The 57,671-nt window shown below is 59.7% G+C and carries 41 protein-coding genes and 1 other RNA gene (1 of these 42 running past the window's edge); 24 read left to right on the forward strand and 18 right to left on the reverse strand.

Features of this window, described 5'->3' with window-relative positions; genetic code table 11:
• Positions 1–356: 356 nt before the first annotated feature.
• The gene (gene prpD, locus F8N44_RS15500) at positions 357–1,841 is read left to right on the forward strand and encodes a 2-methylcitrate dehydratase (RefSeq protein WP_150650914.1); all 1,485 of its coding nucleotides are present in this window, start codon (positions 357–359) and stop codon (positions 1,839–1,841) included.
• 89 nt (positions 1,842–1,930) lie between these two features.
• On the opposite strand, the gene F8N44_RS15510 is transcribed toward prpD, so the two are convergent.
• Entirely contained in the window at positions 1,931–2,845 is a 915-nt protein-coding gene (locus F8N44_RS15510; RefSeq protein ID WP_191630900.1) for a DMT family transporter, read from the reverse strand.
• A 114-nt stretch (positions 2,846–2,959) separates the two neighbouring features.
• Here F8N44_RS15510 and F8N44_RS15515 point away from each other — a divergent pair, with 114 nt between their 5' ends.
• The gene (locus F8N44_RS15515) at positions 2,960–4,369 is read left to right on the forward strand and encodes a PLP-dependent aminotransferase family protein (RefSeq protein ID WP_150650916.1); all 1,410 of its coding nucleotides are present in this window, start codon (positions 2,960–2,962) and stop codon (positions 4,367–4,369) included.
• 114 nt (positions 4,370–4,483) lie between these two features.
• Here the strand turns inward: F8N44_RS15515 and F8N44_RS15520 are convergent, their stop codons facing one another.
• Positions 4,484–5,302: a pyruvate, water dikinase regulatory protein gene (locus F8N44_RS15520; RefSeq protein WP_007916411.1), complete on the reverse strand. Its 819-nt coding sequence runs from the start codon at positions 5,300–5,302 to the stop codon at positions 4,484–4,486.
• 174 nt (positions 5,303–5,476) lie between these two features.
• Between F8N44_RS15520 and ppsA the strand changes: the two genes are divergently transcribed.
• From ppsA to F8N44_RS15565, 8 genes are all read left to right on the forward strand, one after another.
• Complete coding sequence (ppsA, locus tag F8N44_RS15525; protein ID WP_150650917.1) at positions 5,477–7,852, forward strand: phosphoenolpyruvate synthase; 2,376 nt, start codon at positions 5,477–5,479, stop codon at positions 7,850–7,852.
• Between the two features lie 183 nt (positions 7,853–8,035).
• Positions 8,036–9,025: an alpha/beta fold hydrolase gene (locus tag F8N44_RS15535; protein WP_150650918.1), complete on the forward strand. Its 990-nt coding sequence runs from the start codon at positions 8,036–8,038 to the stop codon at positions 9,023–9,025.
• Between the two features lie 225 nt (positions 9,026–9,250).
• Positions 9,251–9,742 carry a ribonuclease E activity regulator RraA gene (gene rraA, locus F8N44_RS15540; RefSeq protein WP_150650919.1) on the forward strand — a complete coding sequence of 164 codons (492 nt, stop codon included), beginning with the start codon at positions 9,251–9,253 and terminating at the stop codon, positions 9,740–9,742.
• A gap of 22 nt (positions 9,743–9,764) precedes the next feature.
• On the forward strand, positions 9,765–10,760 hold the full coding sequence (locus F8N44_RS15545; RefSeq protein ID WP_150650920.1) for a zinc transporter ZntB: 996 nt from the start codon (positions 9,765–9,767) through the stop codon (positions 10,758–10,760).
• A gap of 63 nt (positions 10,761–10,823) precedes the next feature.
• Complete coding sequence (locus tag F8N44_RS15550; protein WP_008076827.1) at positions 10,824–11,072, forward strand: hypothetical protein; 249 nt, start codon at positions 10,824–10,826, stop codon at positions 11,070–11,072.
• Between the two features lie 2 nt (positions 11,073–11,074).
• Positions 11,075–11,899 carry a mechanosensitive ion channel family protein gene (locus F8N44_RS15555; protein ID WP_007916401.1) on the forward strand — a complete coding sequence of 275 codons (825 nt, stop codon included), beginning with the start codon at positions 11,075–11,077 and terminating at the stop codon, positions 11,897–11,899.
• Between the two features lie 90 nt (positions 11,900–11,989).
• Complete coding sequence (gene sigX, locus F8N44_RS15560; protein ID WP_011333251.1) at positions 11,990–12,580, forward strand: RNA polymerase sigma factor SigX; 591 nt, start codon at positions 11,990–11,992, stop codon at positions 12,578–12,580.
• Between the two features lie 107 nt (positions 12,581–12,687).
• Positions 12,688–13,722, forward strand: a complete 1,035-nt coding sequence (locus F8N44_RS15565) for an OmpA family protein (protein WP_016773833.1) — start codon at positions 12,688–12,690, stop codon at positions 13,720–13,722.
• A 62-nt stretch (positions 13,723–13,784) separates the two neighbouring features.
• Here F8N44_RS15565 and cobA read toward each other — a convergent pair whose 3' ends face one another.
• From cobA to F8N44_RS15610, 8 genes are all read right to left on the reverse strand, one after another.
• Positions 13,785–14,552 carry a uroporphyrinogen-III C-methyltransferase gene (gene cobA, locus F8N44_RS15570; protein WP_150650921.1) on the reverse strand — a complete coding sequence of 256 codons (768 nt, stop codon included), beginning with the start codon at positions 14,550–14,552 and terminating at the stop codon, positions 13,785–13,787.
• A 13-nt stretch (positions 14,553–14,565) separates the two neighbouring features.
• Positions 14,566–17,280: a nitrate reductase gene (locus tag F8N44_RS15575; protein ID WP_150650922.1), complete on the reverse strand. Its 2,715-nt coding sequence runs from the start codon at positions 17,278–17,280 to the stop codon at positions 14,566–14,568.
• Positions 17,280–17,597, reverse strand: a complete 318-nt coding sequence (gene nirD, locus F8N44_RS15580; RefSeq protein WP_034152866.1) for a nitrite reductase small subunit NirD — start codon at positions 17,595–17,597, stop codon at positions 17,280–17,282. The genes F8N44_RS15575 and nirD overlap by 1 nt, the downstream gene beginning before the upstream one ends.
• Positions 17,594–20,047, reverse strand: a complete 2,454-nt coding sequence (gene nirB / locus F8N44_RS15585) for a nitrite reductase large subunit NirB (protein WP_150650923.1) — start codon at positions 20,045–20,047, stop codon at positions 17,594–17,596. The genes nirD and nirB overlap by 4 nt, the downstream gene beginning before the upstream one ends.
• Before the next feature lie 422 nt (positions 20,048–20,469).
• Entirely contained in the window at positions 20,470–22,140 is a 1,671-nt protein-coding gene (locus tag F8N44_RS15590; protein WP_150650924.1) for a bifunctional protein-serine/threonine kinase/phosphatase, read from the reverse strand.
• A gap of 7 nt (positions 22,141–22,147) precedes the next feature.
• Positions 22,148–23,359: a nitrate/nitrite transporter gene (locus F8N44_RS15595; RefSeq protein ID WP_038365451.1), complete on the reverse strand. Its 1,212-nt coding sequence runs from the start codon at positions 23,357–23,359 to the stop codon at positions 22,148–22,150.
• Between the two features lie 565 nt (positions 23,360–23,924).
• On the reverse strand, positions 23,925–24,500 hold the full coding sequence (locus F8N44_RS15605; RefSeq protein ID WP_038365449.1) for an ANTAR domain-containing response regulator: 576 nt from the start codon (positions 24,498–24,500) through the stop codon (positions 23,925–23,927).
• A gap of 15 nt (positions 24,501–24,515) precedes the next feature.
• Positions 24,516–25,727 (reverse strand): CmpA/NrtA family ABC transporter substrate-binding protein, encoded by a 1,212-nt coding sequence (locus tag F8N44_RS15610; protein ID WP_150650925.1) that lies wholly within the window; start codon positions 25,725–25,727, stop codon positions 24,516–24,518.
• Between the two features lie 223 nt (positions 25,728–25,950).
• Here F8N44_RS15610 and F8N44_RS15615 point away from each other — a divergent pair, with 223 nt between their 5' ends.
• Complete coding sequence (locus F8N44_RS15615; RefSeq protein ID WP_034152862.1) at positions 25,951–26,970, forward strand: quinone-dependent dihydroorotate dehydrogenase; 1,020 nt, start codon at positions 25,951–25,953, stop codon at positions 26,968–26,970.
• Between the two features lie 256 nt (positions 26,971–27,226).
• On the opposite strand, the gene rmf is transcribed toward F8N44_RS15615, so the two are convergent.
• Positions 27,227–27,442, reverse strand: a complete 216-nt coding sequence (gene rmf, locus F8N44_RS15620; protein ID WP_003223300.1) for a ribosome modulation factor — start codon at positions 27,440–27,442, stop codon at positions 27,227–27,229.
• A 532-nt stretch (positions 27,443–27,974) separates the two neighbouring features.
• Here rmf and rlmKL point away from each other — a divergent pair.
• Positions 27,975–30,245: a bifunctional 23S rRNA (guanine(2069)-N(7))-methyltransferase RlmK/23S rRNA (guanine(2445)-N(2))-methyltransferase RlmL gene (gene rlmKL / locus F8N44_RS15625; protein ID WP_150650926.1), complete on the forward strand. Its 2,271-nt coding sequence runs from the start codon at positions 27,975–27,977 to the stop codon at positions 30,243–30,245.
• 147 nt (positions 30,246–30,392) lie between these two features.
• On the forward strand, positions 30,393–32,774 hold the full coding sequence (locus F8N44_RS15630; protein WP_150650927.1) for a diguanylate cyclase: 2,382 nt from the start codon (positions 30,393–30,395) through the stop codon (positions 32,772–32,774).
• Positions 32,775–32,908: 134 nt separating this feature from the next.
• On the opposite strand, the gene dacB is transcribed toward F8N44_RS15630, so the two are convergent.
• Positions 32,909–34,369: a D-alanyl-D-alanine carboxypeptidase/D-alanyl-D-alanine-endopeptidase gene (dacB, locus tag F8N44_RS15635; protein ID WP_150650928.1), complete on the reverse strand. Its 1,461-nt coding sequence runs from the start codon at positions 34,367–34,369 to the stop codon at positions 32,909–32,911.
• 233 nt (positions 34,370–34,602) lie between these two features.
• Between dacB and F8N44_RS15640 the strand changes: the two genes are divergently transcribed.
• Positions 34,603–34,947 carry a YggL family protein gene (locus F8N44_RS15640; protein ID WP_007916365.1) on the forward strand — a complete coding sequence of 115 codons (345 nt, stop codon included), beginning with the start codon at positions 34,603–34,605 and terminating at the stop codon, positions 34,945–34,947.
• Between the two features lie 243 nt (positions 34,948–35,190).
• Here F8N44_RS15640 and F8N44_RS15645 read toward each other — a convergent pair whose 3' ends face one another.
• Positions 35,191–36,381, reverse strand: coding sequence for a benzoate/H(+) symporter BenE family transporter (locus F8N44_RS15645; RefSeq protein ID WP_150650929.1), 1,191 nt, complete (start codon positions 36,379–36,381; stop codon positions 35,191–35,193).
• Positions 36,382–36,736: 355 nt separating this feature from the next.
• Here F8N44_RS15645 and F8N44_RS15650 point away from each other — a divergent pair, with 355 nt between their 5' ends.
• Positions 36,737–37,501: a GntR family transcriptional regulator gene (locus F8N44_RS15650; RefSeq protein WP_007918375.1), complete on the forward strand. Its 765-nt coding sequence runs from the start codon at positions 36,737–36,739 to the stop codon at positions 37,499–37,501.
• A 112-nt stretch (positions 37,502–37,613) separates the two neighbouring features.
• On the opposite strand, the gene guaD is transcribed toward F8N44_RS15650, so the two are convergent.
• From guaD to xdhA, 4 genes are all read right to left on the reverse strand, one after another.
• Positions 37,614–38,918 carry a guanine deaminase gene (gene guaD / locus F8N44_RS15655; protein WP_150650930.1) on the reverse strand — a complete coding sequence of 435 codons (1,305 nt, stop codon included), beginning with the start codon at positions 38,916–38,918 and terminating at the stop codon, positions 37,614–37,616.
• 13 nt (positions 38,919–38,931) lie between these two features.
• Positions 38,932–39,789 carry a xanthine dehydrogenase accessory protein XdhC gene (xdhC, locus tag F8N44_RS15660; protein WP_150650931.1) on the reverse strand — a complete coding sequence of 286 codons (858 nt, stop codon included), beginning with the start codon at positions 39,787–39,789 and terminating at the stop codon, positions 38,932–38,934.
• A gap of 118 nt (positions 39,790–39,907) precedes the next feature.
• Positions 39,908–42,307: a xanthine dehydrogenase molybdopterin binding subunit gene (gene xdhB / locus F8N44_RS15665; RefSeq protein ID WP_150650932.1), complete on the reverse strand. Its 2,400-nt coding sequence runs from the start codon at positions 42,305–42,307 to the stop codon at positions 39,908–39,910.
• Positions 42,300–43,754, reverse strand: coding sequence for a xanthine dehydrogenase small subunit (gene xdhA, locus F8N44_RS15670; RefSeq protein ID WP_150650933.1), 1,455 nt, complete (start codon positions 43,752–43,754; stop codon positions 42,300–42,302). The genes xdhB and xdhA overlap by 8 nt, the downstream gene beginning before the upstream one ends.
• A 268-nt stretch (positions 43,755–44,022) precedes the next feature.
• Between xdhA and F8N44_RS15675 the strand changes: the two genes are divergently transcribed.
• The 6 genes from F8N44_RS15675 to ffs all read left to right on the forward strand — a co-directional run bounded on the left by F8N44_RS15675 (position 44,023) and on the right by ffs (position 53,395).
• Positions 44,023–44,682 (forward strand): GntR family transcriptional regulator, encoded by a 660-nt coding sequence (locus F8N44_RS15675; protein WP_150650934.1) that lies wholly within the window; start codon positions 44,023–44,025, stop codon positions 44,680–44,682.
• 2 nt (positions 44,683–44,684) lie between these two features.
• A complete protein-coding gene (smc, locus tag F8N44_RS15680; RefSeq protein WP_150650935.1) occupies positions 44,685–48,173 on the forward strand; it encodes a chromosome segregation protein SMC in 3,489 nt (1,162 codons plus the stop codon).
• A 259-nt stretch (positions 48,174–48,432) separates the two neighbouring features.
• Positions 48,433–49,296: a cell division protein ZipA gene (zipA, locus tag F8N44_RS15685; RefSeq protein ID WP_150650936.1), complete on the forward strand. Its 864-nt coding sequence runs from the start codon at positions 48,433–48,435 to the stop codon at positions 49,294–49,296.
• 160 nt (positions 49,297–49,456) lie between these two features.
• On the forward strand, positions 49,457–51,814 hold the full coding sequence (gene ligA / locus F8N44_RS15690; RefSeq protein ID WP_150650937.1) for an NAD-dependent DNA ligase LigA: 2,358 nt from the start codon (positions 49,457–49,459) through the stop codon (positions 51,812–51,814).
• Between the two features lie 186 nt (positions 51,815–52,000).
• Complete coding sequence (locus tag F8N44_RS15695) at positions 52,001–53,164, forward strand: putative zinc-binding metallopeptidase (protein WP_150650938.1); 1,164 nt, start codon at positions 52,001–52,003, stop codon at positions 53,162–53,164.
• 134 nt (positions 53,165–53,298) lie between these two features.
• An RNA gene (gene ffs, locus F8N44_RS15700) (signal recognition particle sRNA small type) lies at positions 53,299–53,395 on the forward strand.
• Between the two features lie 195 nt (positions 53,396–53,590).
• Here the strand turns inward: ffs and F8N44_RS15705 are convergent.
• Positions 53,591–54,340, reverse strand: coding sequence for a substrate-binding periplasmic protein (locus tag F8N44_RS15705; protein WP_150650939.1), 750 nt, complete (start codon positions 54,338–54,340; stop codon positions 53,591–53,593).
• A 145-nt stretch (positions 54,341–54,485) separates the two neighbouring features.
• Here F8N44_RS15705 and dnaX point away from each other — a divergent pair, with 145 nt between their 5' ends.
• From dnaX to F8N44_RS15720, 3 genes are all read left to right on the forward strand, one after another.
• Positions 54,486–56,600 carry a DNA polymerase III subunit gamma/tau gene (gene dnaX / locus F8N44_RS15710; protein WP_150650940.1) on the forward strand — a complete coding sequence of 705 codons (2,115 nt, stop codon included), beginning with the start codon at positions 54,486–54,488 and terminating at the stop codon, positions 56,598–56,600.
• A 67-nt stretch (positions 56,601–56,667) separates the two neighbouring features.
• Positions 56,668–57,006, forward strand: a complete 339-nt coding sequence (locus tag F8N44_RS15715; RefSeq protein WP_016984747.1) for a YbaB/EbfC family nucleoid-associated protein — start codon at positions 56,668–56,670, stop codon at positions 57,004–57,006.
• A gap of 264 nt (positions 57,007–57,270) precedes the next feature.
• On the forward strand, positions 57,271–57,671 hold the 5' portion of the coding sequence (locus F8N44_RS15720) for an NADP-dependent oxidoreductase (protein WP_150650941.1). 634 nt of this gene lie beyond the right edge of the window; the window shows 401 of its 1,035 coding nt (coding positions 1–401); it begins with the start codon at positions 57,271–57,273; its stop codon lies off the right edge, out of view.

Here is a 57,671-nt window from a genome sequence, read left to right on the forward strand (position 1 = left end):
TGTACATCGACCTGAAAGATCGAGTCGATTTTGGATTCAGGGGCCGACCGAGGGTCTGGGGTGGTACATCGATCTGAAAGATTGAGGCGATTATGGATTCAAGGGCTGATCGAGGTGTTTGAAGTTGTGCATTGACCAGATCGATTATGGATTCAATGGAGATCGTTCACGTCGGTGAACCTCCACAGCATCCCCCAATCGGTTCCCTCTCCCTCGGGAGAGGGCTAGGGTGAGGGGCCTCCGACTGAAGAAACACAAAAAGAGCAGGCACCCCAGACCTGCTATCACCCAGACCAAACCCGCCAAGCCCTGAGGAAGACCGCACCCACTCATCATTCCCGCACAGGAGAACCGCAATGAGCGCCAACGTCGACCTGAACAACCGCCCTGACTACGACCGTGTTCTGCAGGACATTGCCGATTACGTCCTCACCTTCAAAGTCACCTCCGCCGAAGCCCTCGACACCGCCCGCAACTGCCTGATGGACACGCTGGGTTGCGGCCTGCTCGCGTTGCGTTTCCCCGAGTGCACCAAACATCTCGGTCCGATTGTCGAAGGCACCGTCGTCCCGTTCGGCGCGCGCGTCCCCGGCACTTCCTATCGCCTCGACCCGGTCAAAGCCGCGTGGGACATCGGCTGCATCGTCCGCTGGCTCGACTACAACGACACCTGGCTCGCCGCCGAGTGGGGCCATCCATCCGACAACCTCGGCGGCATTCTCGCGGTGGCCGATCATCTCTCGCAAAAACGTCTGGCCAACGGTGAGTCGCCGCTGACGATTCGCGATGTGCTGGAAGCGATGATCATGGCCCACGAGATTCAAGGCGTGATCGCTCTGGAAAACTCCTTCAACCGGGTAGGACTCGATCACGTCATTCTGGTGAAAGTCGCCTCAACCGCCGTCACCGCCAAACTCATGAGCGCCAATCGCGAGCAACTTTTGTCGGCGTTGTCTCACGCGTTTGCCGATGGTCAGGCCCTGCGCACTTATCGTCATGCGCCGAATGCCGGCTCTAGAAAGTCCTGGGCAGCGGGGGATGCGACGAGTCGTGGTGTGCGTCTGGCCGACATTGCCCTGCGCGGCGAGATGGGCATTCCCGGAGTGCTGACTGCCAAACAGTGGGGCTTTTATGACGTGCTGTTCAGCCACACCAATAGCGATCTGGCGCTGAAACCGGAAGATAAACGAGCTTTCAGTTTTTCGCGGCCGTTCGGCAGTTACGTGATGGAAAACGTGCTGTTCAAAATCAGCTTCCCCGCCGAGTTCCACGCGCAAACCGCCTGCGAAGCAGCGGTGACCTTGCACCCGCAGGTGCGCAATCGTCTGCATGAGATCGACAAGATCGTCATCACCACTCACGAATCGGCGATCCGCATCATTTCCAAGGTTGGACCGCTGGCCAACGCCGCTGACCGCGACCACTGCATCCAGTACATGACCGCCGTGCCGCTGGCGTTCGGCAATCTGGTTGCCGAGCAATACGAGGATGATTTTCACAAGGCGCATCCGGTCATTGATGTGCTGCGCGAGAAAATGGTCATCGTCGAAGAGCCGCGTTTCACTCGCGAATATCTGGAGCCCGACAAGCGCTCGATTGCCAACGCCGTGCAGGTGTTTTTCAAGGATGGCAGCAGCACTGAAAACGTTGTGGTGGAATACCCGATCGGTCATCGCCGGCGTCGTGCCGAGGGTATTCCATTGCTGGAGGACAAGTTCAAGGCCAATCTGGCGACGCGTTTCACCGGTCAGCGTAGTGGTGAGATCTTCGCGTTGTGCAAGGATCAGACGCTGCTTGAAGCCACCCCGGTGAACCGTTTCGTCGACCTACTTGTGATCTGACGAAAAACCTGTAGGAGCTGCCGCAGGCTGCGATCTTTTGACTTTGATTGTAAAAAACAAGATCAAAAGATCGCAGCCTTCGGCAGCTCCTACACTGGCCGCGTACGCCATTTTTCGATGGGCAATTTGGTGATCGCAAAACCGCTCAACAAAATCGCCGAATAGATCATCAGCTCCCGGGACAGGGTTTGCCCCTCGTACCAGGCGCCAATGATCACGGCGAACACCGGGAAAATGATAAACACGAACGACAGGATGATCGGGCTCAAGCGTTTAAGCAGTAAAAAGTAAACGATGAATCCACCCACCGATGCCACCAATCCGAGATACAGCAGGGCGCCCCACGAGCGGGCGCTGACGTCTCTGAATACCGGCGTTTCAACGCTAAATCCGACAATAAATAACATCGCCCCGGCAATGCCGATCGGCAGCGTGTTGTAGGTGATCACACTGATCGCGCTGCCGTGTTTTTTCGTCACCACGTAACACAGCGCATGCATCACCGCCGCGCAGAGAATCGCCAGCACGCCCAGCCATTCGGCCTGATCCAAATGCAGACCCTGACTGCGAATAATCATGAACAGACTGCCAAAACCAATCGCGATGCCGAGCATTTGCGACGGGTAGATTTTCTCGCGCAGAAACAGCGCCGAGAACAGCAGGATAAACACCGGCATGCAGCTGAATAGCAGCGCTGTCAGGCCGGACGATACGTGCATCTCGCCGTAGTTGAGCAGGTAGTAGGGCAGGCTGAAATACGACAGCGTGACGAACACAAAGAACCGGCGACTCTGCTTTGGAAAAAACAGCGGTTCCTTGCGCAGCAGCGCGAAGCTCAGGAACAGCGGAAAAGCAATCAGAAAACGCAATCCGGCGGCCGTCAGCGGTGGCACGCTTTCCACCGCAATCTTGATCCCCAGCCACGTCGTGCCCCAACTCAGGCAGACGATCAAAAACAGCGTGCTGGTGAGCAATCCGGCGAGCCAGGGTTTGCTGATATTCATCGGTGTGCTGACGGCGGTCGACATGTGGCGTGCTCCGAGCGGTGGAATTGACCTGATCACGTAAACGGTCTATTTCTGATTGAACCTGTTTTAAGCACGCTATTCGGGGTGACAATGACTGTCAAAGTAAGTATTGCCATGGTGTCAATCCTCCGCGACGGCCTCGCCAATGGCGTCGGCGTGAAGTACAAACGCTTGGCCGATGCGGTCGCACAGGCCATCGACGAAGGTGTGATCGATGCGGGATGCAAGTTGCCGCCGCACCGTTTGCTGGCCGACAGCCTGGGCGTGACCATCGGCACCATCAGCCGGGCCTACGGTGAACTTGAGCGTGTCGGATTGGTGGTGGCTCGCGTAGGAGATGGCACCTATGTGCGTCAGCGCGGGATGGAGCGGCCGCAGGACAAAGGCTTTCGCAATGTCAGTGATGAGCCTTCGGCCTGTTTCGACATGAGCCGCAATCAACCGATTCCAGCGCAGGAAGCGGCGTTCATGAGCCAGAGCCTGCAGGAGCTGGCCAGCGATCCGCGGGTGTTGCAGCAATTGACCGGGTACACCGCTGAAGGTGGGCTGGCACGGCACCGCTTGGCGGGTGCGGTCTGGCTGCAGCACGGGGCGTTTGTCCCGCACGTCGATCAGGTGTTGTGCGTCAACGGTGGCCAGCATGGTCTGTTGTGCGCATTGATGGGCTTGCTCAAGGCCGGCGACACCGTTGTGACCGAGCATCTGTCCTACCCGGGATTGATCGGCGTCGCACGCCAGCTCGGGATAAAACTCCTTGGCGCGGCGATGGACGACGAAGGGCTTTTACCGTCGGCGCTGGAGGACATTTGCCGTCAGCATCGTGTTTCAGCGCTGTATTGCACCCCAACGATCCAGAATCCTACAGCCGCTGTGATGTCGATCCCACGGCGCGAGGCGCTCGCCGAGCTCTGTCGCCAGCACAATCTGTTGATCATCGAAGATGAAGCCCACGCTGTGCTGGATCGCCAACGCCCGTTGCCGCTCAGCTATTTCGCGCCGGAGCGTTCGGTGCTGATTGGCAGTTTGAGCAAGGCTGTTTCAGCGGGTTTGCGCGTTGGTTATCTGCACGCGCCGCAAGCGTTGATCGGACGTTTGAGTGCCGCTATCCGCGCCACCTGCTGGATGGCCAATCCGTTATCGATGGAAGTGGCGAGCCTGTGGATCGAAAGCGGCATGGCCGAGCGTTTGCTGGACGAACAGATCAGCGAGATCGCTCGGCGCAAAGCGTTGGTGGCGCCTGTTCTGCAGGGTTTGAATTACAAGACTCACCCTTACAGTCCGCATTTCTGGGTGGAGGTGCCTGAGTTGTGGCGGGCGTCGCAGATTGCGGCGGAGTTGAAGGAGAACAACTATCTGGTAGCCACCGCTGAGGCTTTTGCGGTGGGGCATGCAGCGGTGCCGCAGTTTATTCGGGTGAGTGTGTGTAATGCGGTGGGGGATGATCGGTTGTTGCTTGCAGGTTTTGAAGCTCTGGCCAAGGCATTAACAGACACCGTTTAATCGTTCTTCGCGAACAGGCTCGCTCCCACATTCGACCGCATTTCAACGGGATAAACGCGATCAAACTGTGGGAGCGAGCCTGCTCGCGAAAGCGTCAGCCCAGACACCACAAATCTACTTGAACCGCCGCTCCACACCTTTCTCCACCAGAATCTTCGCCGAAATCTCTTCCACCGAAAAATGCGTGGAGTTGATGTTCGGGATGTTCTCGCGGCGGAACAGATTCTCCACCTCACGCACCTCGAATTCGCACTGGGCGTAGCTCGAATAACGGCTGTTGGGCTTGCGCTCGTTGCGGATCGCGGTGAGGCGGTCCGGGTCGATGGTCAGGCCGAACAGCTTGTGCTGGTGGGCGCGCAGGGCCGTCGGCAGGGTCAGGCGCTCCATGTCGTCTTCGGTCAGCGGATAGTTGGCCGCGCGGATGCCGAACTGCATGGCCATGTACAGACACGTCGGCGTTTTGCCGCATCGCGACACGCCCACTAGTATCAAATCGGCTTTGTCGTAATAGTGCGTGCGCGCACCGTCGTCGTTGTCGAGGGCGAAGTTCACCGCCTCGATGCGCTCCATGTAATTGGAGTTGTGCCCGATCGAATGGGACTTGCCGACGGTGTAGGAAGAATGCTCGGTCAGTTCCTGCTCCAGCGGGGCGAGGAAGGTCGAGAAAATGTCGATCATGAAACCATTGGACGTTGCGAGAATCTCACGGATGTCCTGATTGACGATGGTATCGAAGATGATCGGGCGGAAGCCGTCGGTTTCAGCGGCTTTGTTGATTTGTTGTACCATGGCCCGCGCTTTATCCACGCTGTCGATGTACGGTCGCGTGAATTTGCTGAAGGTAATGTTTTCGAACTGCGCCAGGAGGCTTTGACCCAGGGTTTCGGCAGTGATGCCGGTGCCATCGGAGATGAAGAAAGCAGATCGTTTCATTTGCACCTTGGGCCTTAAGCTAGTCATCAATCTTGGATATGATAGGCGCGATTTGCCGGCCGCCAATGGCCAGCATTCTCACTTATTTTCCAGGTCCAGGCCATACAACCGGCCAAGGCTCCCCCGGGCCGCCGGTTTCTGAGCTTTTCCAACACAGTTAGTGGAGAGATCACCTTGGTAGAGTACGTAGTTTCCCTCGATAAGCTCGGCAAACACGATGTTGAGCATGTGGGGGGCAAGAACGCATCCCTGGGCGAGATGATCAGTAACCTGGCAGGCGCCGGTGTTTCGGTCCCCGGCGGCTTCGCCACGACGGCTCAGGCTTATCGTGATTTCCTCGAACTGAGCGGCCTCAACGACCAGATCCACGCGGCCCTCGATGCGCTCGACGTCGATGACGTCAACGCCCTGGCCAAGACCGGCGCCCAGATCCGTCAATGGATCATGGAAGCCGAATTCCCCGAAAAACTGAATGCCGAGATCCGCACCGCGTTCGCCGCGCTGTCGGCCGGCAATCCTGATGTGGCCGTGGCCGTGCGTTCTTCCGCCACCGCCGAAGACTTGCCGGACGCCTCGTTCGCCGGTCAGCAGGAAACCTTCCTGAACATCCGTGGTGTGGAAAACGTTATCCGCGCCGCCAAAGAGGTGTTCGCTTCGCTGTTCAACGACCGTGCGATTTCCTACCGCGTGCACCAGGGCTTCGACCACAAACTGGTCGCCCTGTCGGCTGGCGTGCAGCGTATGGTGCGTTCGGAAACCGGCACTGCCGGCGTGATGTTCACCCTCGATACCGAATCCGGTTTCCGTGACGTGGTGTTCATCACCGGCGCTTACGGCCTGGGCGAAACCGTCGTACAAGGCGCGGTCAACCCGGATGAGTTCTATGTGCACAAGGGCACGCTGGAGGCCGGTCGTCCGGCGATCCTGCGTCGCAACCTCGGCAGCAAAGCAATCAAGATGATCTACGGCGACGAGGCCAAGGCGGGTCGTTCGGTCAAGACCGTCGATGTCGACAAGGCTGATCGCGCGCGTTTCTGTCTGTCCGACGCTGAAGTCAGCGAGCTGGCCAAGCAAGCAATGATCATCGAAAAGCACTACGGCTGCCCGATGGACATCGAGTGGGCCAAGGACGGTGACGACGGCCAGCTGTACATCGTGCAGGCGCGTCCGGAAACCGTGAAAAGCCGCACCCAGGCCAACGTCATGGAACGTTACCTGCTGAAAGAAACCGGCACCGTGCTGGTGGAAGGTCGTGCGATCGGCCAGCGCATCGGCGCCGGTAAAGTGCGCATCATCAAAGATGTGTCCGAGATGGACAAAGTCCAGCCGGGCGACGTGCTGGTTTCCGACATGACCGACCCGGACTGGGAACCGGTGATGAAGCGCGCCAGCGCCATCGTCACCAACCGTGGCGGCCGTACTTGCCACGCAGCGATTATCGCTCGCGAGCTGGGTATCCCGGCAGTCGTCGGTTGCGGCAATGCCACCCAACTGCTGAAGGATGGCCAGGGCGTGACCGTGTCTTGCGCCGAGGGCGACACCGGTTACATCTTCGAAGGCGAGCTGGGTTTCGACATCAAGAAGAACTCCGTCGACGCCATGCCGGAGCTGCCGTTCAAGATCATGATGAACGTCGGCAACCCGGACCGTGCCTTCGACTTCGCGCAGCTGCCGAACGCCGGTGTCGGCTTGGCCCGTCTGGAATTCATCATCAACCGCATGATCGGTGTCCACCCGAAAGCGCTGTTGAACTACGACGGTCTGCCACAGGAAATCAAGGACAGCGTCGACAAGCGTATCGCCGGTTACAACGACCCGGTCGACTTCTACGTCGACAAACTGGTGGAAGGCATCAGCACCCTGGCTGCAGCGTTCACGCCGAAAAAAGTCATCGTGCGCCTGTCGGACTTCAAGTCCAACGAATACGCCAACCTGATCGGCGGCAAGCTCTACGAGCCGGAAGAAGAAAACCCGATGCTGGGCTTCCGTGGCGCTTCGCGTTACATCAGCGAATCGTTCCGTGACTGCTTCGAACTCGAATGCCGCGCGCTGAAACGTGTGCGCAACGAGATGGGCCTGACCAACGTCGAAATCATGGTGCCGTTCGTCCGTACCCTCGGCGAAGCCAGCCAAGTGGTGGATCTGCTCGCCGAAAACGGCTTGAAGCGCGGCGAGAACGGTCTGCGCGTGATCATGATGTGCGAGCTGCCATCCAACGCGATCCTTGCTGAAGAATTCCTCGAATTCTTCGACGGCTTCTCGATCGGCTCCAACGACCTGACGCAGCTGACCCTGGGTCTGGACCGCGATTCCGGTATCATCGCGCACCTGTTTGACGAGCGTAATCCGGCGGTCAAGAAGCTTCTGGCCAACGCGATTGCCGCGTGCAATAAGGCCGGCAAGTACATCGGTATCTGCGGTCAGGGTCCTTCGGACCACCCGGATCTGGCCAAGTGGCTGATGGAGCAGGGCATCGAAAGCGTGTCGCTGAACCCGGACACCGTGCTGGAAACCTGGTTCTTCCTGGCGGAAGGCCAAGCGCCGGCCTGATAAGTATGTGAACGGCCCGTTCCCTGTGGGAGCGAGCCTGCTCGCGAAGACGGAGCAACATCCGCCATGGATGTTGGCTGATACACCGCTTTCGCGAGCAGGCTCGCTCTCACAAGGGCAGGGCTTTGAGATTCAATTAGGGCGGGCTCCTGTAGATGCCGCCCTTTTTTGTGCAAGAGCATTATGCAAAGCAGCAGCAACCTGTTTCCTGTCGCCCTGATCAGCGCCGAACGGCGTGGTGATCTGAGCGAAGACGTGTATCGCCTGAAACCCGGCAACAGCCCCGACTGGTCTGTGGAAATCGCTGTGACCCGTTTGGGCATGGCCGATGACTCGGCGCCTCGCGGTGTGCCGGTGATTCTGCTGCACGGCAGTTTTTCCAATCGACGCTTCTGGTTTTCACCGAAAGGTCTGGGCCTGGGCGCGTATCTGACGCGTCTGGGTTTTGACGTGTGGATCCCCGAGATGCGCGGCCACGGTTTGTCGCAGCGCAATGAGGAATACCGGCGCAACCGGGTCGCCGACTATGCCCGTTACGATCTGCCGGCGATTGCCGCGTTCGTGCGAGAGCAGAGCGGGCAGATTCCGCACTGGATCGGCCATTCGCTGGGCGGCATCACCTTGGCCGCCGCGCTCGGTGGTGAGTACCTTGGCGAACCCGCCGTGGCTTCGGCTGCGTTTTTCGGCACACAAGTCAGCCGCACTTACTGGCCGCTGAAAATTCCGCCGGTGGAGTGGAGCGGGCGCTTTATTCTCAAGCGTTTTGCGCAACTGTCGGGTTCGCGCCTCAAGCGTGGCCCGGAAGATGAGCCGATCGGGCTGGCGCTGGAAAGCATGCGCTGGTACGGCTTGTTCGGCCGTTTTGGTGACAAGGACAAGGATTGGTGGGCGGGTCTGGCCGACGTCAAGGTGCCGGTGCTGGCAGTGACGGCGGCGGGGGATCATCAGGATCCGGCGTGGGCCTGCCGCAAGTTGTTCGAGCAGATCGGCTCGGAGCACAAGCAGTTCATCAACCTGGGCCGCGAGCAGGGCTTCAACGATAATTTCGGCCATGTCGAAATGTTGGTGAGCAAAGCGGCGCAGACTGAGGTATGGCCATTGGTGGCGCGCTGGTTGAACGATCAGCACACGCCGTTACTGGGCGAGAAGCCTGATCTGGCTGCTGCGGTCTGAGACGGGGCTGAGTAAAGGGCATTTCGTTCAGGTCGGCTTGCGGCTAAGATATGACGAATTGTGCGGTTCTGGTCATATTCGGTGGCAGTTTAGCGATTACGTTTCAGCGTTTGTTCAGGTTCATTCAGCGAACATTCAATGAGCTAAGGTAAACAGCGACCACCGGCACTCGTCTCTTCAGAACGCGGCATCCTTGATCGTCTTGCTTTTTACAGGAGTTTTTCGATGAACCATTACCTTACGCCTGACCTGTGCGACGCCTATCCGGAGCTGGTGCAGGTGCTGGAACCGATGTTCAGCAATTTCGGCGGCCGTGATTCATTCGGCGGCGAAATCGTGACCATCAAATGCTTCGAAGACAACTCGCTGGTCAAGGAACAAGCCGAACTCAAGGGCAATGGCAAAGTAATGGTGGTTGACGGTGGCGGTTCGCTGCGCCGTGCATTGCTCGGCGACATGATTGCCGAGAAGGCTGCCAAAAATGGTTGGGAAGGGCTGGTGATCTACGGTTGCATCCGTGACGTCGATGTCATCGCGCAGACCGACCTGGGCGTGCAGGCATTGGCCAGCCACCCGATGAAAACCGAAAAACGCGGCCTCGGCGACCTCAACGTCCCGGTGACCTTCGCCGGTGTGACGTTCCACCCGGGCCAGTACATTTATGCGGACAACAACGGCGTGATCGTCTCGCCGAGCCCGCTGAAAATGCCTGAATAAGATTTTCGACAAAGGGATGCGGATGTTCGAGGAAGAAAACGCGCAATGGGGGCTGGTGCATGCCCTGGTGCTGGACGGTAAAGGCGGTGCGCGTTCGATAGCCCGGACTGAGCTCGACGATTTGCAGCTGCAGGCCCATGAAAGCCTGTGGCTGCATTGGGATCGCAGCCATCCGCAGACCCAGACCTGGCTGCGCAAATCCAGCGGCCTCAATGAATTCACCTGCGACTTGCTGCTGGAAGAGAACACTCGACCGCGCCTGTTGCCGTTGCCCGATTCCGAATTGCTGTTGTTCTTGCGCGGGGTCAATCTCAACCCGGGCGCCGAGCCGGAAGACATGGTCTCGGTGCGGATTTTCGCCTCCGCCCAGCGAGTAATTTCGCTGCGTTTGCGTCCTTTGCGTGCCACTGATGAGCTGTTGTTGCAATTGGCGGACGGCAAAGGCCCGAAAACGGCCTCTGAACTTATCCTTTATCTGGCTCAGTTTCTCACTAACAAAGTGCAGGATCTGGTCACTTGCCTCTCGGAAATTGCCGATGAGGAAGAAGAAAAGATGGATGCCGACGAACGGTATACCCCCGAGCATGGCGCCATTTTGCACATCCGCCGCAGGGCCGCCGGGTTGAAACGTTTTCTTGCGCCGCAGCGGGATATTTTCGGACAACTGACGCGGATAAAACTGCCTTGGTTTGTCGATGACGATGCCGATTACTGGAACGAATTGAACAACAGCCTGACCCGCTATCTCGAAGAGCTCGAATTGACCCGGGAGCGCGTGGGGCTTGTGCTGGAGGCGGAAGACCGGCGTTTGAGCGAGCGCATGAATCGCACGATGTACCGCTTCGGGATCATCACCTGCATCTTTTTGCCGATGAGTTTCATCACCGGTCTGCTGGGAATCAACGTCGGCGGAATTCCATTCTCCATCAGCCCTTATGGCTTCCTGATCGCCTGCTTGACGGTGCTCGCGCTGGCCTTCGGTCAGTGGTGGTTATTCCGTCGTTTGCGCTGGGTCTGAAAATGGCGCATGTGACCCGACCAAATTTGCCCGCGTCTTTCACAGACATCACGAGAGGTGCGTATGCACGATCCGTTTGAACAGTCTTTGCGCGACATGCTCAACGCTTCGCCGTCCAGCCGCGACGACGATGCCTGTCTGGGCCGCGTACTCAAAACCGCCAACCGCCAGGTTGGCGCCGGTGATCTGTTCAGCCTGCTGGGCCGCTGGCTGCCCGCGCTGATGATCGCCCTGAATAACGGCTCGGCCCATGTCTCGCCGGTTTCCCGTCTTCGTAAACCTACCGCTCGCACTGCTGATAAGGCTGATTGAATATGGAACTCGACCTCTGGACTCAGAGCCTCGTCACTGCAATGACTGCGTTGTGGACCAAAGTAGCCAACTTCATTCCGAACCTGTTCGGCGCACTCGTCGTGCTGCTGTTGGGTTTCGTCGTAGCCAAGCTGCTCGATACCTTGCTGTCCAAGCTGCTTGCCAAACTCGGCCTTGACCGCCTGATGGGTGGCACCGGCCTGACCAAATTAATGTCGCGGGCCGGGCTGCAAGTGCCGATCTCGACCCTTATCGGCAAAATCGTTTACTGGTTCGTTCTGCTGATATTCCTGGTTTCTGCAGCAGAATCCCTTGGCCTTGAGCGAGTTTCAGCTACGCTGGATATGTTGGCGCTCTATTTGCCGAAAGTATTCGGCGCGGCGCTGGTGTTGCTGGTGGGTGTATTGCTCGCGCAACTGGCCAACGGGCTGGTACGCGGGGCGGCAGAAGGTGTGGGCCTGGACTACGCTTCGGGGCTTGGGCGGATTGCTCAGGGGCTGGTGATCATCATCAGCATCTCGGTCGCGATCAGTCAGCTTGAGGTCAAGACCGACCTGCTGAACCATGTGATTGTCATCGTTTTGATTACCGTTGGTCTGGCCGTTGCGCTGGCCATGGGTTTGGGAAGCCGGGAAATTGCCGGTCAGATTCTTGCGGGAATCTATGTGCGTGAGTTGTATCAGGTTGGGCAACAAGTGCGTGTTGGCGAGGTCGAAGGGCAGATCGAGGAGATCGGCACGGTTAAAACCACATTGCTGACCGATGAGGGTGAGCTAGTCTCTCTTTCCAATCGGATCCTGCTGGAACAGCATGTGAGTAGCCGCTAATCCGGCAAACCCTGCTAATGTATGCCGCCGCGAAATGCCAGCTGATGCTGGTCGCGGTGGACATTGACCTGACTGTCGGCACGACTTGTTTTGAATAAAGCCCAAACGCTATCCACGCGCTACGACCCCCGCGAGCTCTCTGATGAGGAGTTGGTCGCGCGCTCGCATACCGAGCTGTTTCACGTAACGCGCGCCTATGAAGAACTGATGCGGCGTTACCAGCGAACATTATTTAACGTTTGTGCGAGATATCTTGGGAACGATCGCGACGCAGACGATGTCTGTCAGGAAGTCATGTTGAAGGTGCTGTATGGCCTGAAGAACTTCGAGGGGAAATCGAAGTTCAAAACGTGGCTCTACAGCATCACGTACAACGAATGTATTACGCAGTATCGGAAGGAACGGCGAAAGCGTCGCTTGATGGACGCATTGAGTCTTGACCCCCTCGAGGAAGCGTCTGAAGAAAAGGCGCCGAAACCCGAGGAGAAGGGCGGGCTTGATCGCTGGCTGGTGTATGTGAACCCGATTGACCGTGAAATTCTGGTGCTACGATTTGTCGCAGAGCTGGAATTTCAGGAGATCGCAGACATCATGCACATGGGTTTGAGTGCGACAAAAATGCGTTACAAACGTGCTCTAGATAAATTGCGTGAGAAATTTGCAGGCATTGCTGAAACTTAGTTCAGCGCAAATATCTCTTACGTGTAGGCAAGTTCTGATAGACTTGCCGCCGAGTTGTCCCCCGGTTTGCGGGACTGCTTCACAATCACCAGATGGGGATTTAACGGATGAAACTGAAAAACACCTTGGGCTTGGCCATTGGTTCTCTGATTGCCGCCACTTCGTTCGGCGCTCTGGCACAAGGCCAAGGCGCAGTTGAAATCGAAGGCTTCGCAAAGAAAGAACAATTCGACAGCGCTCGTAACTTCAAGAACAACGGCAACCTGTTCGGCGGCTCGATCGGTTACTTCCTGACCGACGACGTTGAACTGCGTCTGGGCTACGACGAAGTGCACAACGTACGTGCCGACGATGGCAAGAACGTTAAAGGCGCTAACACCGCTCTGGACGCTCTGTACCACTTCAACAACCCAGGCGACATGATTCGTCCATACGTTTCGGCCGGTTTCTCTGACCAGAGCATCGACCAGAACGGTTCGAACGGTCGTAACCGTTCCACCTTCGCCAACGTTGGCGGCGGTGCCAAGCTGTACTTCACCGAGAACTTCTACGCCCGTGCCGGCGTTGAAGCTCAGTACAACATCGACCAGGGCGACACCGAGTGGGCTCCTAGCGTTGGTATCGGTGTGAACTTCGGTGGCGGCTCCAAGCCTGCTGCTGCTCCAGTTCCAGCACCAGCTGAAGTCTGCTCCGACAGCGACAACGATGGCGTTTGCGACAACGTTGACAAGTGCCCGGACACCCCAGCCAACGTAACTGTTGACGCTGACGGCTGCCCAGCAGTTGCTGAAGTTGTTCGTGTTGAGCTGGACGTCAAGTTCGACTTCGACAAGTCGGTTGTGAAGCCAAACAGCTACGGCGACATCAAGAACCTGGCTGACTTCATGAAGCAGTACCCATCCACCACCACTACTGTTGAAGGTCACACTGACTCCGTCGGTCCTGACGCTTACAACCAGAAACTGTCCGAGCGTCGTGCAAACGCCGTTAAGCAAGTTCTGACCAACCAGTACGGTGTTGAATCGTCCCGCGTTCAGTCTGTTGGCTACGGCGAATCCCGCCCAGTTGCTGACAACAAAACTGACGCTGGCCGCGCTGTAAACCGTCGCGTAGAAGCGCAGGTTGAAGCTCAAGCTAAGTAATTAGCTGCCGCTCTGAGAAAAGCCCGGCTTAGGCCGGGCTTTTCTTTGTCTGCGATTTGGCGTTACAGGGCGCGCACATGCTCATTGTAGGAGCTGCCGAAGGCCGCGATCCTTTGATCTTCGGCAATGGCAGCCACAGCCCCAATCACCAGGATCGCCGGACTTTTCAATCCAAACGCATACGCATCATCACTCATGCTTGCCAGATCACTCCGGCATTCGCGCTGCTCTGGCAACGACGCATTCTCGATCATCGCCACCGGCGTATCCGCCGCCATCCCGCCCGCCAGCAACTGATCGCGAATCTCGCCCAGCTTGGCCACGCCCATATAAACCACCAGTGTTGTGCCGCCCTGTGCCAGCGCCTGCCAGTTCAACTGGCTGTCGTCCTGGGTGTGTGCCGTCACCAGCGTCACCCCACGCGCCACACCCCGCAACGTCAGCGGAATATCGCACTGCGTCGCCCCGGCCAGTCCGGCAGTAATGCCATTGACCAACTCCACTTCAACGCCACGTTCACGCAACCACTGCGCCTCTTCACCGCCACGGCCGAAAATGCATGGGTCGCCACCCTTGAGCCGCACCACACACTTGCCGTGACGCGCGTAGCGCAGCATCAAACGATGAATGAACGCCTGCGGTGTCGACCGGCAACCACCGCGTTTACCCACCGCAATGATACGGGCGCCAGGACAGTGTTCCAGCACCGCGTCGTTGACCAGATCATCGATCAGCACCACATCGGCCTCGCGCAAGGCGCGTACCGCTTTTAGGGTCAGCAATTCGGGATCACCAGGACCTGCACCCACCAGCCAGACTTTTGCGTTCATGGTGTTTTCCTCATCAGATAACGGCGACCGGCTGCACATCGGCAGCCAGCAAGCGTTTTATTTCCGGGACACAGGAGCCGCATTGCGTGCCGCAGCCCAAATTGTTTTTCAAACCTTGCAGATCCAGACCCTGGCGAATGCCGGCGCAGATCGCGTTGAGGCTGACGTTCTTGCAGTTGCACAGGGTTTTATCCGCAGCAATTTGCGCCCCGGCACTGCCCGGCGGCGCACTCATCGGTGCCAGCAACCAGCGCCGCAGTTGTTCGTCCGCACGACCTTCCAGCCACAACCCCTGTAGCCAATGCTGGGCAAGGGTTTCACCGGCCAGGCGGATGGCGGTGATGCGGCCATTTTCAATGCGCACGCGCTTGCCAATGGCCCGGCGCGGATCGTCGTAGGCCAAAACCGGGCCGTCGATCAGCGACAAGCAATGATCGATTTCACCGAGCAATTGCGCATCCGGTGCCTCGCTGTTGGCAGCGCGTATCAGCAATGCCGATCGTTCACGTCCGACAAGGCTGAGACTCACGTAGGAAAATGCCTCGCAAAGCGGTCGTAGCGTCTCGAAATGCCGTTGAACATCACCCTCAATGAGTGCGAAAAGCTGCCACGGCAGATTGACCGGCTCCAGGCGCACACCGCTGTGTTTCAGTTCCGGTTGTTTCGACAGCGGATCGAAGGCCGGCAGGGTCAGGCTGTTCACACCGCCCTTGAGAAAGCGGTCGCCCCAGTGCATCGGTAGAAACGCTTGTCCTGGACGGACGCTGTCATCACTGCCGACCGCAATAATTACCGCGCCGCGACGACTCTTCAGATTGACCAGATCGCCCGGTTGCAAGCGATGCCGGCGCATTTCGTCCGGATGCAGGCTCAACACCGCTTCGCTGACATGCCCGAACAGTTGCGCCGCCGTGCCGGTGCGGCTCATACCGTGCCATTGATCGCGCAGGCGGCCAGTGATCAATGTCAGCGGAAAGCGTGCATCACGCTGTTCTTTGGCGGCGCGATACGGCTCGGCAATGAATTGCGCGCGTCCGTTGGCGGTTGGGAAAATTCCGTCTTCGTACAGTCTTGGTGTTCCTTGCCGCGCGCCGACAGGGAAGGGCCATTGCTGCGGTCCGATCTCGTCGATCAGCGCGTGACTGATCCCGGACATATCCAGATCGCGGCCATGCGTTAGCCCTTTGAATTCATCGAACAACTGCGCAGGTTGGTTGAACGTAAACTGGCTTGGCTCGGCGGGGCGCAGACGTTTCTCCAGACGTTGTGCGAAATCTACCGTGATCGCCCAGTCCGGTCGTGCCTCGCCCGGTGGGAGAATGGCTTTGCGCACGTGGGAAATGCGTCGCTCGGAGTTGGTGACTGAACCTTCTTTCTCGCCCCAACTGGCGGCGGGTAGCAGGAGATCGGCGAATGCTGCGGTTTCGGTGGTTCGAAAGGCTTCTTGCAGAACCACAAACGGGCATGCTTCCAGCGCCGCGCGCACCGCACTCTGATCCGGCATCGATTGCGCAGGGTTGGTGCAGGCAATCCACAACGCTTTGATCTTGCCGCTATGCACCTGCTCGAACAGTTCGATGGCGCTGAGGCCGGTGTTTTCCGGCAACCGATCAACGCCCCAATAAGTCGCCACTTCAGCGCGGTGTTCCGGGTTGGCCGCATCGCGATGCCCCGGCAGTAAATTGGACAGACTGCCGGTTTCGCGTCCGCCCATGGCATTTGGCTGACCGGTAAGGGAGAAAGGTCCTGCACCCGGACGACCGATTTGTCCGGTGGCCAAATGCAGATTGATCAGCGCGCTGTTCTTCGCACTGCCAGCCGTGGACTGGTTCAGCCCCATGCACCACAGCGACAAAAAACTTGGCGAAGTGCCCACCCATTCGGCGCACTGCTGCAATTGCTCAACACTGATGCCGCATAACTGCGAAACCATCTGCGGGGTGTAATCGCGCACCAGACTTTTCAGTTCGGCGAGGCCATCGGTGTGCGTTTTGACGAAATCGCGGTCGATCCAGTCTTCCCACAACAACAGATGCAAAATCCCATGAAACAAAGCGACATCGGTGCCGGGCAAAATCGCCAGGTGCAGATCAGCGAGGTCGCAGGTGTCGGTGCGCCGAGGATCAATGACGATAACTTTCATCTGTGGGCGGCGGGATTTTGCTTCCTCCAGCCGCCGGAAAAGTACTGGATGGGCGTAGGCCATGTTACTGCCGACGATCATCACGCAATCGCTGAGTTCCAGGTCCTCATAGCTGCACGGCGGGGCGTCAGCGCCGAGGCTGCGCTTGTAGCCGACTACTGCCGAGGACATGCACAGCCGTGAGTTGCTGTCGATGTTGTTGGTACCGACCAGTGCCCGTGCCAGCTTGTTGAAGGCGTAATAATCCTCGGTCAGCAACTGCCCGGAGATATAGAACGCCACGCTGTCCGGGCCGTGCTCGGCAATGGTCTCGGCGAACACGTTGGCGGCGTGTTCCAGTGCGGTGTCCCAGTCCGTGCGGCTGCGGGCCAGGCCTTTGCCCAGACGCAGTTCCGGGTACAGCGCGCGGGCCGCGAGGTCGCCGGTCAGGTGCAGGGTCGAGCCTTTGCTGCACAGTTTGCCGAAGTTAGCCGGGTGCGCCGGATCGCCGCTGACGCCGAGGATGCGCTCGCCGTCATGCTCGATCAGCACGCCGCAGCCGACCCCGCAATAACAGCAGGTCGAGGCGGTCGTCTGGCGGTTCATCAGACGGCATCCCGCAGGGCCAGTTGCACACGACCGTTTTCGACCCGCGCCGGGTGATGGTGCGCGCAACCGATGTCCGGCGCCTGCGCTTCGCCGGATTCGAGGTCGATCTGCCAGTTATGCAGCGGGCAGGCCACGCGTTTGCCGTAGATCAACCCTTGCGATAACGGCCCACCCTTGTGTGGGCAGCGGTCGTCGAGGGCGAAAACTTCGTCGTCGCTTGTACGAAAAATCGCGATGTCACCTTTCGGCCCGGCAATGATTCGCGAACCAAGGGCATTGATCTCGTCGAGGGCACAGATATCGAGCCAGTTCATGCCGGCACCTCCAGGTTTTTCACGGGGATTACGTCGAATTCTTTCTTCAGTTGCGGCTGCGCCAGGCGTTCTTTCCAAGGGTCTTGTTCGAATGACAGGGAGAATTGCAGGCGCTCGTTCAGCGCTTTGCGGCGCTCCGGGTCCTCCAGCACGGCTTTCTTGATGTGCTCCATACCGACCCGTTGCAGGTAATGCACGGTGCGTTCGAGGTAGAAGGCTTCTTCGCGATACAGCTGCAGGAACGCGCCGTTGTATTCGCGCACTTCTTCGGCGGTTTTCAGCTTGACGAAGAACTCGGCGACTTCGGTTTTGATCCCGCCGTTGCCGCCGATGTACATCTCCCAACCGGAGTCGACACCGATGATTCCTACGTCTTTGATCCCCGCTTCCGAGCAGTTGCGTGGGCATCCGGAGACAGCCAGTTTCACTTTGTGCGGCGACCACATGTTGAACAGGTCGTGCTCGAGTTCGATGCCCAGTTGTGTCGAGTTCTGCGTGCCGAAGCGGCAGAACTCGCTGCCGACGCAGGTTTTTACCGTGCGGATGGATTTGCCGTAGGCGTGGCCGGAGGGCATGTCGAGATCCTTCCAGACGCCGGGCAGATCCTGCTTCTTTATGCCGAGCAAATCGATACGCTGGCCGCCGGTGACCTTGACCATCGGCACCTGATACTTGTCAGCCACATCGGCAATTCGCCGCAGTTCCGAAGGGTTGGTCACGCCGCCCCACATGCGTGGTACCACCGAATAGGTACCGTCCTTCTGGATGTTGGCGTGCGCACGCTCGTTGATCAGGCGCGATTGCGGGTCGTCCTTGGCTTCGCCAGGCCAGGTGGAAATCAGGTAATAGTTGAGGGCAGGGCGGCACGTTGCGCAGCCGTTCGGCGTGCGCCAGTTGAGGTAGCTCATGGTGCCGGCGATGGTCAGCAGATGTTGCTCGCGGATGGCCTGACGAATCTGCCCGTGGTTGAGATCGCTGCAACCGCAGATGGCTTTTTCGCTTTTCGGTTTGACGTCCGCTGCGCCACCCACGGTGTTGATCAGGATCTGTTCGACCAGCCCGGCGCACGAGCCGCAGGAGCTGGCAGCCTTGGTGTGTTTCTTCACCTCGTCGACGCTGAACAGGCCGTGTTCCTGAATGGCTTTGACGATAGTGCCTTTGCACACACCGTTGCAGCCGCAGACTTCAGCGGTGTCGGCCATGACCATGGCTTTGTCCTGGCCCTGATGTCCTACGTCTCCGAGAGCGTTTTCTCCGAACATGAGGTGATCGCGGATCTCGCCGATGGCGTGATTCTCACGAATCTGGCGGAAATACCAACCGCCATCTGCCGTATCGCCGTACAGACAGGCGCCGACCAGCACGTCATCCTTGATCACCAGTTTTTTGTACACGCCGCCGATCGGGTCGGAGAGGGTGATGGTCTCGGTGCCTTCGCCGCCCATGAAGTCGCCAGCGGAAAACAGGTCGATGCCGGTGACTTTCAATTTGGTCGACGTCACCGAACCCTGATAACGGGCGAAACCCAATTGTGCGAGGTGGTTGGCGCAGACCTTCGCCTGTTCGAACAGCGGCGCGACGAGACCGTAGGCAATCCCGCGATGGCTGGCGCATTCGCCGATGGCGTAGATGCGCGGATCGTAGGTTTGCAGGGTGTCGTTGACCAGGATGCCGCGATTGCACGGGATGCCGGCCTTTTCCGCGAGTTCGGTGTTGGGGCGAATGCCGGCCGCCATCACCACCAGATCAGCGGGAATGATGTCGCCGTTCCTGAATTGCACCGAGCCGACCCGGCCATTACCGGCGTCGTGCAGGGCCTGGGTCTGTTCGCACAGACGGAAATGCAAGCCTCGGGATTCGAGGGCAGTTTGCAGGAGTTGGCCGCTGGTTTTGTCCAGTTGCCGTTCCAGCAGCCATTCGCCGATATGCACCACGGTGACGTGCATGCCGCGCAGCATCAGGCCGTTGGCGGCTTCGAGACCGAGCAGGCCACCGCCGATGACGACGGCGTGTTTGTGGGTTTTGGCGGTGTCGATCATGGCTTGGGTGTCGGCGATGTCGCGGTAACCGATCACCCCGTGCAAGGTGTTGCCGGGGATCGGCAGAATGAATGGCGTCGAACCGGTGGCGATCAGCAGGCGATCGTATTCGGCTTCGGTGCCGTCCTCGGCGATCACCCGGCGTTTGACCCGGTCGATCTCCACCACTTTGCGGTTGAGCAACAGCTTGATGTGGTTTTCCAGGTACCAGTCGAGGTCGTTGAGCACGATCTCCTCGAAGGTCTGCTCACCGGCCAGCACCGGCGACAACAGGATGCGGTTGTAGTTGGTGTGCGGTTCGGCGCCGAAGACCGTGATGTCGTACAGCTCGTTGCTCAGCTTGAGCAATTCTTCGAGGGTGCGGACTCCGGCCATGCCATTGCCGATCATCACTAGTTTGAGTTTTTTCATCAGGTTCTCCGGGAGCTGCGGCTGGCCTCTTGTGGGCAGTCAGGCCTTGCTCGACAAATTTTGCGCAAACAAAAAAAGGCGTCCCGCTAGTTGCCTAGCGAGGACGCCTTTGTCCTGGTCCCGTTCTCTCGGGAAGCGCAGCCTTCGTCGTTGAAGGTTGGGCTTTATGTGTGTGTTGAGTTGGGTAATGCAGTGGTTGTGCCAAGTGGGGACGGTGGCGGGTTTATTGGGGGGGACAGATTTTGAGGGTGGATTTTTTGCACTGATTCGAAGCGGGTTGCTCGTTCGTGGGGCATTCAGGCAGTTGAATTTGTAGTGATTGGGTGGGCGCCTTCGCGAGCAAGCTCGCTCCCACAGGGGATTTGCGAACGACACGAATCCCTTGTGGGAGCGAGCCTGCTCGCGAATGGCGCGACGCGGTGTCAGCCATGAAACAACAAAACCAGCAGCACCAGATTCCCCAATAAAGCCACGATCGCCATCGTCCGCCAGACCTTCAGCGGCTCACGCTCCAGTAACGGCCGAGGCCGCACGCTCAAACTCCGCCGCTCACCCTGTTCCAGCACCAGCAACCATTCTTCAGCCGTTTCAAAGCGCATCAGCGGATCAGCCGCCACTCCACGCTCGAGGCTATGTGCGAGCCACTCCGGCAAATCAGGCCGATAGCGACTGGCACTCACCGCCACACCAAAGCGCGGCCGCTGAAATGCTTCGATCTCGCCATAGGGAAAATGCCCGGTGAGCAGGAAATACAGGGTCACGCCGGCCGCATACAAATCCTGCGGCACACTTGGCGGATCACCGCGAAATGCTTCCGGGGCGATGTAACTGGGTGTCCCGGGTAGCGTCGACGGCGCGTCTTCGGACAAGCCAGGACAATACGCCAGGCCAAAATCCAGCAGCCGCAGTTCACCGTCATCACTCCAATGCAGATTTTCCGGTTTGATGTCCCGGTGCAGAATCTGCCGTCGATGCAGCAGTCCGACCGCGCGTAGTAGACGCTCCGCGATGTCCTGCCATTGCACCAAGGGTAAAGGCCCATTTTGTTGAAAAATCTGCGCCAGCGTCGTTCCGGAATATTCGCGCATCACGTAGTACAAATGCTGACGCTGATTACACGCATGGACTTCAGGAAAATGCCGCCCGGCCACACGTTTCAGAAACCATTCTTCGGACAGCAACGCTTGCCCGGCGCAGGAATCATCAGCGGAGCGCGTGGGCAGGGTTTTCAGCAACCACCTCTGACCTTGCCCATCCTGCACTCGATAGAGCAGCGATTGCTGACTCTGAGCAACAATCCCTTGTACCTGCCAGCCTTCAAAGTGCTGCCCGGGTTTCAACGGTGGCGGCAGTGGCCATTGCTGCAAATGAATCAGTGCATCGCCGATATTTGCCTCACCCAAAGCATCAACCCGTACCAGCAATGCACTGGCATTGTCCTGACTCCCCGCCAGATGCGCGGCATTGACCAGCGTTTGCGCGGCACTGTGCAGATCCGGCTGATCACGCAGAATCGCGGCAATCGCGGTATCGCCCAGTGTTGACCAGACTCCGTCGCTGAGCAAAACAAAGCACTCGCCGTCGTGCAGTTCACCATCAAGGAAGTCCAGCACCAGATGCTGATCCAGCCCCAGCGCGCGTTTGAGCACATGCTGCATACCCGGCTGATCCCAGACATGATCTTCAGAAATGCGCTGCAAATTATCGCCGTGCCAGCGATACACCCGGCAATCGCCGACGTGGGCGAGGGTGAAGCGCCGACCGCGCATGACCAAGGCGCTGACCGTGGTGAGCAGCGGTTGCCCACCGCCATTGGCCTGCAGCCAGCGGTTTTGCGCGAGCAACAGACGATCCAGCGCCTGCGCCACGCTCCAGGTTTCCGGCGTGGCGTAATAGTCGAGCGCCAGCGCTTGCAAGGTCGAACGCGCAGCCAGTCCGCCATCGGCGCATTGGCTGACGCCGTCGGCGATGGCGAACAGAAAACCTTTGCTCGCCGCCAACGCCGGCGCGGGGGTGACCAGGCGCAAAGCGTCCTGATTCTCCGCGCGCGGGCCGGTGGCGCTGGTTTCGGCAAAGCTCAGTTGCAGGGCCATTGACGCCTCAGACCCGCGCCGCCGTCACCGCTGCCGAGCCCCAAGTGGTTCTCCAACGACGCTTTACGCCGTGCAGACCAAACCACGCCAACACGCCAAGACTGGCGAACAACCACAGGGCCAGTTGATAGCTGCCGGTGCTCTGTTTGATTGCACCCATGCCAGCGGCCAAGGCAAAACCGCCGATGCCGCCGGCCATGCCGATCAGCCCGGTCATGACACCGATCTCCAGACGAAAACGCTGCGGCACCAATTGGAAAACCGCGCCGTTGCCTGCCCCTAAACCGAGCATGGTGCAGACGAAAAGCGCCAGCGCCGCGTAGGAACTTGGCAGGTTGAAACCGACAGCAGCGATGCAGACGGCGGCGACGGTGTACATCGCCAGCAGCGTACGGATGCCACCGAAGCGATCAGCCAGCGCGCCACCCAGTGGCCGCATCAGACTGCCGCCAAACACGCAGGCTGCGGTGTAGTAACCGGCCGTCACCGGGCTCAAGCCGTACTGATCGTTGAAGTAGCCGGGCAGGGCGCTGGCCAGACCGATGAAGCCGCCGAAGGTCACGCTGTAGAAAAACATGAACCACCAACTGTCACGGTCACCGAGGGCTTTGAAGTAGTCAGCCATGGCTTTGGCTTTTGGCCGCTCAGGCGCATTTTTTGCCAGCCAGGCGAACAACACCAGGGTCAGGATCAACGGAATCAGCGCGAAACCGAAAACATTGCTCCAGCCGAACGCGGCGGCGAGCACCGGTGCCAGCAACGCGGCGAACACGGTGCCGGAGTTGCCCGCGCCGGCAATGCCCATGGCTTTGCCCTGATGCTGCGGTGGATACCATTGCGAGGCCAGGGGCAGGGCGACGGCGAACGACGCGCCGGCCATGCCGAGGAACAGGCCGAGTATCAACGCCTGCTCGTAGCTATGAATGCCGATTTTCCAGGCGCCGAACAGCGCGCAAATCACAATGACCTGACCGATCAGCCCGGCGGTTTTCGGCGACAGTCGATCGGCGAGCATGCCCATCACAAAGCGCAGCACCGCGCCGGCAAGGATCGGTGTGGCGACGACGAGGCCGCGTTGTTGAGTGGTCAGTTGCAGGTCAGCGGCAATCTGCACCGCCAGCGGGCCGAGCAGGTACCAGACCATGAAACTCAGGTCGAAATAGAGGAAGGCCGCGAACAGTGTCGGGGTGTGGCCGGATTTCCAGAAGCTTGAATTCATCGCGCACCTCAGCTGAAAAGAGTCTCGAAAGGAGTCATGCAACAGCAGGTGGGGCGCCGCTACGGCCGCACCACCGGCCCCGGGCTGTGGGGCCAAAACGCAAAAACGCCGCTACCTGATGCGCCGGTTGGGCGAACGGGTGAGCGACGTCTTTGTCGTAGGTGGGGCAACCGCCGTTGGTTACCTGTGCGTTTTACTTAGCGAGATTTGTGCCAACAGCTGAAAGATCAAAAGCCCCTCACCCTAGCCCTCTCCCAGAGGGAGAGGGGACTGACCGAGGTGTCTAACGTTAAACATCGACCTGAAAGACCGAGGCGATTATGGATTCACAGCAGAAAATCACCGCGCGGCGTACTTCCCGAGCATCCCCCAATCAGTTCACTTTCCCAGTCGGAGAGGGGACTGACCGGGGTATTCCAACGAATTCAGCGACTTGAACGACCGAGTCGATTATGGATTCACTCAAAATCGTTCAGGTCGGCGTATTACTGCGCCAACCCCCAATCAGTCCCCTCTCCCTCCGGGAGAGGGCTAGGGTGAGGGGCTCTTAAGCTGTCAGAACACCTCAGCCAAGCAACTCACTCATCGCAATGATCTGCTCCGCCACCTGAATAAGCTTCTGCTGCCGGCTCATCGCTTGGCGCCGCATGAGGGTGTAGGCCTCTTCCTCGTTGCAGTCCTTCATCTTCATCAACAACCCCTTGGCCAGCTCGATGCGCTTACGCTCAGCCAATTGCAGATCACGCGCCTGCAACTGCGCACGCAACGCCTGATCACTTTCGAATCGGGCCATCGCCACATCGAGAATCGGCTGCAAACGCTGGGCGTGAATGCCTTCGACGATGTAGGCACTGACCCCGGACTTGATCGCCTGGCGCATCACCCCCGGATCATGTTCGTCAGTAAACATCACGATTGGCCGTGGCTGGTCGCGGCTGACCAGTACCACTTGTTCCATGACATCGCGGCTCGGTGACTCGGTATCGATCAGAATCACGTCCGGACGCACCGTTTCGACGCGCGCGGGCAGGTCGATGGTCAGGCCGGACTCGTCGATCACCTCGAAACCGGCCTCGGTCAACGCAGCCTTCAGGCGCCCGACTTTTTTCGCGGTGTCATTGATCAACAGAATGCGCAACATGTTCGCGGTCTCCTGTCAGCGGCGGGCGAGAAGGGGGGCGTCGTCGTTCAACGCATGCAGCTTGAAACTGCGCGCGTATCCGGCCGGGTCGCTGCCGTCCCAGACTTTGCCGTCGAGCAACTGGCTGCTGCGCATGTCGGTGCCCCACGCCGCCACGCCGACAGCGGTCGCGGCGTCGCGGTAGATATCCAGTTGCTGAACCTGGCGGGCGACGGCGAGGTAATCCGGATCTTCGCGCAGCAGGCCCCAGCGGCGGAACTGGGTCATGAACCACATACCGTCCGACAGATAAGGCAGATTCACTTCGCCTTTACCGTGAAAACGCAGCGCGTGCGGATCCTGCCAGCGATTGCCGAGGCCATCGGCATAATCACCGAGAAAACGCGGTTCGATGCACGAAAGCGGCGCGTCCAGATATTCCGGCGCGCTGAGCAACTGCGCGGTGCTGCGGCGGTTTTCCGGACTTTCTTCGATAAAGCGGCTGGCTTCAAGGATCGCCATCACCAGCGCCCGCGCCGTGTTCGGGTATTGCTCGACAAATTCGCGAGTGCAGCCGAGGACTTTTTCCGGGTGATCGGGCCAGATGGTCTGGCTGGTCGCCAGGGTGAAACCGAGGTCCTGCTGCACCGCGCTGGCGGCCCAAGGCTCGCCGACGCAAAAGCCGTCGATGCGTCCGGCTTGCAGATGCGCAACCATTTGCGGCGGCGGCACAACCACACTGTCGACATCCTGCAACGGATGGATGCCCTGACTCGCCAGCCAGTAATACAGCCACATCGCGTGAGTGCCAGTGGGAAAAGTCTGGGCGAAGGTGAGTTTTGCGCGGCTTTGGTGCACGTGCCGATCCAGCGCTTCAGGACTGCTCACGCCAAGGTTTTGCAAGCCGTGAGATAGGTTAAGGCTCTGGCCGTTCTGATTGAGGCCCATCAACACGGCCATGTCGGTCGGGGCAACACCGCCAATGCCCAAATGCACGGCGTAAATCAGTCCGTACAGGCTGTGGGCGGCATCCAGTTCACCGCTGACCAGTTTGTCGCGCAAATTGGCCCAGGAACTCTGGCGCTTGAGGTTCAGCGTCAATCCGTAAGGTTGAGCGAAGCCCTGTGTGGCCGCGACGACCACCGAGGCGCAATCGCTCAGAGCCATGAAGCCGAGGTTGATCGCGCTTTTTTCCGGGGCATCGCTGCCATTGACCCAGGCCAGTGGTCCTACCGAAGGTTCGTTCATACACCGCCACCTCGAAAAAAAGCGCCGCCGCGGACTTTGCGCAGGCAAAACCCGGGACGACGCCATTGTCCTTGCCCGCCTGCCGTCATTGGCCTGCGCGCTGATAGTCAAGGAGGGTGCAAGGCATATGCCAGTGCCAGTGATTTGCGCATGCGCCTCGCGCGGCAGGTCGATGCCCGGCTATAATCGCCGCCTCTTTTCGCCGCCCGAGTCATCGCCGCCCATGTACACCCTGGCCCGTCAGCTGTTGTTCAAACTTTCCCCGGAAACCTCCCACGATCTGTCGCTGGATCTGATCGGCGCGGGTGGGCGTTTGGGCCTCAACGGCTTGCTGTGCAAGGCGCCGGCGAAGAAGCCGGTGACGGTCATGGGTCTTGAATTTCCGAACCCGGTGGGGCTGGCGGCGGGTCTGGACAAGAACGGCGCGGCCATCGACGGCTTCGCGCAACTGGGTTTCGGTTTTGTTGAAATCGGCACCGTTACCCCGCGTCCGCAGCCGGGCAACCCGAAGCCACGGATTTTCCGCTTGCCGGAAGCCGAGGCGATCATCAACCGCATGGGTTTCAACAACCTCGGTGTCGATAACCTGCTGGCGCGTGTGGCCGCAGCGAAATACAAAGGCGTGCTGGGCATCAACATCGGCAAGAACTTCGATACCCCGGTTGAACGCGCGGTCGACGACTACCTGATCTGCCTGGACAAGGTTTACGCCCACGCCAGCTACGTGACGGTCAACGTCAGTTCGCCGAACACCCCGGGCCTGCGCAGCCTGCAGTTCGGTGATTCACTCAAGCAGTTGCTCGCCGATCTGGCCACGCGCCGCGCTGAACTGGCCCTGCGTCATGGCAAGCATGTGCCGCTGGCGATCAAGATCGCGCCGGACATGACCGATGAAGAAACCGCGCAGGTGGCCCAAGCGTTGATCGAAACCGGTATGGACGCGGTGATCGCGACCAACACCACCCTGAGTCGTGTCGGCGTTGAAGGCATGGAGCATGGCGACGAGGCGGGCGGTTTGTCCGGTGCGCCAGTGCGTGAGAAGAGCACCAATACCGTGAAGGTACTGGCCGGCGAGTTGGCTGGGCGGTTGCCGATCATTGCAGCGGGTGGCATCACTGAAGGCAAGCATGCGGCCGAGAAGATTCTGGCCGGTGCGAGCCTGGTGCAGATCTACTCCGGTTTCATCTACAAAGGCCCGGCGCTTATTCGCGAGTCCGTAGACGCGATCGCCGCCCTGCGCTGATCCATAGACACCACTGTTCCTTTGTAGGAGTGAGCCTGCTCGCGATAGCTTTCTTTCGGTCACTTCATCAGCGACTGAAAGACCGCTATCGCGAGCAGGCTCACTCCTACAGGTTTTGTGTATGGCACAGATAATGTGACAGGCATAAAAAAGGGCTCCTCGAAGGAGCCCCTGGGCCGCAGCCCGCCGTCCGGGAAGGACGTGCATGGTAAGTCGTTACAAATTCAGATTGTCGTGTCGGAATTAATGCCCTGTGTCAGCCGACGGCGTGAAGTTCGTTGAGTCTGTGGATTCCCGCAGTGCCGGTCATACCGTCCCAGTTGTCGCCGCGTCCTTCTCGCCAGCCGTTAATCCAGGCTTGGCGTACCGACGGTAGAGTAAATGGGCAAAGCTCACGGGATTTGCCACCAACGCCATATTGATATCCGCGCAAAAATGCTCTTTCCAACGGATCACGCTTAAGTCTTCTCATAGGGTGTTTCCCTCACTTGTTGACTGTTTTGTATCGCGTTGACCTCAACTGAGGTCTGGCAGAAGAAACCTGCCATGGTGCGGCTCGTTGCCGGCGTGACGAGCCAAGGTGTTGACGCCGTTGCGACGTCAACCTGTGTTCAGTTCTAACCAATGAGTCACAGCGATGGAATGACCGTTTTGTCATAAGGACGTAACGAAAAGGATGCTATAGCGATAAGTAACCGCGTATTTATTGAACGATTATTGAGCAAACCCCGGTATGATCGGCCCCGCGCTGGATGATGGGGTTAATTCTTTAGTGAGAATGACCCACGTTTGCGCTGGGGTATAAAGCGACGAAGGGTCGCTTTAAGACTTTTTGTTGCATCAACTTTTTTATCTGTCCCGGCATCTAAGCTCTTTTAACCCGAGCAGAGGGGATGGAACGGCACACCTTCGTGCCACGCGGGCGTTCTTTTAGAAAAGCGCCTGATTGAAAACCGGATCGGCAATGCGTTGCCGATTCACTAGCCAAAGGCTCTGGAAATACCATGTCCGACCGTTTCGAACTCTTCCTCACTTGCCCTAAAGGCCTTGAAGGCCTGCTCATCGAGGAAGCCGTCGGGCTTGGCCTTGAAGAAGCGCGCGAGCACACCTCCGCCGTGCGTGGCATGGCGACCATGGAAACCGCTTATCGTCTGTGCCTCTGGTCGCGTCTGGCCAACCGCGTGTTGCTGGTGCTCAAGCGCTTCCCGATGAAGGACGCTGAAGACCTGTACCACGGCGTGCTCGACATCGACTGGCAGGATCACATGCTCAGCGACGGCACCCTGGCCGTTGAATTCAGCGGCCACGGTTCCGGCATCGACAACACTCACTTCGGCGCCTTGAAAGTCAAAGACGCCATCGTCGACAAACTGCGCACGCCGCAGGGCGACCGTCCGTCGATCGACAAGCTCAACCCGGACCTGCGCATTCACCTGCGTCTGGATCGCGGCGAAGCGATTCTCTCCCTCGACCTGTCCGGCCACAGCCTGCATCAGCGCGGTTACCGTCTGCAGCAGGGCGCTGCACCGCTGAAGGAAAACCTCGCGGCGGCGATCCTGATCCGTTCCGGCTGGCCACGCATTGCCGCTGAAGGCGGCGCGCTGGCTGACCCGATGTGCGGTGTCGGTACGTTCCTCGTCGAAGCCGGCATGATTGCCGCCGACATGGCGCCAAACCTGCGTCGTGAGCAGTGGGGCTTCACCGCATGGCTCGGTCACGTGCCGGCGCTGTGGAAAAAACTCCATGAAGAAGCCGTTGAGCGTGCCGCTGCCGGTCTGGCCAAGCCACCGTTGTGGATTCGTGGCTACGAAGCCGACCCACGGCTGATTCAGCCGGGCCGCAACAACGTTGAACGCGCAGGCCTGAGCGAGTGGATCAAGATCTACCAGGGCGAAGTGGCGACGTTCGAGCCGCGTCCGGATCAGAACCAGAAAGGTCTGGTCATCTGCAACCCGCCGTACGGCGAGCGTCTCGGCGATGAAGCCAGCCTGTTGTATCTCTACCAGAACCTCGGCGAGCGTCTGCGTCAGGCCTGCCTGAACTGGGAAGCGGCGGTGTTCACCGGCGCGCCGGATCTGGGCAAGCGCATGGGCATCCGCAGCCACAAACAGTATTCGTTCTGGAACGGCGCGTTGCCGTGCAAGCTGCTGTTGATCAAAGTGCTGCCGGATCAGTTCGTCACTGGCGAGCGTCGTACCCCGGAACAGCGTCAGGCCGAGCGTGAGCAAGCGGCTTACGACCAGACCCCGAACGAGCCGCAAGAACGCAAGTTCAACAAGAACGGCAACCCGATCAAACCGACGCCAGCTCCGGCACCGGTGATCGAGCAGCCGCGCTTGAGCGAAGGCGGGCAGATGTTTGCCAACCGCCTGCAAAAAAACCTCAAGGCGATGGGCAAGTGGGTCAAGCGCGAAGGCATCGATTGCTACCGCGTCTACGATGCCGACATGCCTGAGTACGCAATGGCCATCGACCTGTACCACGATTGGGTGCACGTTCAGGAATATGCCGCACCTAAGTCCATCGACCCGGAAAAAGCCTCGGCGCGCATGTTCGATGCTCTGGCAGCGATTCCGCAGGCGTTGAACGTCGACAAGAGCCGCGTGGTGGTCAAACGCCGCGAGCGCCAGAGCGGTACCAAGCAGTACGAGCGTCAGGCTGCGCAAGGCAAGTTCAATGAAGTCAGCGAGGGCGGCGTGAAGTTGCTGGTCAACCTCACCGACTACCTCGATACCGGCCTGTTCCTCGATCACCGTCCGATGCGCATGCGCATCCAGAAAGAGGCCGCCGGCAAGCGCTTCCTCAATCTGTTCTGCTACACCGCGACCGCCAGCGTGCACGCGGCCAAGGGCGGTGCGCGCAGCACCACCAGCGTCGACCTGTCGAAGACTTACCTCGACTGGGCGCGCCGCAACCTGTCGCTGAACGGCTATTCGGACAAGAACCGTCTGGAGCAGGGCGATGTGATGGCGTGGCTGGAAAGCAGTCGCGACGAATACGACCTGATCTTCATCGATCCGCCGACCTTCTCCAACTCCAAGCGCATGGAAGGCATCTTCGACGTGCAACGTGATCAGGTGCAGTTGATTGACCTGGCCATGGCCCGTCTGGCGCCGGGTGGTGTGCTGTATTTCTCCAACAACTTCCGCAAGTTCCAGTTGGAAGAAAACCTCGCCGAGCGTTACGCGGTCGAGGAAATCAGCGCGCAGACCATCGATCCGGATTTCGCCCGTAACACCAAGATCCACCGCGCCTGGAAAATCACGGCTCGTTGACGCTTTGCGTAATTGGATCCACAGAGCCTTGATTTTTAAAGGCTCCGTGGATCTGCCCGCGCTGGCTAAATTAGTGGCTAATAGCTATAACTCACACACGGTCAATGGGGTTTTCCCGTAAATGCTGGCGTAGTGTGAGTTGTCTTTATGTCGTTGCACCCCGTGCGCCCAAAGATTCTGGGTTTTATCAGCGAAGACGTCTCGGCCTGGCTGGTCGCGATGCTGGTATTGCTCGCCGGCGGGATTCTCACGGGGTTGCTCGCTTGGGCCACTTTCAATCAGTTTCAACAACAAACCCGTCAGCGTTTTCAACTGCTGGCCAATGAACGCTACACCCGCATCGAAGAACGCTTTCAGGATCAGGAGCAACGCCTCGACGGCCTGCGCCGCTTCTTCGCCAACTCTGAATCGGTGTCCCGCGCCGAATTCGACGGTTACACCCAACCTTTGTTAATGCGTACCCAGGCCTATTCGTTTGCCCTCAAGGTCGATGGAGCCGAGCGCGCTGCGTTTGAGCAACGGGTGCGTGACGAAGGCCTGAGTAACTTCACCCTGCGTGAACTCAATGCTCAAGGCGAGCTGCAACTGGCTGGCGTGCGCGATGAATACGTGCCGGTGCTCTACAGCCAGACGCAAAGCCGGCTCGGCTCACCATTGGGTTATGACCTGCTCGCGCAACCTTTGCGTCGCGACACCCTGCAACGTGCCGACGCGCTCGGCGGGCTGGCGGTGTCGCAACCCATGCACTTGGTTAGCATTGAGCCGTCCTACGCGCGCGGCGTGTTGCTGGTGGCGCCGGTGAGCCGCAACGGCGAGCGGCAGTCGTTCGGCTACGTGATGGCGGTGATCAGCATGCGCCAGCTGCTGGCCGACGGTTTGCCGGATGCCTTCCATGACTACCTGTCAGTGCGCATTCTCGACATGTCGACCAATGATCAGCACGAGGTGTTGTTCGAGTCGACCAACGACCCGGCGCCGAGCGATTTGTCCGCCACGCGTCTGGTGCGCATGGCCGATCACGACTATCAGGTCGATATCCTGCCGAGCGACGCGTTCGTTCAGGCCAACCATTCGTCGGTGGGCAGTGTGATTATTCTGGGTGGCTTGCTCAGTCTGCTGCTCAGCGCCTTGCTCTACGTCTTGGTCAGTCAACGTCAGCGCGCCTTGCTTATGGTGGAGCAGCGCACGCAGGAACTGCATGCCAGCGAACAGGAGCTGCGCGGCACCCACGGTCAGTTGCGCGGTGTGCTGAATGCGGCGACGCAGGTAGCAATCATCGCCACCGACCTGCGCGGTGTGATCAACACGTTCAACCCCGGCGCCGAACAAATGCTCGGTTACAGCAGCGCCGATGTCGTCGGCCACATGACCCTGGAAAACCTGCATCTGCCCCGCGAGCTGACGGCCCGTGCTGCCGAATTGAGTGCGCGCTACGGTAAAAGCATCCCGACCTGCCACGCGATGCTGGTCGAGGGTGGCGAAGTCGGCGGTCACGAGGCCCGTGAGTGGACGCTGGTGCGCAGTGATGGCAGCCATATTCCGGTGAACATGCTCGCCACGCCGGTACTGGATGAGCAGGGTTTGTGGGTCGGGCATCTGGCGATCTGCATCGATATCACTGAGCGCAAGCGCGTGCACGAGGTGCTGGCGGCGCGGGATGTGTTGCTGAAGAAGCTCAGCGCGCACGTGCCCGGTGGCATCTATCAGTTCAAGATGGAATTCGACGGGCGTTTCAGCGTGATCTACGCCAGCGACGGCATTCGCGAGATCTACGAACTGGAGCCGGACGTGCTGTTGTTCAACGCCGAGGCGATCTTCACGCGCATTCATCCACAGGACGTTACACGCGTGCGCTCTTCGATTCGCGCCTCGGCCGACAGCCTCAGCCCGTGGCGCGAGGAATACCGCGTGCAGCTGCCCGAGCGCGGTCTGCGCTGGGTACGCGGCGAGGCGACGCCGGAAGAACTGCCGGGCGGCGGTGTGCTGTGGCATGGCTATATCTCGGACATTTCCGACCTCAAACGCGTGGAAGAAGAATTGCGCGCGCTGTCGGTGACCGACTCGCTGACCGGCATTCATAACCGTCGCTATTTCCAGGAACGCCTGACCACCGAAATGGCCCGGGTCGAGCGCGGTGGGGGCGAGCTGTCGGTGATCATGCTCGACATCGACCATTTCAAACGCATCAACGATCAGTATGGCCACGCCGTGGGCGACCGGGTGCTGCAAGCGGTGTGCGAACGGATCGGCCATCGTCTGCGACGTACCGATGTGTTCTGTCGCTTGGGCGGGGAGGAATTCATGGTGCTGTGCCCGGACATCGACGGCGAACACGCGTACATGCTGGCGGTTGAGCTGTGGCAGGGATTGCGCAGTGCGCCGGTGGATGTGGTCGGTGTGGTGACCGCGAGTTTCGGTATCGCCAGTTGGCGACCGGGGGAGGGCGCGGATGCGCTGCTGTTGCGCGCGGACTCGGGTGTATACGCGGCGAAGCAGGGCGGCCGCGATCGCGTCGAGCAGATGAGCTAGCCGCGACGCGATTCCCCTGTGGGAGCGAGCTTGCTCGCGAAGGGGCCCGAACAGTCAAGGAAGATATCGACTGTACTGACGCCTTCGCGAGCAAGCTCGCTCCCACAGGGTTTTGTGGTGTTGCCTGAACGGCGTTACAGGACCGAAGCAGTCTGCGGCAATCGCGGCTGCTTATAGAGGTCCAGCAGCACCTGATCGAGCACCGACGACGCGCCAAACGGTGCCTTGTCATTGAGGATCGCCACGACCGCCCAGGTATTGCCATTGACGTCACGGCTGAAACCGGCAATCGCGCGTACGGTGTTCAAGGTGCCGGTCTTGACGTGCGCCTCACCGCGCATCGCCGTGGTTTTCAGGCGTTTACGCATGGTGCCATCGGTGCCGGCGATCGGCAGCGAGCTGATGTATTCAGCGGCATACGGGCTGTGCCACGCCGCTTGCAGCATGCCCGCCATTTCCCGTGCGCTGACGCGTTCGGCGCGAGACAGACCGGAACCGTTCTCCATCACCAGATGCGGCGCGGTGATGCCTTTCCTGGCCAGCCACTGGCGCACGACGCGTTGCGCAGCCTTGGCATCGTCACCGTCGGCATCGTTGCGGAATTTCTGCCCCAGGCTGAGGAACAACTGCTGAGCCATGGTGTTGTTACTGTATTTGTTGATGTCGCGAATGATCTCCGCCAGATCCGGCGAGTAGGCACGCGCCAGCAGTTTGGCGTTGCCCGGCGTCGAGGCCAGACGATCCTTGCCCTGAATACTGCCGCCCAGTTCTTTCCAGATCGCGCGCACGGCGCCGGCTGTGTAGGTCGCGTGGTCGAGCAGCGACAGGTAAGTCTGCGAGCTGCAACCTTCGCCCAACTGGCCGGCAACGGTCACGTTGACGCTGCCATCGGCCTGCGCCACCGGGTTGTAGCGCACGCCGCCGGTGCACTGTTTGGACGGCAGGGCTTTGACGGTGTTTTCGATGTGGATGCTGGCAATCGGCGGTTCTACCGAGATCAGCACGCGACCGCCGTCATTGCGCGCAACGAAGCGCAGAGCCTTGAGGTTGACCAGTAGCGAATCCGGTTTGACCAGGAACGGTTTGTTCTCGTCATTGCCGTCATCGTTGAATTCCGGCAGTTGCGGCTGCACGAAGAAATTGCGGTCGAGTACCAGATCACCGGTGATCTGGGTCACGCCGTTGGCGCGCAGGTCGCGCATCAGCAGCCAGAGTTTCTCCATGTTCAGCTTCGGATCACCGCCACCCTTGAGGTAGAGGTTACCGTTGAGGATGCCGCCGTTGAGGTCACCGTCGGTGTAGAACTCGGTTTTCCACTGATGATTGGGGCCGAGCATTTCCAGCGCTGCGTAGGTGGTCACCAGTTTCATCGTCGAGGCCGGGTTGACCGACACGTCGGCGTTGAACACGGTCGGCGTGCCCGGGCCGTCGAGCGGCACCATCACCAGCGACAGGGCGCTGGGCTGCAATTTGCTCGCCTTGAGGGCTTTTTCAACGTTGGGAGTCAGAGAAGTATTGATAGTGGCAGCAGAAACAGGCAGAGCCAGAGGCAGAAGAAGGCCGGCGAGAAGAAGAGGACGCAACGATTTGATCATATGAAATAAAACCCTACAGTCGAGGGGAAAATAACGAGGACATGGATGAAAAAGCCCTCAGCGGTCATGAAAGTGTCGGCATTATGCCCCAAGGTGTTACAGCTTGTGCCTTGTCGGAGCCGGCCAATACGTTATTTTTTTACAGGCGGTCGGCTTCAGGGGCCAGAGAGTCGGGCAATCGACCGCTTAAACTGGTAAAGTGCCGGCCGTTAATACTTAAGAGGATTGTTCCAATGGCGACTAACCGTTCCCAGCGTCTGCGCAAAAAACTGTGCGTTGATGAATTTCAAGAGCTGGGTTTCGAGCTGAACCTGGACTTCAAAGAAGACTTGTCCGAAGAAGCCATTGACGCTTTCCTCGAAGCCTTCATCAAAGAAGCCATGGAAGCCAATGGTCTGGGTTATGTTGGCGGCGACGACTTCGGTCTGGTATGCCTGCAGAAGCGTGGCTCGGTCAACGAAGAGCAGCGCGCTGCCGTTGAAGCCTGGCTGAAAACCCGCTCCGAGCTGACCAAGTATGAAGTCAGCCCGTTGCTGGACGTTTGGTATCCGGAAAAGCCGATCAACGCGGCTAAGTGATACTGAAAAAAAACGGCGACCTGAGGGTCGCCGTTTTTTTTCGTCTGGTGTTTGGGTGTTCGGTTTGGGATTTGTGGTGAGGCTACCCCTCACCCCAGCCCTCTCCCCCTGGAGAGGGAGCCGACTTGTGGGTTTTTCAAAATTTGAGTTCGACCCGGTATCCCACGTCGGCGTATTTCTTCCAAGCACCTCGGTCAGTCCCCTCTCCCCCGGGGAGAGGGTTAGGGTGAGGGGCTTTTGACCTTAAGCCTTACGCCAATTCAAAATCACCAGCGTCAAAACCCCCGCGACAATCCCCCAAAACGCCGAACCAATGGAAAACAGCGTCAACCCCGACGCCGTGACCATAAAGGTAATCAACGCCGCCTCACGCTCCTTCACCTCAGTCATGGCAATGCTCAAACCATTGATGATCGAACCAAACAGCGCCAGCGCGGCAATCGACAGCACCAGTTCCTTCGGCAACGCGGCAAACAACGCCGCCAACGTGGCGCCGAATACCCCGGCAATCCCGTAGAAAACTCCGCACCAGACCGCGGCGGTGTAGCGCTTGTTGCGATCTTCATGGGCGTGCGGCCCGGTGCAGATCGCTGCGCTGATGGCCGCGAGGTTGATGCCGTGGGAGCCGAATGGTGCCAGCAACAGTGAGGCGATACCGGTGGTGGTGATCAGCGGCGAGGCGGGGACGTTGTAGCCGTCGGCGCGCAGCACGGCGATGCCGGGCATGTTCTGCGAGGTCATCGCCACCACGAACAACGGAATGCCGATGCTGATCGTCGCGGCGAGCGAGAAGTGCGGCGTGGTCCACACCGGCGTCGCGACTTCCAGATGAAAACCGCTGAAATCCAGCAGCCCCATGAAGCCCGACAGCGCGGTGCCGATCAGCAGCGCCGCGAGCACCGCATAACGCGGCGACAGGCGTTTGACCAGCAGATAGGTGAAAAACATCCCCAGCACCAGCCCGGTACGGTGTTGCGCGGCGACGAAGATTTCGCTGCCGATCTTGAACAGAATCCCTGCCAGCAATGCCGCCGCGAGTGAGGCTGGAATCTTTTTCACCAGTCGTTCGAAGCTGCCGGTCAGGCCGCAGATCGTCACCAGCAACGCGCAGGTGATGTAGGCGCCGATGGCCTCGCCATAACTGACGCCGCCCAGACTGGTGATCAGCAACGCTGCGCCGGGCGTCGACCAGGCGATGGTGATCGGCGTGCGATAGCGCAGCGACAGACCGATCGAACAGACCGCCATGCCGATGGAGATCGCCCAGATCCACGAAGAAATCTGCCCGCTGGTGAGGCCCGCCGCTTGCCCGGCCTGGAACATCAGCACCAGCGAGCTGGTGTAGCCGGTCATCATCGCGATGAACCCGGCGACGATCGCCGAGGGCGAGGTATCGGCCAGTGGACGCAGTTGAGTGTGCGTGACGTCGTTCATGACGGCGGTGTTCCTTATACCAATGAAGATGTCCGCCATGACGCAGACCCTTGTAGGAGCTGCCGAAGGCTGCGATCTGTTGATCTTGCTTCTCAAAATCTAAAGTCAAAAGATCGCAGCCTTCGGCAGCTCCTACAGGGGAGGTGGTGTTCTGGCGGCGGATTCTGCGATCAAGCCTAAACTCAATCGTAACGGATCGTTGCAATACAGCCGAAGTCACAAACAGCCGTACAGTCGTGTTGCCACCTTTCATTGTGTACAATCGCGCTGTTTTTTACGCGATACTTGCCAGCGACCTACTGTGCCGTATTACAGTCACGGTCTATTCGCCGCAGTTCTCCCGACTCGAGTGCCCATGAACGAACAGTTGCAACCCCTCAAGAAACAACCGCGAGCAGGCAAAGCCGGCCGCAGCGGAACCCAGGACGATATTGTCTACGCGCATATCTTCGAGGCCATCCTCGAACAGCGTCTGGCGCCCGGCACCAAGTTGAGCGAAGAAGCGCTGGGGGAAATCTTCGGGGTCAGCCGCACCATCATTCGCCGCGCGCTCTCGCGTCTGGCCCATGAAGGCGTCGTGCTGTTGCGGCCGAACCGTGGCGCCGTCGTCGCCAGTCCGAGCGTTGAAGAAGCACGTCAGGTGTTTCTCGCTCGCCGTCTGGTCGAACGCGCGATCACCGAGCTGGCGGTGCAACACGCCACGGCCGAGCAAATCGCCGAATTGCGCCAGATGGTCAATGATGAACGCGACAGCTTCTCGCGTGGCGATCGCGGCGCCGGTATTCGTCTGTCGGGTGAGTTCCACCTGAAACTGGCGGAAGCGGCGATGAACGCTCCGTTGATTAGCTTCCAGCGCAGCCTCGTTTCGCAGACGTCGCTGATCATTGCCCAATATGAGAGCGGCAACCGTTCGCACTGTTCGTACGACGAACACACCCAGTTGATCGACGCGATCGAGAAGCGCGACGGTGAGCTGGCGGTGAATTTGATGATGCATCACATGGATCACATCGACAGCAAGCTCAACCTCGATGAGGAAGGCGCGTCGGATGATTTGCATGCGGTGTTCTCGCATTTGTTGCAGACCAAGAAGCCGGGGCGTCCTGCGGCCAAGCTCTGAGCTGGCACCGAGTCGACCCCTTCGCGAGCTTGCTCGCGAAGGCTTCCTGACAGGCAATAAAAATCCCCCGGACTGAAAAGTACCGGGGGATTTTTTATGCCTTGGAAAAAGCTTAGCGCTGATGCACCAAAGCACCCGCCGCATACGTCTGCTGCACCGTGCGGTCATCGCCCAGCGTCATCAACACAAACAACGTCTCGGCAATGTTGTTGGCCTGCTTCAGGCGATAGCTCAGCAACGGTGTGGCGTTGTAGTCCAGCACCAGGAAGTCGGCGTCGGAACCCGGTTGCAGGTTGCCGATCTTGTCCTCCAGACGCAGCGCCCGCGCACCGCCCAGTGTTGCCAGATACAGCGACTTGAACGGGCTCAGTCGCGCACCTTGCAGTTGCATCACTTTGTACGCTTCGTTCAGCGTTTGCAGCAGCGAGAAACTGGTGCCGCCGCCGACGTCAGTGCCCAGACCGACATTCAGCTTGTGCTTCTCGGCCATCGGCAGGTTGAACAGGCCGCTGCCGAGGAACAGGTTCGAGGTCGGGCAGAACGAGATCGCCGAGCCGGTTTCTGCCAGACGCGCGCATTCTTCGTCGCATAGGTGCACGCCGTGAGCGAACACCGAACGCTCGCCGAGCAATTGGTAGTGATCGTAAACGTCGAGGTAGCCCTTGCGCTCCGGGAACAGCTCCTTGACCCACTCGATTTCCTTGAGGTTCTCGCTGATGTGGGTCTGCATGTACAGATCCGGGTATTCGGTCAGCAACTGGCCGGCGAGAGTCAGTTGTTCCGGAGTGCTGGTCGGTGCGAAGCGCGGGGTGACCGCATAGTGCAGACGACCCTTGCCGTGCCAGCGCTCGATCAGCGCCTTGCTTTCGACGTAGCTCGATTCGGCGGTGTCGGTCAGGTAGTCCGGGGCGTTGCGGTCCATCATCACCTTGCCGGCGATCATGCGCAGGTCGAGCTTCTCGGCCGCTTCGAAGAACGAGTTCACCGACTGCGGGTGCACGCTGCCGAACACCAGCGCAGTGGTGGTGCCGTTGCGCAGCAGTTCCTTGATGAAAATGTCGGCGACTTCGTCGGCGTGAGCCTTGTCGCCGAACTGGCTTTCGCACGGGAAGGTGTAGGTGTTCAGCCAGTCGAGCAGTTGCTCGCCGTAGGCGCCGACCATGCCGGTTTGTGGCAAGTGAATATGGGTATCGATGAAGCCCGGGGTGATCAGCGCGTCCTGGTAGTGCTCGATTTCGATGTCCGCCGGCAGGGTCGGCAGCAGGTCACTGGCGTGGCCAAGGGCACTGATCTTGCCGCCGTCGACCACCAGCAGGCCATCCTCGAAATATTCGTAGGAGGCTTCGATCCCGACTTCGGCGGGGTCGGCAATGCTGTGCAGGATGGCGGCGCGGTAGGCTTTGCGAGTCAGAGGCATGAGGGTTCTCTAATCAGTTTGAGGCTTTGAGTTTGGTCGCCTGACTGCGCCGCGAAACCGGCAGCAGTTTGGCAATCGGTTCGGCGCTGGCAGTCTGCTGGCCGAAGTTGGCGTTGTAGGTGGCGATGATTTCGCCGGCGATGGAGATGGCGATTTCCACAGGCAGTTTGCCTTTGACCTCGCCGATGCCCATCGGGCAGCGCATGCGTTGCACGACGCCGCTGTCGAAACCGCGATCACGCAAACGGTGTTCGAACTTCGCGCGTTTGGTCTTCGAGCCAATCAGGCCGAAGTAGGCGAAGTCGTTGCGCTTGAGAATCGCGGCAGTGAGTTCAAGGTCGAGCTGATGGTTGTGGGTCATGACGATGCAGTAACTGCCGGCGGGCAGCTCATCGATTTCATCCACAGGCTCTTCGGCGACGATTTTACGCACGCCGTGGGGGATGTGTTCGGGGAATTCGGCCTCGCGCGAATCGATCCAGCGCACCCGGCAGGGCAGGCTGGCGAGCAGCGGCACCAAGGCGCGGCCAACGTGACCGGCGCCGAACACGGCGATCTGCGCCTGCACCTGGCCCATCGGTTCAAACAGCAACACGGTGGCGCCGCCGCAGCACTGGCCCAGGCTGGCGCCGAGGCTGAAGCGCTCCAGATGAGTGTCCTGCTTGCCGCTGGCGAGCATCTCGCGGGCGATCTGCATGGCTTTGTATTCCAGATGCCCGCCACCGATGGTGTCGAAACTCTGGTGAGCGCTGATGACCATTTTCGAGCCGGCGTTGCGTGGCGTCGAGCCGAGTTCTTCGATGATCGTCACCAGCACACAGGGTTCGCCCTGGTTCTGCAGGTCGGCGAGGGCGTCGATCCAGTTGTACATAGTTCACCCCTACAACATCGTTGTCTGTTCGGGCCTCTTCGCGAGCAAGCTCGCTCCCACAGGGGAATGCATTCCAAATGTGGGAGCGAGCTTGCTCGCGAATGGCCGCGCCTCGGTCCTAGAGCGGAGCCAGCTCGGTCTCAGCTTCGACGGCTTTCACCGATTTCAGCTGACGCATCTGCTCACACCCCCACAACACCCGCTCCGGTGTCGCCGGCGCATCGATCTGCGGCTGATGCTTGTAGTCACCGAGGCTCGCCACCGCATCCTTGATCGCACACCACGACGCAATCCCGAGCATGAACGGCGGTTCACCGACAGCCTTGGAATGGAACACCGTGTCTTCCGGGTTCTTGCGGTTTTCCACCAGTTTCACCCGCAGATCCAGCGGCATGTCCGCCACCGCCGGGATCTTGTAGCTGGCCGGGCCGTTGGTCATCAGCTTGCCTTTGTTGTTCCAGACCAGCTCTTCCATGGTCAGCCAGCCCATGCCCTGGATGAAACCACCCTCGACCTGACCGATGTCGATGGACGGATTCAGCGAAGCGCCGACGTCGTGAAGAATGTCGGTGCGCAGCATCTTGTACTCGCCGGTCAGGGTGTCGACGATCACTTCGCAGCACGCCGCGCCGAAGGCGAAGTAGTAGAACGGACGACCACGCGCCTGGCTGCGGTCGTAGTAGATTTTCGGGGTCTTGTAGAAGCCGGTGCTCGACAGCGAGACCTGATTGAAATATGCCTGCTGGATCAGCGCTTCAAAGGTCAGGATGTGGTCACGAACACGAACATGGCCGTTGTGGAACTCGACGTCTTCTTCAGTCACTTTGAAGTGACGCGCAGCGAATTCGATCAGACGTTTCTTGATGATCTCTGCCGCGTTCTGCGCCGCTTTACCGTTCAGGTCAGCACCGCTGGAGGCCGCCGTCGGCGAGGTGTTCGGCACCTTGTCAGTGTTGGTCGCAGTAATCTGCACGCGATCGATTTCAACCTGGAACACTTCGGCCACGACCTGCGCGACTTTGGTGTTCAGGCCCTGACCCATTTCCGTGCCACCATGGTTCAGGTGGATGCTGCCGTCGGTGTAGATGTGGATCAAGGCGCCTGCCTGGTTCAAGAAGCTCGCGGTGAAGGAAATACCAAATTTAACCGGGGTCAGCGCCAGGCCTTTTTTCAGGATCGGGCTGTTGGCGTTGTAGCGCCGGATCGCTTCGCGGCGTTCGTGATACTGGCTGCTTTGTTCCAGTTCGGCGGTCATTTCCTCGAGCATGTTGTGCTCGACAGTCTGGTAGTAATGGGTGACGTTGCGTTCGGTCTTGCCGTAATAGTTGGCCTTGCGCACAGCAAGCGGATCGAGTTGCAGGTGACGGGCAATCGCGTCCATCACTTCTTCGATCGCGACCATGCCTTGCGGGCCACCAAAACCACGGTAGGCGGTGTTCGACGCGGTGTTGGTCTTGCAGCGGTGACCGTTGATGGTCGCATCGCCCAAGTAGTACGAGTTGTCCGAGTGGAACATCGCGCGGTCAACGATCGACGCGGACAAGTCCGGCGAGCAACCGCAGTTGCCGGCCAGGTCCATGTTGATCCCGTGCAGGCGCCCGGTGCTGTCGAAGCCGACGTCGTACTCGACGTAGAACGGGTGACGCTTGCCCGTCATCAGCATGTCTTCGACGCGCGGCAGGCGCATCTTGGTCGGCTGGCCGGTGAGGTGCGCGACCACCGCGCACAGGCAGGCCGGGCTGGCGGCTTGAGTTTCCTTGCCACCGAAACCACCGCCCATGCGGCGCATGTCGACGACGATTTTGTTCATCGACACGTCGAGCACTTCGGCGACCAGTTTTTGCACTTCGGTGGGGTTCTGCGTCGAGCAGTAAACGATCATCCCGCCGTCTTCAGTCGGCATCACCGAGGAGATTTGCGTCTCCAGATAGAAGTGTTCCTGGCCGCCGATGTGCAGCGTGCCTTGAATGCGGTGTTCAGCGGTCACCAGCGCAGAAGCCGAATCGCCGCGCTGGTGGGTGTGGCTGTCGAGGACGAAGTGGCGTTTGCGCAGGGCTTCGACCACGTCGAGCACCGGCTCGAGGTCTTCGTACTCGATGATCGCCGCCATCGCCGCTTTGCGCGCGGTTTCCAGATCTTTCGCGGCCACGGCGAGCACCGGTTGACCGACGAATTGCACGTCATCGATGGCCAGCAGCGGGTCGCCCGGCATCAACGGGCCGATGTCTTTCAGGCCCGGTACATCTTCGTGGGTGATGGCGATGCGCACGCCTTCGAAGGCATAGCACGGCGAGGTGTCGATGCTGATGATTTTCGCGTGGGCGCGGTCCGACAGGCGTGCGTACAGATGCAACTGGTTCGGAAATTCCAGACGATCATCGATGTACTGCGCTTCACCGGACACGTGCTTGGCGGCGCTGTCGTGCTTGACGCTGCGGCCGACACCAGAGGTCAGATCCTTGGCGAACAGTTCAGCCAGTTCAGCTTGAGTTTTCTCTACGCCGTGATGGTTAGACATAAGCGGTCACCCGAGTCTCGATGTGCGGTGTTTGCAGTTCGATGAAGTATTTGCGCAGCAGGTTCTGCGCGCTGAGCAGGCGATATTCCTTGCTGGCGCGGAAGTCCGACAGCGGGGTGAAATCTTCCGCCAATGCGGCGCAGGCGCGTTCGATCACGGTGTTGTTGAACTGCGCACCGATCAGCGCGGCTTCGCAGTGGGCGGCGCGTTTCGGGATCGCGGCCATGCCGCCAAACGCCATGCGCGCATCGGTGATCACACCGTTTTCGACGCGCAGGTTGAAGGCGGCGCAGACGGCGGAGATGTCGTCGTCCAGACGCTTGGAGACTTTGTAGGCGCGGAACAACTGCTCGGCGCTGGCGCGCGGCACGATGATCTTCTCGATGAATTCACTTTCCTGACGGGCCGTAACCTTGTAGTCGATGAAGTAGTCGTCGAGGTTCAGGGTGCGGCGGGTTTCGCCTTTGCACAGCACCACCTGCGCGCCGAGGGCGATCAGCAGCGGTGGCGAGTCACCGATCGGCGAGGCGTTGCCGATGTTGCCGCCGAGGGTGCCCTGGTTGCGGATTTGCAGCGAGGCGAAGCGGTGCAGCAGTTCACCGAAGTCCGGGTACTCGGCGTTCAACGCTTCGTAGCAATCGGAGAGGGCGGTGGCAGCGCCGATTTCGATGCGGTCATCGAAGGTTTCGATACGCTTCATTTCTGCGACGTTGCCGACGTAGATCATTACCGGCAGGGTGCGGTGAAACTGGGTGACTTCCAGCGCCAGATCGGTGCCGCCAGCGAGCAGGCGTGCTTGTGGATAAGCGTCGTAGAGATCGGCCAGATCAGCGACGGTCAGCGGCACCAGGCAGCGCTTGTCACCGCTGTTGAGTTCGCCGATATCGGTCGGCGCGATGGCTTTGAGGCGGGCGATGGTGTCCGCTTCGCGGGCATCGAACTGATCCGGTTGCTTGCCGCAGCACGATTGTTCGGCAGCGGCCAGAATAGGGCGGTAGCCGGTGCAGCGGCAGAGGTTGCCGGCCAGGGCTTCGTGGGCCTTGGCATGATCCGGTGCATCGCTGTTTTTTTGCAGGGCGAACAGCGACATGACAAAGCCGGGGGTGCAGAAACCGCACTGCGAGCCGTGGCACTCGACCATGGCTTTCTGCACGCTGTGAAGTTCGCCTTGGTGTTTGAGGTCTTCGACGCTGATCAGTTGTTTGCCGTGCAGCGACGAAACAAAGGTCAGGCACGAGTTGAGGCTGCGATAGCGAATGTGTTCGCGGCCAGCGTCATCCGTCTGTAATTCGCCGACCACCACGGTGCAGGCGCCGCAGTCACCGCTGGCGCAACCTTCTTTGGTGCCCGATTTACCGACGTGTTCACGCAGGTAATTGAGCACAGTCAGATTCGGGTCCAGGGCGTGCTCGCTACGGAGTTCCTGGTTAAGTAAAAACTGGATCACGGAAGGCCTCGCAGACTCATTATTGTTGTTAACCGACTTGAGCCGAATTTAGCAGGTCTGACTTTTCGGTCAATGGTTTTCTGACTTAAAGGTCAGGAAAAAGCATTTCGTCGATCAACAACGTGTCTATTCAGTATTGACCCTCAATGGATCTCCTGCTTTTTTGCGGGAATCGTGCCAAAAACCGCTGAGTGGGCACTCCGCCATGACCGTGCATTTGCGCTACACTGCGCCGCTTGTGCAGATCGATAGAGTTTGAAGGACAACCATGACGTTCAAGGCGCCGGACAGCCTCGCCGAGCAAATCGCTCACCACCTCGCCGAACGCATCATTCGTGGCGAAATGAAGCCGGGAGAGCGCATCCAGGAACAGAAGGTCACGCTGGCACTGAATGTCAGCCGCGGTTCGGTCCGCGAAGCCTTGCTGATCCTCGAGCGCCGTCACCTGATCGCGATCCTGCCGCGCCGTGGCGCGCACGTCACCGAGCTGACGCCGCACAAGGTGCAGAGCCTGTGCACGCTGATGAGCGAGCTGTACATCCTGCTCGGCAACTCGGTGGCCAATGGCTGGCAAGTGCAGTCCGACATGGCGCCGTTCGTGCAGATTCAGCAGCGCCTGAGCGCCAGCTACGAGCGTCAGGACATCCGCAGCTTCGTCGACGACAGCTTCAGCGTGATGCGCGCCGCCTATCCGTTCGCCAACAATCCGTACCTGCAAGAAACGGTCGAAAACCTGCAGCCGGCCATGAGCCGCGCCTACTTCCTCGCCCTCGAACAGCGCAAGGCCTCAATGAGCGAGTTCCTCGAACTGTTCGAACGCCTGCTCGCCGCCGTGCTCGCCCGTGATTTGCCGCAGATCCGCATCGTGCTGACGGCGTACGCCCAGCGCAGTTGCGATCTGGTGGTCTCCGCGCTGACGGTTGCCTAAGCGTGCGGCTCAAGTGCATCAAACTGGCGGGATTCAAATCCTTCGTCGACCCGACCACGGTGAACTTCCCCAGTAACATGGCGGCAGTCGTCGGGCCGAACGGTTGCGGCAAGTCGAACATCATCGACGCCGTACGCTGGGTGATGGGCGAGAGTTCGGCGAAGAACCTCCGTGGCGAGTCGATGACCGACGTCATCTTCAACGGCTCGACCAGCCGCAAACCGGTCAGTCAGGCCAGTATCGAGCTGGTTTTCGACAACTCCGACGGCACCTTGCTCGGTGAATACGCGGCCTACGCCGAGATCTCGATTCGCCGCAAAGTCACCCGCGACAGCCAGACCACCTATTACCTCAACGGCACCAAATGCCGTCGCCGCGACATCACCGATATCTTCCTCGGCACCGGCCTCGGCCCGCGCAGCTACTCGATCATCGAGCAGGGGATGATCTCCAAGCTGATCGAATCCAAGCCCGAAGACCTGCGCAACTTCATCGAAGAAGCCGCCGGCATCTCGAAATATAAGGAGCGCCGCCGCGAGACCGAAAACCGCATTCGCCGCACCCACGAAAACCTCGCGCGCCTGACTGACTTGCGCGAAGAGCTTGAGCGTCAGCTCGAACGCCTGCACCGTCAGGCCGAAGCGGCGAAGAAGTATCAGGAATTCAAAGCCGAGGAGCGTCAGCTCAAGGCGCAACTGTCGGCTCTGCGCTGGCAGGATCTGAATGATCAGGTCGGTCAGCGCGAGTCGATCATCGGCACTCAGGAAATAAGTTTCGAAGCGCTGGTCGCCGAGCAACGCAATGCCGACGCGGCCATCGAGCGCCTGCGCGACGGTCACCATGACCTGTCCGAACGCTTCAATCTGGTGCAGGGGCGCTTCTATTCGGTCGGCGGCGACATCGCCCGGGTCGAGCAGAGCATCCAGCACGGCCAGCAACGTCTGCGGCAGTTGCAGGACGATCTGAAAGAAGCCGAGCGCGCACGTCTGGAAACCGAATCGCATCTGGGCCATGACCGCACGTTGCTGCTGACCCTCGGTGAAGAGCTGGACATGCTCACCCCTGAGCAGGAAGTCACCAGCGCCGCCGCCGAGGAAGCCGCCGCTGCGCTGGAGGATTCCGAATCCGTCATGCACGGCTGGCAGGAGCAGTGGGACGCCTTCAACCTGACCGCCGCCGAACCGCGCCGTCAGGCCGAAGTGCAGCAATCGCGCATCCAGCAGCTGGAAACCAGCATGGAGCGTCTCGCCGATCGGCAAAAACGTCTCGGTGAAGAGCGCGCGTTGCTCTCGGCCGACCCGGAAGACGCGGCGATCATGGAGCTCAACGAGCAGCTCGCCGAGTCCGAAGCGACCCTCGAAGATTTGCAGACCAGCGAAGAAGCACAGGTCGAAAAACTCGAAACACTGCGCCAGGAGTTGCAGCAGGCGTTGACTGCGCAACAACAGGCGCAGGGTGATTTGCAGCGCCTTAACGGTCGCCTCGCGTCCCTCGAAGCCTTGCAGCAAGCCGCGCTCGATCCAGGCACTGGCACCGCCGAATGGCTGAAGGAACACAACCTCACCGAGCGTCCGCGTCTGGCCGAAGGCCTGAAGGTCGAGGCCGGTTGGGAATTGGCGGTGGAAACCGTGCTCGGCGCTGATCTGCAAGCGGTGCTGGTCGACGATTTCAGCGGTTTCGATTTATCCGGTTTCACCCAAGGCGATCTGCGCCTGCTCAGCCCGGCCAGCGATGGCGTGCGTGTGGCGGGCAGCTTGCTGGATAAAGTCGACGCGCAGATTGATCTGTCGCCATGGCTCGGTCAGGTCAAGCCGGTCGACAGCCTTGAGCAGGCGTTGACCTTGCGTGGGCAATTGAGCGCCGGCGAGAGCCTGATCAGCCGCGACGGTTATTGGGTCGGTCGGTATTTCCTGCGCGTGCGTCGTGCCAGCGAAGCGGAAAGCGGCATGCTCGCCCGGGGCCAGGAAATCGAAGCGTTGCACCTCGAGCGCGAAGAGAAAGAAGCCACGGTCGAGGCCATGGAAACCCGTCTGCAAACCCTGCGCGCACAACAGCGTCAGCAGGAAAACGGCCGCGAACATTTGCGTCGTTTGCTGCAAGACGAAGCGCGTCAGCAAGGCGAATTGAAAGCGCAACTGTCAGCCGGCAAAGCCAAGGCCGAACAGTTGACGCTGCGTCGTACCCGTCTTGATGAAGAGCTGGTCGAACTCGGCGAGCAACGCGAACTCGAGCACGAACAGATCGGCGAAGCGCGCATGCAATTGCAGGACGCGCTGGATGCCATGGCGCTGGACACCGAGCAACGTGAGTTGCTGCTGGCCCAGCGCGACAGCCTGCGCGAACGCCTCGACCGGGTGCGTCAGGAAGCGCGGCAGCACAAGGATCATGCGCATCAACTGGCCGTGCGTCTTGGTTCGTTGCGCGCGCAGCACGACTCCACGCGTCAGGCCCTTGAACGTCTGGAAATGCAGGCCGAGCGTCTGACGGAAAAACGCGAACAGTTGAGTCTGAATCTGGAGGAGGGCGAGGCACCGCTGGAAGAGCTGCGCCTGAAACTCGAAGAGCTGCTCGACAAGCGCATGACCGTCGATGAAGAACTGAAGACCGCGCAGATCGCTTTGGAAGATGCCGATCGCGAATTGCGTGACGCGGAAAAACGTCGGACTCAGGCCGAGCAGCAATCGCAGTTGATTCGCGGCCAACTCGAACAGCAACGCATGGAATGGCAAGCGCTGACCGTGCGCCGCAAGGCCTTGCAGGATCAATTGCTCGAAGACGGCTACGATCTCAACGGCGTGCTCGCGACATTAACCGCGCAAGCCAGTGAACGCGAAGCCGAAGAAGAACTCGAACGCATCAACGCGCGGATTCAGCGCCTGGGTGCGATCAACCTCGCGGCCATCGACGAATACACGCAACAATCCGAGCGTAAACGTTATCTGGATGCTCAGGACGCCGATCTGGTCGAAGCACTGGAAACGCTGGAAAACGTCATTCGCAAGATCGACAAGGAAACCCGCAACCGCTTTAAAGATACCTTTGATCAGATCAATGGCGGTTTACAGGCACTTTTTCCAAAAGTTTTCGGTGGTGGACGGGCGTATTTGGAACTGACGGGCGAAGATCTACTCGATACAGGGGTAACGATCATGGCGCAGCCGCCCGGGAAGAAGAACAGCACCATCCATTTGCTCTCTGGCGGGGAGAAAGCCCTGACCGCACTGGCACTGGTTTTTGCCATCTTCAAATTGAACCCGGCGCCGTTCTGCATGCTCGATGAGGTTGACGCGCCACTGGATGACGCTAACGTTGGACGCTACGCACGCTTGGTCAAAGAGATGTCGCAGACCGTGCAGTTCATCTATATCACCCACAACAAGATCGCCATGGAAATGGCCGAGCAGTTGATGGGGGTAACGATGCATGAACCGGGTTGTTCGCGACTGGTAGCCGTGGATGTCGAGGAGGCGATGGCGATGGTGGACGCCTGAGCCAGCGTGGTGTCGGAAAGGTAATTGAGGGTTGTAGGACTTTTTTACCGGGTTCGACTTGCTGGCCAATCGACATATTCGCGCAAGCCAATGAGACAGACGGTGTAAAGTTGTCTTTGGTCGTGCTAGTTTAATGTCAATTTTTCGTATACGTGGGCAAAACGCCTGTCAGAACATAGAGTTGGCGCCACGTTTTAAAGCGGTTTGCACAATGTAAACCCCTTATTTTTCAGCATTTTTTATAGAGGCACGGGATTACATGGAAATCGGTCTGCGCGAGTGGCTGATCGTCATCGGCATCATTGTGATAGCCGGTATTCTTTTCGATGGCTGGCGCCGTATGCGCGGCGGCAAGGGAAAACTGAAATTCCGTCTTGACCGAAGTCTGTCCAACCTGCCGGACGAGGACACCAGCGCTGAGCTGTTGGGCCCGGCCCGTGTACTGGATACGCATCAAGAGCCGCAATTGGACGAACATGATCTGCCGTCGGTGAGCATGCCGGCCCGCGAAGCACGCGAGCCTCGCGAGTCCGGCTCGAAACGTGGCAAGCGTGGCGGCAACGGCCCGGCTCAGGGCGACCTGAACCTCGACCTGGATCTGGACGGCGGCCCGAGCTTCAGCAGCCGTGACGACGACCTCGTTGAAGGCACCAAGCCTGCTTCGGCGGCGGTCGACAAGGATCAGCCACAAGCCGAAGAGGTATTGGTCATCAGTGTGATCTGCCGTGACGCTGCCGGCTTCAAAGGCCCGGCACTGTTGCAGAACATCCTGGAAAGCGGCCTGCGTTTTGGCGAGATGGATATTTTCCACCGTCACGAAAGCATGGCTGGCAACGGTGAAGTGCTGTTCTCCATGGCCAACGCGGTCAAGCCGGGCATCTTTGATCTGGACGACATCGACCATTTCAGCACCCCGGCGGTGAGCTTCTTCCTCGGCTTGCCGGGTCCGCGTCATCCGAAGCAGGCCTTCGACGTGATGGTGGCGGCAGCACGCAAGTTGTCCCAGGAACTGAACGGCGAACTGAAAGATGACCAGCGCAGTGTTTTGACCGCGCAGACCATCGAGCACTACCGTCAGCGCATCGTCGAATTCGAACGTCGCGCCCTGACCCAGAAGCGCTAAGGCCAAGATCAAAAGATCGCAGCCTCGTTTCACTCGACAGCTCCTACAGGATTGCGATGTCTGTAGGAGCTGCCGAAGGCTGCGATCTTTTGCTTCTGCTGCCAGAGATAGATGAATTAGAGCAGCCTCGGCTGCTCTTTTGCTTTATGAGAGAACACCCATGACCGCCGCCAAAAACCGCATTCTCGAGCTGCGCGCTGAACTCGATCAACACAACTACCGTTATCACGTTCTCGACGAGCCGAGCATTCCGGACGCTGAGTACGACCGGTTGTTCCACGAACTCAAGGCGCTGGAAGCGGCCAACCCGGAGCTGATCACCAGTGATTCGCCGACTCAGCGCGTCGGCAGCGTGGCACTGACCGCATTCACTCAGGTGCGTCACGAAGTGCCGATGCTCAGCCTCGGCAACGCCTTCGAAGAAACCGACATGCGCGAGTTCGATCGCCGCGTCACTGAAGGCCTGGATCTACCGGTCGGCGATCTGTTCGGCGGCAGTGCGGCGGTGGAATACAGCTGCGAGCCGAAACTCGATGGCCTGGCGGTCAGCCTGCTCTATCAGGACGGTGTGCTGGTGCGCGGCGCCACGCGCGGCGACGGCACCACTGGCGAAGACATCAGCGTCAACGTGCGCACCGTGCGCAACATTCCGCTGAAGCTGCACGGCGAAGGCTGGCCGGCGACCCTGGAAGTGCGCGGTGAAGTGTTCATGTCCAAGGCCGGTTTCGAGCGCCTCAACGCCTCGCAACTGGAAATCGGCGGCAAGACCTTCGCCAATCCACGCAACGCTGCGGCCGGCAGCCTGCGTCAGCTCGATTCGAAGATCACTGCTAACCGTCCGCTGGAGTTCTGCTGCTACGGCATCGGTCAGGTTTCCCACGATATTTCCGACACCCACATCGGCAACCTCAAGCAGTTGCAGAAGTGGGGCATGCCGATCAGTCACGAATTGAAACTGGCCAAAGGCATCGATGAATGCCTGGATTACTACCGCGACATCGGCGCGCGCCGTAACTCGCTGACGTATGAAATCGACGGCGTGGTGTTCAAGGTCAACAGCATTGCCGATCAGCGCGAACTGGGCTTCCGCGCCCGCGAACCGCGTTGGGCGATCGCGCACAAATTCCCGGCGATGGAAGAGCTCACCGAGCTGCTCGACGTGGAATTCCAGGTTGGCCGCACGGGCGCCGTGACGCCAGTGGCGCGTCTGAAACCGGTCAAGGTTGCCGGTGTGACCGTGGCCAACGCCACGCTGCACAACATGGATGAAGTCGCACGTCTGGGCTTGATGATCGGCGACACCGTGATCATCCGCCGTGCCGGTGATGTGATCCCGCAGGTGGTGCAAGTGGTCACCGAGCGTCGTCCGGAAAACGCGCGTGCGGTGCAGATACCTGAAAGTTGCCCGGTCTGCGGTTCGCACGTCGAGCGCACGCAACTGATCAAGCGCAGCAAAGGCAAGGAAACCGTCAGCGAAGGCGCGGTGTATCGCTGCGTCGGCCGTCTGGCCTGTGGCGCGCAACTGAAGCAGGCGATCATTCACTTCGTCTCGCGCCGCGCGATGGATATCGAAGGCCTGGGCGACAAGAGCGTCGAGCAACTGGTCGATGAAGGCCTGGTCAGTTCGCCGGCGGATCTGTATGCGCTGAAGTTTGACGACATCGTCGATCTGGAAGGCTTTGCCGAGGTCTCCAGCAACAAGTTGTTGGCGGCGATCGAAGACAGCAAGAAACCGGGGCTGGCGCGCTTCATCTATGCGCTGGGCATTCCCGATGTCGGCGAAGAGACCGCCAAGGTGCTGGCGCGCTCGCTGGGATCGCTGGAGCGCGTGCAGCAGGCATTGCCGCAAGTGCTGACCTACCTGCCGGATGTAGGTCTGGAAGTGGCGCACGAGATTCACAGCTTCTTTGAAGATGCGCATAACCAGCAGGTCATCACCGAGTTGCTCGGCCATGGTTTGCAGATTCAGGATCAGGGCGAGTTGGGCGCCGAGTTCGCCGCCAGCACCACGCTGGGTGGTTTCCTCGACAAGCTGCACATTCCTTCGGTCGGCCCCGGTGGCGCGCAGAAACTGGCGGACAAGTTCGGCTCGCTGGAAGCGGTGATGAATGCTGACTGGCTGGACATGCGTCAGGCCTTGCCGGAGAAACAGGCGAATTCGGTTCGCGAGTTTTTTGCCGTTCCGGAGCATCGTCAGTTAGCCGAAGAGTCCGAGAAGCAACTGCGTGATTTCGGAATGCACTGGCAGAGCGAGAAGAAAGTCGTCGAAGGTTTGCCGCTGTCCGGCGAGACCTGGGTGCTGACTGGCAAAGTTGAATTGATGAGCCGTGATGTCGCCAAGGAACACCTGGAAAGCCTTGGCGCCAAGGTTGCCGGTTCCGTGTCGGCGAAGACTCATTGCGTGGTCGCAGGTCCCGGTGCCGGCTCCAAATTGACCAAGGCCAATGAGTTGGGCGTGAAGGTGATGGACGAAGAAGCCTTCATCGCCTTCCTCAAAACTCACGGCGTCGCCGTTTAAGATCAAAAGATCGCAGCCTGCGGCAGCTCCTACAGAGCTAGTGTTCCACCACGATAACGCGGGTGTCCACTGATCTCCTGTAGGAGCTGCCGAAGGCTGCGATCTTTTGATTTTCCCACGCAGAGCGTTGGAACGATCAACCCGCAAGAATGATCTAGTCTTGGCAAGCCCCAGGGAGAGATCGCCATGCACCGCTTTTTCGAGCAGCTCAGTTCCCGCATCATCGCGCCGTTCATGGGCGAATCTTCGCGCAACAGCAAAGTCTGGCCGTGCCGCTGCGGCCAGTCGCTGTTCTTTCGCAACAGCCAGTGCCTGGCGTGTAATGCCCTGCTTGGTTATCAACCCGAAGAAAGTCGCCTGACCTCGCTGCAACCGGGGCCATACGCGGGCACCTGGATGCTCGACGCCGATCCCGACTCGGGATTGTTCCGCCGCTGCGCCAACCTCGACACAGCCGCCGCGTGCAACTGGCTGCTGCCGGCCAACGATCACGACAGCCTGTGCATCGCTTGCAGCCTCAACCGCACAATCCCTGACTTGTCCGACCCGGACAACCCCGAACGCTGGCGCAAAGTCGAAATCGCCAAGCGTCGTCTCGTCGCGCAACTGATCACCCTCGGCCTGCAAGTCGTCCCGAAAACCGTCGATGAAGACACTGGGCTGGCCTTCGATTTCATCGGTGTCGACCTCGAAGGCAACGCACCGATGACCGGCCACGCCAACGGCCTGATCACCCTCGACATCAAGGAAGCCGACGATGCTCACCGTGAACAGGTGAGGGCGGCGATGCACGAACCCTATCGTACGCTTCTTGGGCATTTCCGTCATGAGGTCGGCCATTATTACTGGGATCGCCTGATCGCCGACGGCCCATGGCTCGGCTCATTCCGCAACCTGTTCGGCGACGAACGCGCCAGTTACGCCGAGGCGCTTGATCGCCACTATCAGCAAGGCGCGCCACTCGACTGGCCGCAGCACTACGTCAGCGCCTACGCAACCATGCACCCGTGGGAAGACTGGGCGGAAACCTGGGCGCATTACCTGCACATGATGGACGCTGTGGACACCGCGCTGGGTTTCGGCATGAGCGCGCGGGAAATGGATTTCGACTACCAGCCGTTTCCGACCAGCACGCTGTACGACCCGGAGCATCCTGGCGGCGAGGCGTTTCTGTCGTTCGTCAACGCGTGGATTGAACTGGCCGGCATGCTCAACGAATTGTCGCGCAGCATGGGCCAGCCGGATTTCTACCCGTTCGTACTGCCAGCCGCTGCGATTGCCAAGCTGCACTTCATTCATCTGGTGATCCAGCAGGCAGGCGGCAGGGCGGATGAAGTTCTGGCCCTGTAGGAGCTGCCGAAGGCTGCGATCTTTATGTCCTTGAGCCCGTTCATATTTTTAATCTGCAACCAACGGTTGTAACTTCGTCTCAGATAGGTACAATGGCGCGGCTCGCCGATAGGCAAGCGTCGTTATGGTGACCCCATCGGTCCCCCCGCAACGATTACCCGTGAACCTGGTCAGAGCCGGAAGGCAGCAGCCACAGCGGGAACATTGTGTGCCGGGGTGTGGCTGGTGGGGTTACCACCTTAACGAACAATCGAACGCTTCAACCAGAACTGCATGGGTTTCACCCACTGCGGTTTTTTTGTGTCTGCGATTTGCCCAGCGCCCTGAGTCAACTGTGGGAGCGAGCCTGCTCGCGAAGGCGTCAGACCTGCCAGAGATAAGTTGACTGTGAGACCGCTTTCGCGAGCAGGCTCGCTCCCACAGGGGTTATGGGGTGGCTTCAGGGGAGCCGGTATAGAGCCGGATAATCTCATCAATCTCCCCCGACATTTTCATCCGCAACAACGTGCGCAAAATCCGCTGCACCGGCACTCTCGGATCGTTCCTCACATAACAACCCACCTTCTGCTCCTGCAACACGGCGACACCTTGCAGTTGCTGCTCAGGCATCAATCGCTGGTTAAACCAGTCCAGCGTCCACTGATTACTCACCGCATAGCGATAGCGCCCGGCCAGCAGTTTCTCCAGCACCTGCTCCTGATTGCGCGCATCTTCGCGTTGCAGGCGATCAGCGTCGAACAACGGTTGCAGAGTCGGGTAGGTGTAGCCAAGGACGGTGCCGATGGATTGGCGGGGCAGGTGCGCAGGGTCAGTGCTGGCCGGTTGATCCTTGCGGCTGATCAATAGATCGCGCTGAAAGAACAGCGGAAGGCTCCAGATGTAATCCCCCGACTGATTCGGCAGCCATGACTGCGCGGCATAGCAGCGCACGTCGATCTCGCCGTGTTCCATGGCGCTCTGCACGCGGGCGCGGGGCAGGACGTGAAACTCGGCCGGTACGCCGACCTGCGTGGCCAGGCTGAGCAACAGGTCGTAGAGAATGCCCTGGGTCGGGCGGCCGCGTTCGTATTGCACCATGGGCATGGCCCAGCTGTCGGGCATGGCGAAGCGCAGCGGGATTTGCGCTGCCGTCACATTCAGGCTGATTCCCAGCAACGCCCCCACGGCCCACCGCATAAACGCTCCGGTAATTCCCGATCCCGAGCCGATAAAAGCCTCTGCTGATGCAGCTTAGCCATATTAGACGAGGACACCGGATGCAATTTTGCCCTTGCTCCGCTAGCATTAGCCGCTTCTGCTTCCTTCGCTGCGACGGTTTTCGATGAGTTATCAGGTTCTTGCACGTAAATGGCGTCCGCGCTCGTTCCGCGAAATGGTCGGCCAGACCCATGTGCTCAAAGCTCTGATCAATGCCTTGGACAGCCAGCGGCTGCACCACGCGTACCTGTTCACCGGTACACGTGGGGTGGGTAAAACCACAATTGCGCGGATCATTGCCAAATGCCTGAACTGTGAGACAGGTATCACTTCCAGCCCGTGCGGCGAGTGCTCGGTGTGCCGTGAAATCGACGAAGGCCGCTTCGTCGACCTGATCGAGATCGACGCCGCGAGCCGTACCAAGGTCGAAGACACCCGCGAGTTGCTCGACAACGTGCAGTACGCCCCAAGCCGTGGGCGCTTCAAGGTCTACCTGATCGACGAAGTGCACATGCTTTCCAGCCATTCCTTCAACGCGCTGCTGAAAACCCTCGAAGAGCCGCCGCCGTACGTCAAGTTCATCCTGGCGACCACTGACCCGCAGAAACTTCCGGCAACGATTTTGTCGCGCTGTCTGCAGTTCTCGCTGAAGAACATGACACCGGAGCGCGTGGTCGAGCATTTGACCCACGTCCTGACCGCCGAAAACGTGCCGTTTGAAGACGATGCACTGTGGTTGCTCGGTCGCGCCGCTGACGGTTCGATGCGAGACGCCATGAGCCTGACCGATCAGGCCATCGCTTTTGGTGAAGGCAAGGTTCTGGCCACCGACGTGCGGGCGATGCTCGGCACGCTGGATCACGGTCAGGTCTATGACGTCCTGCATTCGTTGATCGAAGGTGACGCCAAGGCGTTGCTCGAAGCGGTGCGTCATCTGGCCGAACAAGGGCCGGACTGGAACGGCGTGCTCTCGGAAATTCTCAACGTGCTGCACCGCGTGGCCATCGCTCAGGCGCTGCCGGAAGGCGTCGATAACGGCCATGGCGACCGCGATCGCGTGCTGGCTCTGGCCCAGGCGTTGCCGGCCGAAGATGTGCAGTTCTATTACCAGATGGGCCTGATCGGTCGCCGCGATTTGCCGCTGGCGCCGGATCCGCGCGGTGGTTTCGAAATGGTCTTGCTGCGGATGCTGGCCTTCCGGCCGGCAGATACGGCAGACGCACCGAGGCAACCGCTAAAGCCAGTGGGGATCAGCCAGGCCACAGTTGATTCCGCAAACTCAGTGGCTGCCGCGCCCAAGCCTGCGCCGGTAGTCGCTGCGGCGGTTGCGCCGGCTCCAGCGCCGGCACCCGTGGTAGCGCCAGCACCGGCTCCCGAGCCCGCGCCGGTTGCTCCTGTTGCCGCGCCAGAACCTGCGCCTGCGCCTGTCGTCGCCGAGGCAGTCGTCGATCTGCCGTGGAATGACCCGGTAGCGCCCGAGGCTGAGCCCGAGCCCGAGCCCGAGTCCGATCCCGAGCCTGCGCAGCAACCTGCCGTCGAACCGGTGCTGGAAACCACCGCCGAGCAACCCGAGTTGCCGCCGATGCCGCTGCCGACCCCGGACAGCGTCGTTCCGGAGGCGCCAGAATGGGCTGCCGCACCGATTCCCGAGCCGTCGGTCGCCGACGTCGATGCCGCCACCCCGGGCATGGACCTCGACGACGAGCCGCCGCTGGACGAGGATTACATCGAGCCGGACATGGATTCGGCTTACAGTTACCTCGATGAACTGGCCAGCGAACACGCCGCCGAGCCTGCCCCGGAGCCCGAGCCAGAACCTGCTGCCGCACCGGCCACAGGTCTAGCGTTGCAATGGCTGGAGCTGTTCCCGAAACTGCCGATTTCCGGCATGACCGGCAGCATTGCCGCCAACTGCACATTGATCGCCGTCGATGGCGATCATTGGCTGATGCACCTCGATCCGGCGCACAGCGCACTGTTCAACGCCACGCAGCAGCGGCGTCTGAACGATGCGTTGAACCAGTACCACGGTCGCACGCTGAGCCTGACCATCGAGCTGATCAAGCCCGAGCAGGAAACCCCGGCCCAGGCCGCGTCCCGTCGGCGTGCCAACCGTCAGCGCGAGGCGGAGGAATCGATCCACGGTGATCCGTTCATCCAGCAGATGGTTCAGCAGTTCGGCGCGGTGGTGCGACACGATACTATTGAACCTGTCGAGGCCCTGGTCACTCAGGGCTAATAACTGAAGGCGTTCGGCTCCATTGGGCCGGGCGCTGTTTTGATCCAAGTACTTTGAGGTGATTCCCATGATGAAAGGTGGCATGGCCGGCCTGATGAAGCAGGCGCAGCAGATGCAGGAAAAAATGGCCAAGATGCAGGAAGAGCTGGCCAACGCCGAAGTCACCGGTAAGGCCGGCGGCGATATGGTCACCGTGGTGATGACTGGTCGTCACGACGTCAAAAGCGTGAGCATCGACCCAAGCCTGGTCGAGGGCATGAGCGAAGACGACAAAGAGATGCTGGAAGCGGTCATTGCCTCCGCCGTCAACGACGCTGTGCGCAAGATCGAGAAAAACAGCCAGGACAAAATGGGCAACATGACCGCCGGCATGAACCTGCCAGCCGGTATGAAACTGCCATTCTGATTCGCCAATCGGCGGCAGATGAGCTACACAAAATGCCAGGCCTTGCGCCTGGCATTTTTGTTTCTGACTCTTGGAAGTGCGGTGTCTTTGAGGCCGCCTTCGCGAGCAGGCTCGCTCCCACAGGGAAATGCATTCCAAAGGTGGGAGCGAGCCTGCTCGCGAATGAACTCACCTCGGTACAACTGAATAAACATCGAACGCGCAAAAGCTTCAACGGTCTGCTCCCTATACCCGCTGAATTCACACTTCACAGGAGACGCTGACATGTCCGACCCCCTCACGCTCAATCAACGCTTCGTCCTCGCCTCACGCCCGGTCGGTGCGCCGACCCCGGAAAACTTCCGCCTCGAACGTGAAGCGTTGCCGGATCTTGCGGACGGCGAGGTACTGCTGAAAACCCTCTACCTGTCCCTCGATCCCTACATGCGCGGACGCATGAGCGACGCACCGTCCTACGCCGCGCCGGTACAAATCGGCGAAGTGATGACCGGCGGCGCTGTCAGCCGTGTCGAAGACTCCCGTCATCCAAAATTCCATAAAGGCGACCTGGTCGTTGGCGCCACCGGTTGGCAGAGCCACAGCATCAGCGACGGCCGCAACATCATCCCGATCCCGTCCGGGCTGCCAAGTCCATCGATGGCGCTGGGCGTACTCGGCATGCCGGG

It is taken from the genome of Pseudomonas fluorescens (assembly GCF_902497745.1).
GTDB lineage: Bacteria > Pseudomonadota > Gammaproteobacteria > Pseudomonadales > Pseudomonadaceae > Aquipseudomonas > Aquipseudomonas fluorescens_BM.

Coding starts and splice junctions, on each gene's coding strand:
- prpD (WP_150650914.1), top strand. CDS start 357: ATGAGCGCCAACGTCGACCTGAACAACCGCCCTGACTACGACCGTGTT.
- F8N44_RS15510 (WP_191630900.1), bottom strand. CDS start 2,845: ATGAATATCAGCAAACCCTGGCTCGCCGGATTGCTCACCAGCACGCTG.
- F8N44_RS15515 (WP_150650916.1), top strand. CDS start 2,960: ATGACTGTCAAAGTAAGTATTGCCATGGTGTCAATCCTCCGCGACGGC.
- F8N44_RS15520 (WP_007916411.1), bottom strand. CDS start 5,302: ATGAAACGATCTGCTTTCTTCATCTCCGATGGCACCGGCATCACTGCC.
- F8N44_RS15535 (WP_150650918.1), top strand. CDS start 8,036: ATGCAAAGCAGCAGCAACCTGTTTCCTGTCGCCCTGATCAGCGCCGAA.
- rraA (WP_150650919.1), top strand. CDS start 9,251: ATGAACCATTACCTTACGCCTGACCTGTGCGACGCCTATCCGGAGCTG.
- F8N44_RS15545 (WP_150650920.1), top strand. CDS start 9,765: ATGTTCGAGGAAGAAAACGCGCAATGGGGGCTGGTGCATGCCCTGGTG.
- F8N44_RS15550 (WP_008076827.1), top strand. CDS start 10,824: ATGCACGATCCGTTTGAACAGTCTTTGCGCGACATGCTCAACGCTTCG.
- F8N44_RS15555 (WP_007916401.1), top strand. CDS start 11,075: ATGGAACTCGACCTCTGGACTCAGAGCCTCGTCACTGCAATGACTGCG.
- F8N44_RS15565 (WP_016773833.1), top strand. CDS start 12,688: ATGAAACTGAAAAACACCTTGGGCTTGGCCATTGGTTCTCTGATTGCC.
- cobA (WP_150650921.1), bottom strand. CDS start 14,552: ATGAACGCAAAAGTCTGGCTGGTGGGTGCAGGTCCTGGTGATCCCGAA.
- F8N44_RS15575 (WP_150650922.1), bottom strand. CDS start 17,280: ATGAACCGCCAGACGACCGCCTCGACCTGCTGTTATTGCGGGGTCGGC.
- nirD (WP_034152866.1), bottom strand. CDS start 17,597: ATGAACTGGCTCGATATCTGTGCCCTCGACGAGATCAATGCCCTTGGT.
- nirB (WP_150650923.1), bottom strand. CDS start 20,047: ATGAAAAAACTCAAACTAGTGATGATCGGCAATGGCATGGCCGGAGTC.
- F8N44_RS15590 (WP_150650924.1), bottom strand. CDS start 22,140: ATGGCCCTGCAACTGAGCTTTGCCGAAACCAGCGCCACCGGCCCGCGC.
- F8N44_RS15595 (WP_038365451.1), bottom strand. CDS start 23,359: ATGAATTCAAGCTTCTGGAAATCCGGCCACACCCCGACACTGTTCGCG.
- F8N44_RS15605 (WP_038365449.1), bottom strand. CDS start 24,500: ATGTTGCGCATTCTGTTGATCAATGACACCGCGAAAAAAGTCGGGCGC.
- F8N44_RS15610 (WP_150650925.1), bottom strand. CDS start 25,727: ATGAACGAACCTTCGGTAGGACCACTGGCCTGGGTCAATGGCAGCGAT.
- F8N44_RS15615 (WP_034152862.1), top strand. CDS start 25,951: ATGTACACCCTGGCCCGTCAGCTGTTGTTCAAACTTTCCCCGGAAACC.
- rmf (WP_003223300.1), bottom strand. CDS start 27,442: ATGAGAAGACTTAAGCGTGATCCGTTGGAAAGAGCATTTTTGCGCGGA.
- rlmKL (WP_150650926.1), top strand. CDS start 27,975: ATGTCCGACCGTTTCGAACTCTTCCTCACTTGCCCTAAAGGCCTTGAA.
- F8N44_RS15630 (WP_150650927.1), top strand. CDS start 30,393: ATGTCGTTGCACCCCGTGCGCCCAAAGATTCTGGGTTTTATCAGCGAA.
- dacB (WP_150650928.1), bottom strand. CDS start 34,369: ATGATCAAATCGTTGCGTCCTCTTCTTCTCGCCGGCCTTCTTCTGCCT.
- F8N44_RS15640 (WP_007916365.1), top strand. CDS start 34,603: ATGGCGACTAACCGTTCCCAGCGTCTGCGCAAAAAACTGTGCGTTGAT.
- F8N44_RS15645 (WP_150650929.1), bottom strand. CDS start 36,381: ATGAACGACGTCACGCACACTCAACTGCGTCCACTGGCCGATACCTCG.
- F8N44_RS15650 (WP_007918375.1), top strand. CDS start 36,737: ATGAACGAACAGTTGCAACCCCTCAAGAAACAACCGCGAGCAGGCAAA.
- guaD (WP_150650930.1), bottom strand. CDS start 38,918: ATGCCTCTGACTCGCAAAGCCTACCGCGCCGCCATCCTGCACAGCATT.
- xdhC (WP_150650931.1), bottom strand. CDS start 39,789: ATGTACAACTGGATCGACGCCCTCGCCGACCTGCAGAACCAGGGCGAA.
- xdhB (WP_150650932.1), bottom strand. CDS start 42,307: ATGTCTAACCATCACGGCGTAGAGAAAACTCAAGCTGAACTGGCTGAA.
- F8N44_RS15675 (WP_150650934.1), top strand. CDS start 44,023: ATGACGTTCAAGGCGCCGGACAGCCTCGCCGAGCAAATCGCTCACCAC.
- zipA (WP_150650936.1), top strand. CDS start 48,433: ATGGAAATCGGTCTGCGCGAGTGGCTGATCGTCATCGGCATCATTGTG.
- ligA (WP_150650937.1), top strand. CDS start 49,457: ATGACCGCCGCCAAAAACCGCATTCTCGAGCTGCGCGCTGAACTCGAT.
- F8N44_RS15695 (WP_150650938.1), top strand. CDS start 52,001: ATGCACCGCTTTTTCGAGCAGCTCAGTTCCCGCATCATCGCGCCGTTC.
- F8N44_RS15705 (WP_150650939.1), bottom strand. CDS start 54,340: ATGCGGTGGGCCGTGGGGGCGTTGCTGGGAATCAGCCTGAATGTGACG.
- dnaX (WP_150650940.1), top strand. CDS start 54,486: ATGAGTTATCAGGTTCTTGCACGTAAATGGCGTCCGCGCTCGTTCCGC.
- F8N44_RS15715 (WP_016984747.1), top strand. CDS start 56,668: ATGATGAAAGGTGGCATGGCCGGCCTGATGAAGCAGGCGCAGCAGATG.